Below are 54211 nucleotides of genomic sequence, written 5' to 3'. Positions count from 1 at the left end.
CGGCTGCGACTGCTGCGCGAGGCGATGCCGAACATCCCGATCCAGATGCTGCTGCGCGGGCGCAACACCGTGGGCTACACCCCGTATCCGACCGAGGTCACCGACGCGTTCGTGGCCGAGGCCGCGGCGACCGGGGTGGACATCTTCCGGATCTTCGACGCCCTCAACGACGTCTCCCAGATGACCCCGGCCATCGAGGCCGTCCGGGCGACGGGCACCGCGGTGGCCGAGGTGGCCCTGTGCTACACCGGGGACCTGCTGGACCCGGCCGAGACGCTTTACACCCTGGACTACTACCTGGAGCTGGCCGCCCAGTGCGTCGAGGCCGGCGCGCACGTGCTGGCGATCAAGGACATGGCCGGGCTGCTGCGCCCGGCCGCGGCGGGGCGGCTGGTGACCGCGCTGCGGGAGCGCTTCGAGCTGCCCGTGCACCTGCACACCCACGACACCGCCGGCGGGCAGCTGGCCACGCTGATGGCCGCGATCGAGGCCGGGGTGGACGCGGTGGACGTCGCCGACGCCTCGATGGCGGGCACGACCTCCCAGGTGCCCGCCTCGGCGCTGGTGGCCGCCCTGGAGCACACCGAGCGCGACACCGGGATCGAGCTGGCGGCGATCTCGGCGATGGAGCCCTACTGGGAGGTCATCCGCCGGATGTACGCCCCGTTCGAGTCCGGGCTCACCGCCCCGACCGGGCGGGTGTACCGGCACGAGATCCCGGGCGGGCAGCTGTCGAACCTGCGCCAGCAGGCCATCGCCCTGGGGCTGGGGGAGCGCTTCGAGGCGATCGAGGACATGTACACCGCCGCCAACGCCATGCTCGGCCACCTGGTGAAGGTCACCCCCTCCTCCAAGGTCGTGGGCGATCTCGCCCTGGCCCTGGTGGGGGCCGGGGTGGACCCGGGCGAGTTCGAGGCGAACCCGCAGCGCTTCGACATCCCGGACTCGGTGATCGGCTTCCTCGCCGGGGAGCTCGGCACGCCCCCGGGCGGGTGGCCCGAACCGTTCCGCTCGAAGGCCCTGGAGGGCCGCACCGTGAAGGTCGGGATCACGGAGCTGGCCCCGGAGGACTCCCAGGCCCTGGCCGGGGACCCGGCGACCCGGCGTGCCACGCTGAACCGGCTGCTCTTCCCCGGTCCCACCCGCGAGTACGAGGCCGGCCGGGCCAAGTACGGGGACGTGTCCGTGCTGCACACCCGGGACTTCCTCTACGGGCTGACCACCGAGCACGAGCACGTGATCTCCCTGGGCAAGGGGGTGCGGCTGCTGGTGACCCTGCAGGCGATCTCGGAGGCCGACGAGAAGGGCATGCGCACCGTGATGCTCACCCTCAACGGCCAGCCGCGGATGATCGAGGTCCGCGACACCTCGGTCGCCTCGGCGGTGCCCGAGACGGAGAAGGCCGATCCGGCCGATCCCGGCCACGTGGCCGCCCCGTTCGCCGGGGCGGTGACCGTGACGGTGGCCGCCGGCGACACCGTGGAGGCCGGGGGCCAGGTCGCCACCATCGAGGCGATGAAGATGGAGGCCTCCATCACCGCCCCCACCGCCGGCACCGTCGCCCGGGTCGCCCTCACCGGCGTCACCCAGGTCTCCGGAGGCGACCTCCTGCTGGCGCTCGACACCGCGGGCTGAGCCGGCGGCGGCCTGCCGGCACCGCGGACCCCGGGAGGGCCGCGGTGCCGGCAGGGGCCGCCCGGGGGCCGCCGCGGCCGCGCATAGGATGGGCCGCATGCGGAAATTCGACCTGATCATCATCGGCTCCGGCTCGGGCAACTCCATCCTCACCGAGGACTACGAGGGCATGGACGTCGCGCTCATCGACGGCGGGACCTTCGGCGGCACCTGCCTCAACGTGGGGTGCATCCCCACGAAGATGTACGCGTACCCGGCCAGTGTGGCCCGCCGCGCCCAGGAGGCCGATCGGCTCGGCCTCGACGCCGCGGTGCAGGACGTGCGGTGGCGGGAGATGCGGGACCGGATCTTCGGGCGGATCGACGCGATCTCCCACGGCGGGCTCGACTACCGCCGGACGCTGCCGCACGTGACCGTCTACCAGGAGCACGTGCGCTTCACCGGTCCGCGGACCCTGCGCACCGCGTCGGGGGAGGAGCTCACGGCGGCGCAGATCGTGGTGGCCTCGGGGTCGCGGCCGGTGCGCCCGGAGATCCCCGGGATCGACCTGCCCCAGGTGCACACCTCGGACACGGTCATGCGCATCGACGAGCTGCCCCGCCGCGTGGTGGTGGTCGGCGGCGGCTACATCGGCGCCGAGTTCGCGCACGTGTTCTCCAGCCTCGGGTCCCGGGTGACCCAGGTCAACCGCACCCACCGCATCCTGCGCTACCACGACCCGGAGATCGCCGAGCGGTTCGCGCGCGAGGCCTCCCGGCAGTGGAAGCTCGAGACGGGATGGACCCTGAGCGAGGTCGAGGAGTGGGACGGCGAGGAGTGCGCCGTGATGGTCACCTTCCGCGACCCCCAGGACCCGGAGCTCGTCATGCGCCTGCCGGCGGACGTGGTGCTGGTGGCCACGGGCCGGCAGCCCAACACCGACGTGCTGGACGCCCGGGCGGGCGGCCTGGACGTGCGGCAGGACGGTCTGCTGGCCGTCGACGAGTACCAGCGCGCCCTCTCCGGGGGCCGGCCCGCGGAGGGCGTCTGGGCCCTCGGGGACATCAGCTCCCCCTACCAGCTCAAGCACGTGGCCAACGCCGAGGCGCGCACGGTGCAGCACAACCTCCTGCACCCCGGCGACCTCCGGGCCACCGACCACCGGTTCGTGCCCTCCGCCGTGTTCACCAGCCCGCAGATCGCCTCCGTCGGCATGACCCAGCAGGAGGCCGAGCAGTGGGCGGTCGACCAGGGCAGCGAGATCACGGTCAAGGTGCAGGACTACGGGTCCACCGCCTACGGGTGGGCCATGGAGGACCACACGGGACTGTGCAAGCTGATCGCGGAGAAGGGCACGGGCCGCCTGCTGGGGGCGCACCTGATCGGTGAGGAGGCCTCCCTGCTCATCCAGCCGCTGGTCCAGGCCATGTCCTTCGGGCTGGACGCCCACACGATGGCCCGTGGCCAGTACTGGATCCACCCGGCCCTGAGCGAGGTCGTCGAGAACGCCCTGCTGGGCCTCGACGTCCCCGAGCACTCGCCCCTGAGCCAGGCCGCGCTCGTCGGCGGCCGGTGAGCCCACCGGCCGCCGAGCGGCACTACCCGCGGCCCGGCAGGTGCGCCTGGGAGAGCTTCTCCTTGATCCGCTCCGCCGGGGTGGCGGGGGCGGGGGCCGGCTCGGGGGCGGGACGCGAGTAGATCTCCTCGATCCGGTCCGCGAAGTCCTGGGCGATCTTCGCCCGCTTGATCTTCATGGACGGGGTCAGATGACCGGAGGCCTCCGTCCAGTCGACACCGAGGATCTCGAAGGCCCGGATGCTCTCCGCGCGGGAGACCGCCCGGTTCGCGTGGTCGACGATCTCCTGGACGTGCTCGACCACCTTCGGGTGGCGCGCGGCCTCCGCCACGGGCATGGCGGGATCCAGCCCCATCAGCTCCAGGCGGGCAGGCAGGACGTCCTGGTCGAGGGTGACGAGCGCGGCCACGAACGGCCGGTCGTCCCCGACCACCATGACCTGGGAGACGAGGGCGGAGGCGCGGATCGGGTCCTCCAGCACGTTGGGCACCACGTTCTTGCCGCCGGCCGTGACGATGATCTCCTTCTTCCGCCCGGTCAGGGTCAGCGCCCCGTCCTCGTCGAGCGAGCCGAGGTCGCCCGTGCGGAACCACCCGTCCTCGAACGCGGCCGCCGTGAGGTCCTCGCGCCCGTGGTAGCCGCGCATGACGTGGGTGCCGCGGACCAGGACCTCACCGTCCTCGCCGATCCGCACCTCGTTGCCCGGCAGCGGCAGCCCCACGGTGCCGATCTTGCCGATCTCCGGGGTGTTGACCGCGATGGGCGCGGTGGTCTCCGTGAGCCCGTAGCCCTCGACGACGTACACCCCGATCCCGTTGAAGAAGTGCCCCAGCCGGGTGCCGAGGGCGGCGCCGCCCGAGACGGCGTGCGTGACCTCCCCGCCCATCGCCTCCCGCAGCTTCGAGTACACGAGCCGGTCGAACAGGGCGTGGCGGGCGCGCAGCAGCGGCGGCACCCGCCCGGCCTGCCCGGCCTTCGAGTGTGCGACGGCCGTGGCCACGGCGCGCTCGAAGATCAGCGACTTCGCCCGGCCGCTCTTCTCGGCCTTCAGGCGGGCGCTCTGGTAGATCTTCTCGAACACCCGCGGCACGGCCAGGATGAACGTGGGCCGGAAGGCCCCGAGATCGGCCATGAGGTTCTTCACGTCGGGGGTGTGGGCCAGCACGGTCCCCGTGTAGAGGGCGATGACCTCCACGAAACGGGCGAACACGTGGGCCAGCGGCAGGAACAGCAGCGTGCGCGCGCCGGGGTGGATGATGTCGGCCACCACCAGGGAGGTGTTCTCGCACAGCCGCACGAAGTTCCCGTGCGTGAGCTCGCACCCCTTGGGAGGCCCGGTGGTCCCCGAGGTGTAGATGATCGTGGCGACGTCCTCGAGACCGCGCGAGGTGCGGCGCGCCTCCAGCTCCTCGTCCGGCACGTCCGCGCCGGCGCGTGCCAGTTCGTCGAGTCCGCCGCCCGTGCCGTCCAGGCGCCAGACGTTCTCCGCCGCGCGGAACGGCGTCTCCTGCGAGGCCGCGCGCACGGAGTCCTCCAGTGCCTGCGTCTCCACGAAGACGGCCTTCGCGTCCGAGTCGCCCATGATCCAGGCGATCTGCTGCGCGGAGGAGGAGTCGTAGACCGGGACGGGCACCGCCCCGGCGTACCAGATCGCGAAGTCCGCGAGGGTCCACTCGTAGCGGGTCCGGCTCAGGATGCCCACCCGGTCGCCGGGCTCGATCCCGGCGGCCACGAGCCCCTTCGCCACCCCCTGGACCGAGGCCAGGAACTCCCGGGCGTGCACCTCGCGGGCGGCCCCGTCCGCCGCCAGGACGGTGTACAGGTGCGGGTCCCCGGCACGGTCCGCCTGCATCAGCAGGAAGTCCGTGATGCGGCTGTGGGCGGGCGGGTCCACGAGAGCGTCGGTCGCGACGTGGCGCATGGGGTTCTCCTCGGATCGGGATGGGCAGGCCGTCCGCCCCAGTCTAGTGAATTGGCTCACGCAAACGGCGTCAGACGCGGGCGCCGTCGTCCAGGTCGTCGCGGTCGTCGGGCAGCGAGGTCAGCAGGTGGCCGATGGCCCCGATCACGGTCACCAGGCCCGCCACGATGGCCCACCACGGCAGCGAGCCGGGCAGCAGGGACAGCACCACCAGCAGGACGGGCACGCCGACCAGCACGGTCCAGGACAGCACCGCCCCGGCGCTGAGCCCCTGCGTGACGGGCCCGGGGTCGGGGGAGTAGGGCGCGTCGTCGTCCTCCGGGTCCTCCGGGTCCCGGTCCTCGTCCGCCCCTGCGGGAGGCCCGCCGAAGACGGCCTCCTCCGGGGACCAGTCCCGGGGTCCGGTGAGGTGCCGGTCGCCGGCCCGCCGCACGTCCTCGAGGTCCGAGACGATCCGGTGCCACTCGTCCTCGGGGCCGTGGCCGCCGGCGGTGCCCCCGGGGCCGGCGCTCATCGCCGCTCCCTCCGGGACGCCGGGCGCAGCGGCCGCGCGGTGACCGGGCTGCGCCCGGCCGCGAGATCCTCGACGAAGCGCACGGACCGCGCCGCGACCACGTCCGCCTCCCGGTCCAGCGTGGCCACGTGGAAGCTCTCGGCCAGGCGGACCAGCTCCACGTCCCCGCCTGCGCGGCGCAGCACGTGCAGGTGCGAGGCGTCGGAGACCACGTGGTCGTGCTGCGAGCGCAGCAGCAGGACGGGGGCGGTGACCGCCGGCAGCATCCTGCGGGTCCGGGCCATGAACCGTCCGAGCTCCGCCACGCCCGCCACCGGTGTGCGGGGGTAGGCGTGCTCGGTGACCCCGGGGAGGCTGATGTCGTCCCCGACCCCCGGCACGGAGGGCACCGCGCGGTGCAGGGCGGGGGCGAAGCGCGCCGTGCGGCTGACGAGCGACAGGGCCGGGTTCAGGGCCACGACCCCGTCCACGGGCAGGATCGCGGCGAGGTGCAGCGCCAGCGCCCCGCCCATCGAGAGCCCGCACACCACCACGACGTCGTGCCGGGCCCGCAGCTGCTGCAGCTGCGCGGCGGCGTGGTCGCGCCACTGCTCCCACCGGACGCCGGCCAGGTCCTCCCACCGGGTGCCGTGGCCGGGGAGCACGGGCCCCACGACGTCCGCCCCCGCCTCGTGCAGGGCACGGCCCCACGGGCGGACGCTGAACGGGACACCGGTGAAGCCGTGCAGCACGAGAGCGCCCACGGGGCCGTCGGCCGGGTACCGGAAGGGCTCGCCCGGGGACCCTTCGGCGACGGGCCCCCCGGTCGCGGTGGGGGTGGGCAGGTGCTGGTCCTCGACGGGTGACGTCATGCGTCCATGATGTCAGGACGGGCCCCGGAGCGGGCGCACCGGCAACGGCGCCCGTGCGGACGTGAGAGAATACCGGAGGCCGGACCCGGTCCGAGCGGCTCGGACCCTCGCGACACCCCGATCAGCACGAAGGAGTCCTCTCCCACATGGTCTACATGTTTCTGAAGCGCTACGTTGTCGGTCCTCTCGTCAACGTCGCCTTCCGGCCCGAGGTCCACGGCCTGGAGAACGTGCCCGCCGAGGGTCCGGCCATCCTGGCCAGCAACCACCTCTCGGTCTCCGACTCGGTCTTCATGCCGGTGGCGGTGCCCCGGCAGGTGTACTTCCTGGCCAAGTCCGACTACTTCACCAGCCCCGGGCTCAAGGGCAGGGCGATGGCGGCGTTCTTCCGCGCCATCAACCAGATCCCCATGGACCGCTCCGGCGGCCGGGCCAGCGCGAAGTCGCTGAGCAACGGCGGGCGGAAGCTGCTGGAGGGTGAGCTGCTCGGGATCTATCCGGAGGGCACCCGCTCCCCGGACGGACGCATGTACAAGGGCAAGATCGGGGTGGCCAGGCTGGCGCTCGAGACGGGAGCCCCGGTCGTGCCGATCGCCATGGTCGGCACCGACAAGGTCCAGCCCATCGGCACCCGGCTGCCGCTGCCCCGCCGCAGCGCGCGGGTCGCCACGATCTTCGGCGAGCCGCTCGACTTCTCCCGCTACCGGGGCCGGCAGGGCGAGCACGCCCTGCTGCGCGAGGTCACCGACGAGATCATGCACGCGATCCAGGCGCTGTCCGGCCAGGTCTACGTGGACGCGTACGCCTCGGAGCACAAGAAGCGGCTCGCGGAGCAGAAGCGCCAGGAGACCAGGCAGGCCGCCGCGGAGATGGTGGACAGCGCCAAGGACAGGGCGCGCAGCGCCGCCCGGACCGCCCGCCGGACCGCGGACTCCCTCGCCCACCGGGACCGCCCCGAGACCGCGGGCGACGACGCCCCGCCGCCCACCGCACCCTGACCCCCCGCCCGGCCCCGCCCCGGACGACACAGAGGAAGACATCATGCTCGACTTCACCGTTCCCGACAGCCTTCGCAACCTCGCCTCCCCGGTCCCCTCGGCGGCCGACTACCCCGGGCTGGACGACTGGCGCGAGCTGGCCGCCGACCAGCAGCCGACGTGGGGCGACCACCCCGACTTCGCCGCCTCGATCGCCGAGCTCAACGCGGTGCCGCCCCTCGTCTTCGCGGGGGAGGTGGACCAGCTGCGCGACCGTCTCGCCGAGGTCGCCCACGGCCGGGCCTTCTTCCTGCAGGGCGGCGACTGCGCCGAGACCTTCGAGGGCGCCACGGCCGACCGGATCAGCGCCCGGGTCAAGACCCTGCTGCAGATGGCCGTGGTGCTCACGTACGGGGCGTCCATGCCGGTCGTGAAGATGGGCCGCATGGCCGGGCAGTTCTCGAAGCCCCGCTCCTCCAACGACGAGACGCGCGACGGCGTGACCCTGCCGACGTTCCGCGGGGAGATGGTCAACGGATTCGACTTCACGGAGGAGTCCCGGGTGCACGACCCGCGGCGGATGGTGCGCGGCTACCACACCTCCGCCTCCACCCTGAACCTCATCCGGGCCTTCACCACGGGCGGCTTCGCCGACCTGCGCCTGGTGCACGCCTGGAACATGGGCTTCACCACCAACCCGGCGCACGCGCGCTACGAGTCGCTGGCCCGCGAGATCGACCGGGCCGTGAAGTTCATGGACGCGTGCGGCGCCGACTTCGACGCCCTGCGCACCACGGAGTTCTACGCCGGTCACGAGGCCCTGCTGCTGGACTACGAGCGGGCCCTGAGCCGGATCGACTCCCGCACCCACCTCCCGTACGGGACGTCCGGGCACTTCCTGTGGATCGGGGAGCGCACCCGGGAGCTCGACGGCGCCCACGTGGACCTGCTCTCCCGGCTGCGCAACCCGATCGGCGTCAAGCTGGGCCCGAAGACGACCGGCGAGGACGCGCTCGCGCTCATCGACAAGCTCGACCCGCAGCGCGAGCCGGGCCGGCTCACGTTCATCACGCGGATGGGCGCGAAGAACATCCGGGAGAAGCTGCCGCCGCTGGTCGAGGCCGTGGAGAGCTCGGGCGCCAAGGTCGTGTGGGTCACCGACCCCATGCACGGCAACACCGTGTCCCTGCCATCCGGGTACAAGACCCGCAATTTCGACGACGTCGTGGACGAAGTCCGCGGCTTCTTCGAGGTGCACGAGGCGATCGGCTCGTTCCCCGGGGGCATCCACGTGGAAATGACCGGCGACGACGTCGCGGAGTGCCTCGGCGGGGCCGACCCCGTGGACGAGTCCTCCTTCCAGGACCGCTACGAGTCGCTGTGCGACCCGCGGCTAAACCACATGCAGTCCCTCGAGATCGCGTTCCTCGTCGCGGGGTACCTCTCCCGCCGCTGAGCGCAGCACCGGGTCCACGGGGCCGGGGCCGGACCGGCCGTCCGCTACAGGACGGTCAGGACGACCTCGGCCCCGTCGGCCGTCTGGGCCACCACGTAGCCGAAGGGGGCGCCGAGCCTCTCCTCGACCCGTGCCGCGTAGCCGGCCTCCCCGAGCACCCGCACCGCCTCGTCGACGGGCCGGCCCAGGACCCCGGGGGCGGACTCGGCCCGGGTCCCGGCCGAGACCGCGAGGTCCACCGTCGTGCCCGGGAGCACCGCCGTGCCCGCCTCCGGGTGCTGGCCCACGACGGTCCCGGCCGGGGCGTCGTCGGGCACCGCGGTCCCGGTGCCGGCCGCGAGCCCCGCGTCGGCCAGGCGTGCCCGGGCGTCCTCCTCCGTCATCCCGGCGACGTCCGGGGCGGTCGTCGTCTCCGGGCCGGTCGAGACCAGGAGGACCACCTGCTCCGCCGCCCGCACGGTGGACCCGGCCGGCGGGTCGGTGCCGAGCACGGTGCCGGCGGGAACTGCCAGGTCCTCGGTCTCGTGCACGGCCACGTTGGCCAGCCCGGCGCCGGCCAGGTACTGCTCGGCGAGCTCGGGACCCGTTCCCCGCACGTCCGGCACGCTCACGGTCCCGCCCGGGCCGGAGCCCAGCAGCCAGCCCAGGAACGCCGCGGCGGCCACCGCGAGCGCGACCAGCGCCAGGGTGCCCGCCGCGTGCAGGGGACGGGTCGGGCGCAGCTCGACCTCGGGCCGCCAGGGGTCGGAGGATCCGCTCGAGGACGACGGGAACTGCGGCGGACCGGACCCCGCCGGCCCGCCCAGCCCGGCGGGATGCGGCGCGGCGCCCTGCGGCACGGCGCCCTGCGGCGATCCGGCCCGGGCGGACGCCGGGTCCAGGGCCTCGGTGGGGGCGGCCTCCCGGTCCAGGGCCTCGGTCGGTGCGCCGGCGGGGCCCGGCGTCGTGCGCCACGCGCCCGGGGCCGGCGTGTCCACGGTGCCGCGGTCCGGAGCGAGAGCTTCCGTGCGCCACGCGTCCGGGGTCAGTGCTTCCGTGGGACCCCCGTCCGGGTCCCTCCCGGCCGGGACGCGGACGGTCGGTGCGGCCGGCCGGCCGGGCACCGCACCGGGGACGGGCCGCGGGGCCGGGAGCCGCGCGAGCTCGGACGGCCGCAGCCCCGCCCGGACCGCCCGCAGCTCCTCGAGGAACCGGCTCGCGTCCGGCGGGCGCAGTTCCGGGTCCCGTGCGGTGGCGTGGGCCACGAGCCGGGCCAGTCCCGGCGGGACACCCGGGTCGAGGGCGCGCAGGTTCGGGACGGCGCCCTCCGCGTGGGCGCGGGCCACGGCCACGGGGCTGCCCTCGAAGGGGCGGCGGCCGGTCAGGAGCTCGAATAGCACGATCCCCGCCGAGTACACGTCCGCCCGGGTGTCCACCCGCTGTCCGGTCACCAGCTCCGGCGAGGCGTAGCCCACCGTGCCGAGCACCGTCCCGGTCCCCGTGTGCTGGTCCACGGCGCGGGTGAGGCCGAAGTCCGCGACCGTCACCCGGCCGGTGCCGGCGATCAGGACGTTCTCGGGCTTCACGTCGCGGTGCACCAGCCCCGCCCGGTGCGCCGCGGCGAGCCCGTCGAGGACCGGCTCCAGCAGCGCCAGCGCCTCGCCCGGGGGCAGGGCGCCGCGCCGGCGCAGCAGGTCCCGCAGCGTCGAGCCCGCGACGTGCTCCATGACCAGGTAGGGCACCCCGTCCGGGGCGTGGCCCTGGTCGAGCACGGAGACGACGTGCGGGTGGGACAGCCGTGCCGCGGCCCGGGCCTCCCGGACGAACCGCTCGGCGGCCGCGGGGTCCTGGGCGAGGTGGGCGTGCATGAGCTTGACCGCAACGACCCGCTGCAGGCGCGTGTCCACCGCCCGGTACACGGTGGCGGTGCCGCCGTGGGCGATGCGCGGGCCCAGCTCGTAGCGGCCCTCGAGGACGGTCCCGGTCAGGTGGTCGGGGAGCGCGTGCTGCACGGGGCTCAGCCTAGGGCGGGGCGCTGTGCGCCGGCTGGGTCGGAGGTCACGGTCCGAACCGTTTGCGGTGGGTCTTGATGTTCTTGACGTACCGCTTGGTGTCGTCGTACATCCCGTACTTCTTCACGCCGTGCAGACCCTGGTAGTACGCGGCGATGGCCACGTCCGTGCTGGGCGCGGCGCGGCCCAGCTGGCGGATGATGGCCACGCCCGCGGTGACGTTGTCCTGCGGGTCGAGCAGGTCGAGCTCCCGGCCCACGAGACCCGAGGCCCAGTCCCCGGCGTCCGGGATGACCTGCATCGTGCCCACGGCGTCCGCGGGGGAGACGGCCCGGTGGTCGAAGCCCGACTCCTGGTAGGCGTGGGCCAGGGCCAGGGCCGGGTCCACGCCCATCCGCACCGCGGTGTCGTGGACCATCCGGCGCATCTGCTCGCGGGACGGCGCCGGGCGGGAGGCGAGCTGCTCGTGGTGGCGGTTGGCGGAGTCCACCACCCCGTCCTCGTAGGTCCGGCCCAGGAAGCTGTCGCCCACGGCGCGCTGTCCGTCCGGCCGGGCGGCCTCGGCCGGTGCCGGAGCCGCGGCGCTCCGCACGGTCTCCCCGGCCGGCGCGGCGACCGCCAGCCGCTGCCCCGGGCGCAGCAGGGAGGTGACGGTGAGGTCGTTGTCGTCGAGCAGCGCCTGGACGGAGACCCCGCGCTCCTGCGAGATGCTCCACAGGGAGTCGCCGGGACGCACGACGTGCTCCGTGCGGGCCGGCTCCTTCGCCGGCGGGGCGGTCTCCTCCGCGGGTTCCGCCTCGGGGGCCTCGCCGCCGGACAGCCGCAGCTGCTGTCCGGGCAGGAGCAGTGCCGCCCCCGAGAGGTCGTTCCACCGCATCAGCTCGTCCACGCGGACGCCGTGGCGCTGGGCGATCGCCCACAGGGAGTCCCCGGGGGACACGGTGTGCTCCGGTGCCTTCGCCGCGGTCCGTCCGGGCAGCTGGGGTGCCGAGGCCACCTGGCCGGTGTGCGCGGGAGCCGCGTGGGCCACCGTGCCGCTGCCCAGGGCGGCCAGGGCGACGGCGGTGACCGCGGTGACCGCCGAGCCCGTGCGGGCGCGGCGGGCCCAGCCGGGGGAGCGGTCCGCCGGCGCCGCGGGGCCGGCGCCGGGGGCGTCCGGGTCGGAGCGGGTGCTGGTGCGGTGGGGTGCGTCGTTCGGGTCGGTCGTGTCGCTGTCGGGGGGATACGGCATGAAGTGGCTCTCTGACGCTGATCGGGGAAGGTGCGGAGGTCTCAGCCGGCTCCGCGGATCGAGCATACCGTGGCGGGCCCGCGTGGCACGGGCACCGGCCGACGTGGCACCCTGGGGACGTGAAGAACACATCCGGAATCAGCACCGAGGAGTTCGACCGCCTGGACGGTCTCGTCCAGGAGTGGTTGCCCCTGCCCGACATCGCCGAGCAGCTCGATCTCGTGGTCACCCGCGTCCACGGTCTCGTCGACGACGGCACCCTCCTCGCCGTCCGCAACCCCCACGACGGCATCCGCCGGGTGCCGGCCGCGTTCCTGCTGGACGGCGCCGTGGTCGACTCGCTGAAGGGCACGGTGGCGGTCCTGCGGGACTCCGGCTTCACCGACGTCGAGGCGATCGCGTGGCTGTTCACCGAGGACGAGTCCCTGCCCGGCCGTCCCGTCGACGCCCTGCGGGACGGGCGCAAGACGGAGATCCGGCGCCGGGCGCAGGCCCTGGCCTGGTGACCGGCGCCTGACCGGAGTGCCGCCCACCCCGGCCGCGGAGGCGCGGGGCGGGCGGGAGACCGGGTTCAGGAGGAGCGCCGGACCGCGGCCGTGGCCAGCCCGCGCAGCGCGGCCATGGGCACGGCCTCGGCTCCGAGCCGGTCCAGGGCCGCGAACGCCTCCCGGCTGAGCCCGTCGATGAGCGCCTCCGTGGCGCCCAGCGCCCCGCAGGCCGTGATGAGCGAGCGCAGCTGCTCGACGTCCTCCTCGGTCAGGTCCGGCCGGCCCAGGGCCGCCTCGAGCCGCTCGATCTGCTCCTCGCTGCCGCGCGAGCGGACGTAGCCGACGAGCACCGTCCGCTTCCCCTCGCGCAGGTCGTCGCCGGCCGGCTTGCCCGTGGTCGCGGGGTCCCCGAACACCCCCAGCACGTCGTCGCGCAGCTGGAACGCCTCGCCGAGGGGCAGGGCGAACGCGGAACAGCGCTCCAGGACCGGCTCGCCGGCCCCGGCCAGGGCGGCGCCGAGGACCACGGGGTGCTCCACGGAGTACTTCGCCGACTTGTACCGGATGACGTCCAGGGCGCGCTGGACCGCACCGGCACGGTCCTGGCCCCCACCGGCGACCTCCCCCTGCACGTCGAGGTACTGCCCCGCCATCACCTCCGAGCGCATCAGGTCGAAGACCGACCGCGCTCGGTGGCCGCCGTCGGCCGTGGCGGTGGCCGCGGCGAACAGCTGCTCGCTCCACGACAGGCACAGGTCACCGGAGAGGATCGCGGCGGCCACGCCGAAGGCGGCGCCGTCCAGCGCCCAGCCCCGCTCCGCGTGGGCGGCCTCGAACCGGCGGTGCACGCTCGGGGCACCCCGGCGGGTGTCGGAGCGGTCGATCACGTCGTCGTGGATGAGGGCGGCGGACTGGAAGAGCTCGAGCGCGGCGCCGGCCCGGACCACGGCGGGGTCCTCGGGGTCCCCGCCGGCCGCCCGCCAGCCCCAGTAGCACAGCCGGGCGCGTAGCCGCTTGCCGCCCGCGGAGAGCGCGGCGACCGCCTCCACCAGCGGCAGGGCGTCCGCCGAGATCCCGCCGAGGACCGACCGCTGCCGCCCCAGGAACTCCTCCAGCTCCCCGTGCAGACGGGCCACGAACCGCTCGTCCTCGGCGCGGAAGGCGTCCTCGGGCCGGAAGCGCGGCGTGGTGCCGGAGGACGCCTCGGGGTGGTGCGGGAGCAGCGGGCACGTCATGGGTGGTTCGACCTCGGTCTCGGGGCGGGGGTGGACGGCCGCTGGGGACCGCCCGCGATGTCCGGCCCAGCCTATCGAAGGCCCGGCGGGCGGGGACCGGAGCGGCGCCCCCGCCGAGGCCGGGATGTCCGCTCCGAAAGCTATGCTGTGCCGGACCCGGGAGGAGGACGCGGTGACCGAGACGCCGAAGGACCGGCTGGACCGCTGGCGCTCGTGCGCGGTGCTGCACGTGGACATGGACATGTTCTACGTCGGCGTGGAGCTGCTCACGGCGCCCCGGCTGCGGGGCCGGCCCGTCATCGTCGCGGGATCGGGGCACCGCTCCGTCGTCCTCTCCGCCTCGTACGAGGCCCGGGAGTTCGGCGTGCGGTCCGGCATGCCGCTCGCGCGCGCCCGCGCCATGTGCCCCCGGGCGGTCCTGCTGGAGCCCCACCGCGACGCCTACGAGGCCTACTCGCGCCGGGTCATGGCCATGTTCGGGGAGATCACCGACCGGGTCGAGCAGATCAGCGTGGACGAGGCCTTCCTGGACGTCGCCGGGGCGGTCCGGCGGCTCGGCCCGCCGGTGGGCATCGCCCGCGGCCTGCGCGCCCGCGTCCACCGGGAGCTGGGGCTCACCGCCTCCGTGGGGATCGGTGCCAACAAGACGGTGGCGAAGATCGCCTCGACCCGCTCCAAGCCGGACGGCCTCCTGCTCGTCCAGCCCGAGGACACCGTGGCGTTCCTGGCGGAGCTGCCGGTCTCGGCGCTGTGGGGCGTCGGGGGCCGCACGGCCGAGACGCTCACCGGGGCGGGGATCAGCAGCGTCGGCGACCTCGCGGCCACCCCGGTGCCCCAGCTGACCCGGCTGGTCGGACCGGCCGCCGGTCACCACCTCCACGAGCTCGCCAACGGCCGGGACCCCCGCCCGGTCGAGCCGGTCCGGGAGGAGAAGAGCCTCGGCGCGGAGGAGACCTTCCCCCGGGACGTCGCGGACGACCGGGTGCTGCACGAGACCCTGCTGCGGCTGAGCCACCGCACCGCCTCGAGGCTTCGCCGCCACGGGCTGCGGGCCCGGCGGGTGGGACTCAAGCTCCGCTACGCGGACTTCACGACGATCACCCGCTCCCGGACCCTGCAGCACCCCTACACCTCGGCCCGCGACCTGCTCCAGCACGGCGTGGGCCTGCTCGAGGAGCTCGGGAACCGGCCCCAGCCGGTCCGGCTCATCGGGATCCGGGCCGAGCGGCTGGAACCCGCCTCGGACGCCCTGCAGCTGAGCCTGGACGGCCGCGAGGAGGAGTGGGGGGCCGCCGAACAGGCCATGGACCGGGTGCACGCCCGCTTCGGAGCAGAGCGCCTCGGGCCCGCCCGTCTGCTGCCGTCCGCACCACGGGATCCGGGAGGCAACTCGGAGGCTGTTGACAGCCGTGTGCGCGGTGCCAAATCAGCACCCGACGGTCTATCCTGGTAGCAGGCGGCGCCGGAACAGCCGGGGAATCCGCACCCGAAGGATGAGGAGGCATACCGTGCCACTGTCCGAGCACGAGCAACAGCTCCTGGCCCAGCTGGAGAAGCAGCTCCACGCGGACGACCCGAGGTTCGTGACGAGCATGGGCTCCCGTGCCGTCCGGGGTGCTTCCACACGCAACATCGTCCTCGGGATCGTGATCGCCGTCGTCGGCCTGCTCGTCCTCCTGGGCGGAGTGGTGATCGACTCCATCCTGGTCGGTGTCCTGGGCTTCGTGGTGATGGGCGCCGGCGTCTACGTCGCCACCATGCGCTCCGGCAAGCCGCGCCCCGACGGCGCGCCCGGCAAGGGCGGCACGCCCCGCCGCTCGTCCCCGTTCCTGCAGAACCTGGAACAGCGCTGGGACCAGCGCAACTCCGGAGGCTCCTCCTCCTGACCGGCCCCGCCTGAGCGGACGGTCCCCACCGGGACCCTCCACCGCGCGGCGCACCCCGCCCCTAGGCCCCGGCGGCCCCACCCGACCACCACCGTGCCGCCACGCGGCACCCCACCAGCTCCCCGGTGCAGCACCGGGGAGCTTTTCGGTGTCCGGCGTCCTCCGCACGGCTCCCCACAGCGCCCTCCCCACAGCGCCCTCCACGGCGCTCCCCGCCGCGCCCTCCACGCTGCTCCCCGCCGCCTTCTCGAGGTGCCCCCACAGTGCTCGAACGGCGCTCCTGCGGGGCTCCCGGCAACGTCCTCCACGGCGCTCCCGCGGCACTCCCACGGCACCCTCCACACCGCTCCCCGCAGTGCCCTCCACATCGCTCCCCACGGGCCTCCACCACCCTCCCGGCGCCGTGGACGGGCCCGGACGAAGGCCTCGCCGGCCACCCGCCGCAAGCCCCGGAAGGGCGCCCCGCCCCGGCGCGCCACGCCGTCCTCCACCGGGCACCACCCGCGCGCCCCCGCGCCGACCTGCGAGGACGCGGCGCACGCCGACCGGGCGGCGCGCCACGCCGCGGCGCCCGGGCCCCGCGTTCGTTGACCGGGGAGTGAAGTGGAGTAAAGTGGGGCGAAGAGATGGATCTGGGAGAACTCTCGGGCTGGAGAGGCGGTGAGCATGTTTCTCGGAACGTACTCACCCCGTCTCGACGAGAAGGGCCGTCTGATCCTGCCGGCGAAATACCGGGAGGAACTGGCGGAAGGACTCGTCCTGACCCGTGGTCAGGAACGGTGCCTCTACGTGTTCAGTGTCCGGGAGTTCGAACGGGTCCACGAGCAGCTGAGGGCGGCACCCCTGTCCTCGAAGCAGGCCCGGGACTACATCCGGGTCTTTCTCTCGGGCGCCTCGGACGAGGTCCCGGACAAGCAGGGCCGAGTCACCATACCGCCGCCGCTGCGGGACTACGCCGGGCTCGACCGGGAGCTCGCCGTCATCGGCGCGGGCACCCGGGTCGAGATCTGGGACGCCCAGGCGTGGAACGAGTATCTGAACGAGAAGGAGGCCGTCTTCTCCGACACCGAGGAGGAAGTGGTGCCCGGGCTCTTCTGAGCGCAGGCCCGCCGAGACCACCCGCGGAGCACGCGCAGCCGCTTCCCGGATGAGATCTCCAGCCGCACAGCCGTCACCGTCCTGGCTCACCTTCCCCTGAGCCAGGCCGGATTCGAGGGACGGCCAGCGGATGGGGTTCTGATCCTGGAACGTCCGCCGCCGCACCACGGCGTCGACCCGGCGCCGGCCACCGAAGACCGATCCACCGTCGACCGCCGAAGAGAGGGCCCATGGCGCAACGCCCAGCCGAGCAGCTCCACGTCCCCGTGCTGCTCGAGCGGTGCCTCGACCTGATGGCTCCCGCCCTCGGCGAGGACGGCGCCGTGGCGGTGGACGCGACGATGGGCATGGGCGGCCACTCCGAGGCGCTGCTGCGCCGCTTCCCCGCACTGCAGCTGGTGGCCGTGGACCGGGACCCCCAGGCGCACGCGCTGGCCGGCACACGGCTGGCCCCCTTCGGGGACCGCTTCCACCCCGTGCACACCACGTACGACCGCATTCCCGAGGCGCTCGCCCAGCACGGGTTCGACCACGCGGACGCGGTGCTCTTCGACCTCGGGGTCTCGTCCCTGCAGCTCGACGAGCGCGAGCGCGGCTTCGCGTACTCGTACGACGCGCCCCTGGACATGCGGATGGACGCCACGGCCCCGGTCACGGCCCGGGACGTGGTCAACGACTACAGCGAGGCGGACCTGCGGCGGATCCTGCGGGACTGGGGGGAGGAGCGCTTCGCCGGACGCATTGCCCGCGCGATCGTGGAGCACCGGACCAGGTCCCCGCTGCGGACCACGGGCGAGCTCGTCGAGGTCGTGCGCGGCGCCGTGCCGCAGTCCGCCCAGCACCGCAAGGGGCACCCGGCGAAGCAGACCTTCCAGGCGCTGCGCATCGAGGTCAACGAGGAGCTCGACGTCCTGGCCCGGGCCGTGCCGGCCGCGCTCGACGCCGTGCCCGTCGGCGGCCGCGTGGTGGCCATGAGCTACCACTCGCTGGAGGACCGGATCGTCAAGCAGGCCTTCGCCCGGGGGGCCGCCTCCACCGCGCCGAAGGGCTTCCCCGTGGAGCTCGAGCAGCACAAGCCCACCCTGCGGGTGCTGACCCGCGGCACCGAGACCCCCACCCCCCGGGAGATCGACGAGAACCCCCGGGCCGCCTCCGCGCGCCTGCGCGCGGTCGAGCGCATCCGACAGCACACTCCCCCCACAGCACAGAACGCGCAGAGGTACACGGCATGAGCGGAACCGGACTCCAGCGACGCCCCGCACGGACGGCCGCCTCGCGCACCGGCATCGGGGCCTGGGCCGGGCGGCGCGGGCAGCGCCCCCCGGTGGAGGGCAGTTCCGCACGCCAGTTCAGCAGCCCCGCCCCGCACCCCGAGGAGCAGGCCGGCTCCACACGGGCCCCGCTCTCCGTGGTCCCGGGCCGGGCGCGGCGGCAGCGGATGTCCACCGTGGTGCTCAGCCTCGTGGCCCTCGTGGTGGCGCTGGCCTCCATCCTGGTGCTGAACATCCAGATCTCCGGCGGCCAGTACCGGCTCGTGGAGCTGCGCGCCCAGGAGCAGGCCCTCAGCCAGCAGAACGAGGCGCTCACCCAGGACCTCGAGTTCTACAACGCCCCCCAGAACCTCGCGGTCATGGCCGCGGACCTGGGCATGGTCCCCGCCCAGGACTCGGGCACGGTCGACCTCACGGACGGCACCGTCACGGGCGACCCGCTGCCCGCCGAGCCCCAGGAGAACCACGAGATCCTGGTGGACCACGCCCACCAGACCGGCTCCGAGGCCGCCGACCGGGCCGCCCAGCGCGCCGAGGACCGCGAGCAGGAGAAGGCGGAGCAGGAGCGCGAGGACGCCGAGCGCCGGGACCGCGAGGACGCGGCGGCCGCCGGAGCCGCGGAGGCGGACGCCGGTTCCCTCCCCGCCCCGCCGCAGCGCACGCCCGGCGAGTGACCCGGGCCCCGGCCCCGCACCCGCCGGCAGCACCCCGGACATCCCCCAGCCGCAACCAGGAACGAGGCAGACAGTGGCACGCGCACGCTCGACGACCAGCGGAGACGCCCCCGGCGCCCGCGGCATCGGACGCAGCCACATCGGGGTCGTCCTCGTGCTCGGGCTGCTCGTGGTGCTCGGCCTGCGGCTCGTGTGGGTGCAGGGCTTCGACGCCGCCGGCCGCGCCGAGGCCGCCGCGGGGGAGCGCTCCCGCACCGAGGTGGTGCCCGCGCTGCGGGGGGAGATCCGGGACACCCACGGCAACGTCCTGGCCCGCACCCTGCAGCGCTACGACGTCACGGTCGACCAGTCCCTGGTGCGCGAGTTCGCCCGTCCCCTGGCCGACGGCACCACCGAGACGGTGACCCCCACGCAGGCGGTGTACCAGCTCGCCGACGCGCTCGAGCTCGAGGACACCGAGGTCAAGGACGCCCTCGACGGCGACAAGCAGTTCGAGTACGTGGCCCGCGGCGTCACCCCCGAGCAGTGGAACACCGTGCGGGAGCTCGGGCTGCCCTACATCTACGGGCAGCCCTCGTCCGACCGCATCTACCCCAACGGCCCGGTGGGCGGCAGCGTGGTCGGCTTCATGGGCGGGGACGACGAGGCCCTCGGCGGGATCGAACTGACCCAGGACGCGCTGCTGCGCGGCACGGACGGGAGCCGTACCTTCGAGATCAGCGCCGACGGCGTGCGGATCCCCGTGGCCCCGCAGGAGGAGAGCCCGGTGGAGGACGGCTCCTCGGTGCAGCTGTCGATCGACAGCGACGTCCAGTTCTTCGCCCAGCAGGCCGTCATGGAGCGCGCCCAGGAGCTCGACGCCGAGTGGGGCACGGCCGTGGTGATGCGGATCGAGGACGGCGCGGTGCTCGCCCTGGCCGACTCCTCGACCGTGGACCCCAACGACATCGGGTCGGCGGACCCCGAGGACCTCGGCGTGCGCTCCGTGCAGAACGCCGTGGAGCCCGGGTCCACGCAGAAGATCCTCACCGCGGCGGCCGCCGTGGAGGAGGGCCTGGTCACCCCCCGCACGGAGATCACCGTGCCGCCGTTCCTGGAGATCGAGGGGCAGAAGATCACCGACGCCTTCGACCACGGCGAGCAGCAGCGCACGTTCGCGGGCATCATCGCCGACTCCATGAACACCGGCACGGTCCTGGTCGGGGGCAAGCTCTCCCCGGAGCAGCGCCACGAGTGGATGCAGCGCTTCGGCGTGGGGGAGACCACCGGCATCGAGCTGCCCGGGGAGTCACCGGGCATCCTCACCGGCGCGGACCAGTGGGACGTGCGCCAGCAGTACACCGTGCTCTTCGGCCAGGGCGTCGCCCAGACCCCGCTGCGCACCGCCACGATCTTCCAGGCCATCGGCAACGGCGGCGTGCAGGTGGAGCCCCGGGTCATCGAGTCCGTGATCGCCCCCGACGGCACCAGCACCCCCGTCGACCGGCCCGAGGGCGAGCGCGTCGTCTCCGAGGAGACGGCGCAGCAGGTGCTCGACATGATGGAGGTCACCGTGACCCAGGGCGGCGCCAAGGAGGCCGCCGTGGAGGGCTACCGCGTGGGCGGCAAGACCGGCACCGCGGAGGCGCCCAGCCCCGAGGGCGGCTACGACGGCTACACCACCTCCTTCGTGGGCGTCGCCCCCGTGGAGGACCCCCAGTACCTCGTGGCGGTCACCCTGCAGCGGCCGGAGGGCGACGTGCGCTCGATCGGCACCACCGGGACCTTCAGCAAGATCATGGGCCAGGTGCTGCGCCACTACGACGTCCCGCCCTCCACGACCGAGCCCGTGAAGATCCCGCTGCGCACGGACGACCCCGAGGAGGACGAGTCGGAGGGGACGGCGCCGGTGGACACCCCGCCGGGCGTGGAGGCCCCGGAGGACGGCGAGGCCGCCGCCGGGACCGAGGCCGGCACCGAGGCCGGCACGGGCACCGGGGGCGGGGCCGGGGCGGAGGCCGGGGCCGCGTCCCGGCGGTCCGACGAGGGCGACTAGACTTCCATATCGCCGTGCCCGGCCACCCCCGGGCCCATCCCCCCGCTCCCGGCGGACCACCCACCCGCCGACCAGACCACGAAGGACGTTGATGGACGCGACAGCCCAGCAGGGACACGACGCGCAGACCATGCGCCCCGCCCGGCCCCGGCCGCTGGGCCTCGCCGAGGCCGCCCGGATCGCCGGCGGGACCGCGCCGTCCCGCGCCGTGGACGTCACGGGCATCTCCCTGGACTCGCGGGAGCTGCGTCCCGGCGACCTCTACGCGGCCCTGCCCGGTGCCCGCACCCACGGGGCCCGCTTCGCCGCGGCCGCCGAGCGGGCGGGCGCCGCCGCGGTGCTCACCGACGCCGAGGGCGCGGGGATCCTCCGGGACGCCGGCGTCCGGCTGCCCGTGGTCGAGGCGCCGGACCCCCGCCGCTCCGTGGGCGCCATCGCCGCGCGCGTCTACGGCTCCCGGCCCGAGGACGGGACCGCCCCGGCGCTGTTCGCGGTGACCGGGACCAACGGCAAGACGACCACGACCTACTTCACCAACTCGGTGCTGCGCGCCCTGGGCCACCGCACGGGCCTGATCGGGACCATCGAGATCCTCGCCGGCGAGGAGTCCATCCCCTCCCGGCTCACCACCCCGGAGGCCCCCCACGTGCACGCGCTGCTCGCGCTCATGCGCGAGCGCGGCATCACGGCGGCGTCCATGGAGGTCTCCTCCCACGCCCTGCAGTTCCACCGGGTGGACGGCGTGCGCTTCGACGTCGCCGGGTTCACCAACCTGACGCAGGACCACCTGGACCTGCACGGGTCGATGGAGGAGTACTTCGCGGTCAAGGCCCAGCTCCTCACCCCGGAGCGGACCCGCCGCGCCGTGGTCGTCGTCCAGGACGAGGACGACTCCTGGGGCCTGCGGATGGCCGGGCAGGCCCGGGAGCAGCTCGGACCGGACCAGGTGGACACGATCGCGCTGCGCGGCGGGCTGCCGGAGGACCGGGACGCCGGACCCGGCCGGCACGGCGCGGACTGGACCCTGACCGCCCTGGAGCGCCGGGGGATCGGCCACCGCTTCGCGCTGCGGCACCGGGACGGGCGCGCCCTGCTCGTGTCCACGGCCCTGCCGGGGGACTTCAACGTGGCCAACGCCGCGCTCGCCGTCGTCATGGTCGTGGCCTCCGGGGTGGACGTCGCCGACGTGCAGCGCGTGCTGGACGAGGCGGACCCCCTCACCACGGACGTGCCCGGGCGGATGCAGCTCATCGGCACGGAGCCGACCGCCGTCGTCGACTTCGCGCACAACCCCGACGCCCTACGCCGCGCGCTCGCCGCCGTGGAGCCGCCCGACGAGGACGGCCGCGTCATCGTGGTCTTCGGCGCCACGGGCGAGCGGGACCGGTCCAAGCGCCCGATCATGGGCGAGGTCGCCGCCCGGCACGCCGACGTCGTGATCGTCACCGACGACGACCCGCACGACGAGGAGCCGGCCGGGATCCGCGCCGAGGTGGCCGCCGGGGCGTTCGCGGCCCGCGACGGCGGGGCGAGGGCCCAGGAGGTGCTCGTGCTCGAACCCCGCGCCGTGGCCATCCGCGCCGCGGTGGCCATGGCCGGGCGCGCCGACTCCGTGCTCGTGGCCGGCCGCGGGCACGAGACGGTCCAGGAGATCCGGGGCGTGGACCACCCGCTGGACGACAGGGAAGAGCTGCGGGCGGCGCTGGCCGACGGGCAGCAGGACCGTTGGGAGAACCGATGATCGCACTCACCGCCGCACAGCTCGCGCAGGTCACGGGCGGGCGCCCCGTGGGCGCCGCCGACGGGACGGCCGTGGTCCGCCACGTCGCCACCGACTCCCGCGAGGCGCGTCCCGGAACCCTGTTCGTCGCCAAGCCGGGCGACGTCACCGACGGCCACGAGTTCGTGGGCGCCGCCTTCGCCGCGGGGGCCGTGCTCGCCCTGGTCGAGCGCGAGGTCGCCGACGCCGCGGGCGTCACCTACCCCGGGGTCCTCGTGCCCGACGTGGTCGAGGCGATGGGCCGGCTCGCCTCCTGGGTCGTGGCCCAGCTGCGCGCCGACCACGAGGTGAAGGTCATCGCGGTCACCGGCTCCGTGGGCAAGACGACCACCAAGGACCTCCTGCGCGGCATCTTCGCCGCCGAGGGCCCCACGGTCGCACCCCGCGGCTCGTACAACGGCGAGGTCGGGGTGCCGCTGACCGTGTTCGAGGCGGAGCCGGACACCCGCTTCCTCATCATCGAGATGGGCGCCACCAGGATCGGCAACATCGACTACCTGTGCCGGATGGTCCGCCCGGACGTCGGCGTGGTGCTGTGCGTCGGCTCCGCCCACGCCGGGGAGTTCGGCGGGGTCGCCAACATCGCCCGCGCGAAGGGCGAGCTGGTCGAGTCCCTGCGGGCCGACGGCGTGGCGGTCCTCAACGACGACGACGTCCTGGTCCGCCAGATGCACCGGCGCACCGCGGCACCCGTGCTGTTCTTCGGGGAGTCCCCGGCGAACGCCCTGCCCGAGGTCCCGGCCGCCCGCGTGCACGCCTCCGGGGTCCAGCTCGGGCCCGGCGGCACCCCGGAGTTCCTGCTGCACTTCCCCGACGGCTCCGCACACCGCGTCGTCTCCCGTCTCATCGGCGAGCACCACGTCTCCAACCTGCTCGCGGCGGCCTCCGCCGCCTACGTGGCCGGGGTCGCCCCGGAGCGGATCACGGCCTCGCTCAACGCCCAGGGCCCCGCCAGCCGGTGGCGGATGGAGCGCACCGAGCGCCCCGACGGGGTGACGGTGATCAACGACGCCTACAACGCCAACCCCCAGTCGATGCGCGCCGCCCTGCAGACCCTGGCCCAGCTGGGCCGCGGCTCCGGCGGCGCCGCCCCCCGCCGCACCTGGGCCGTGCTGGGCGGCATGCTCGAGCTCGGCGAGAGCACGGTGGAGGAGCACGACGCCCTGGGCCGGATGGTCGTGCGGCTCAACATCTCCAAGCTGATCGCGGTGGGCGACCTGGCCCGGCCGGTGTACGACGCCGCCCAGCTCGAGGGCTCGTGGGGCAACGAGGCCACCTGGGCGGCCACCCCGGAGGACGCCGAGGAGATCCTGCGCCAGGAGCTGGCGCCCGGGGACATCGTGCTCTTCAAGTCCTCGAACGCCGCCGGCCTGCGGATCCTGGGGGACCGGGTGGCCGACGCCGCGGGCACCCGCGCCGGCGGCCCCGCCCCCGGCAACGACGCCCCGGCGCACGGCGACCACTGGCTCTCGGCCGGGCCCTTCGTCAACGCCTCCCTCGACCCGAGCGGCAGGCCCACCACCCCGGGACCCTCGGCGGAGGGGAACGAGCCGGCATGATCCAGATCCTCATGGCGGCCTGCTTCGCCCTGGTGCTGTCCCTCTTCGGCACCCCGGCCTTCATCAAGTTCCTCGCCCGGCGCGGATACGGCCAGTTCATCCGGGACGACGGGCCCACCAGCCACCACACCAAGCGCGGGACGCCCACCATGGGCGGGGTGGCGATCCTCGGCTCCGTGGTGGCCGCCTACGGGCTGACCCACCTGATCTCCGGGATCGTGTGGCCGGCCTACGGCGGCGTCACCCTCTCCGGGCTCTCCGCGCTGCTGCTGATGCTCGGCATGGGCTTCGTGGGGTTCATCGACGACTACAAGAAGATCGCCAAGAAGCAGAACCTCGGGCTCAGCCCCGTGGGCAAGATCGTGCTCCAGGGCCTCATCGGCACCGCCTTCGCCCTGCTCGTGCTGCTGGTCCCCGGCCCGCAGGGCACGACCCCCGCGTCCTCGGCGATCTCCGTGACCCGGGACACCGCCCTCGACCTCGCCTTCGCGGGCACCGCGCTCGGCGCCGTGCTCTTCGTCATCTGGGTGAACCTGATCGCGACCGCCACCACCAACGCCGTGAACCTCACCGACGGCCTCGACGGGCTCGCCACCGGGGCGTCCATCCTCGTGTTCAGCGGCTACCTGCTGATCGCGATGTGGCAGAACACCCACCTCTGCGGCTCCGTGGCCGAGGGCGTCTGCTACGAGGTGCGCGACGCCGCCGACCTCGCCCTCACCGCCGCCGCCCTCGTCGGCGCCCTCGTGGGCTTCCTGTGGTGGAACACCTCCCCGGCGAAGATCTTCATGGGCGACACCGGCTCCCTCGGCCTCGGCGGCGCGCTCGCCGCGTTCGCGGTGCTCACCCGCACGGAGCTGCTGCTGGTGCTCATCGCCGGGCTGTTCGTGGTGATCACGGTCTCCGTGATCCTGCAGGTCGGCTACTTCAAGCTCTCCGGCGGCCGGCGCATCTTCAAGATGGCGCCGCTGCAGCACCACTTCGAGCTCAAGGGCTGGAACGAGGTGACCATCGTGGTCCGCTTCTGGATCATCGCCGGGCTGTTCGTCGCGGCCGCGCTCGGCGTCTTCTACGGCGACTGGCTGCTCTCCCACGGAGGAATGATCCAATGATCCACGCCAGCAACGACAACCCCGTCCTCGACCGCCCGCGCCTGGCCGGTCTCACCTCCTGGGACGCCGACTGGTCCGGGCTGCGCGTGGTCGTGGCCGGGATCGGGCTGTCGGGCTTCGCCGCCGCGGACACCCTCGTCGAGCTCGGCGCCCGGGTCGTCGTCGTCGACGGGGCGGACACCCCCGAGACCCGGGCCAAGGCCGACACCCTCCGGATCGTGGGCGCCGCCGACGTCCTGCTGGGGCACACCGGCGAGCAGGCGGTCCCCGACGTGGAGGGCGCACGCCCCGAGCTGGTGGTCACCTCCCCGGGACTGCGGCCCGAGCACCCCCTGCTGGCCGCCGCGGCCGCCGAGGGCATCCAGATCTGGGGCGACGTGGAGCTCGCCTGGCGGGTCCGCGAGCGCGCCGGGCGCAGGACCGCCGAGTGGGTGTGCATCACCGGCACCAACGGCAAGACCACCACGGTGGGGATGACCGCGGCGATGCTGCGGGCCGGGGGGCTCACCACGGCCGCCGTGGGCAACGTGGGCACCCCGATCCTCGACGCGCTGCGCGAGCCGGTCGAGCACGATGTCCTGGCCGTGGAGCTGTCCAGCTTCCAGCTGCACTGGACCTCCTCGATGTCGCCGCTGGCGTCCGTGGTGCTCAACGTGGCCGAGGACCACGTGGACTGGCACGGCGGCTACGACAACTACGTGGCGGACAAGTCCCGGATCTACGAGAACACCCGGGTGGCCTGCGTGTACAACGCCCAGCAGGCCGAGACGGTGCGCATGGTCGAGGAGGCCGACGTGGTGGAGGGCTGCCGTGCGGTGGGCTTCACCCTCGAGACCCCCGACGTCAGCATGCTGGGCGTCGTGGAGGACCTGCTCGTCGACCGCGCCTTCCTCGAGGACCGCCGCGGCGCCGCCCTCGAGCTCGCCTCGATCGGCGACACCGGCCCGCTGCCCACGCCCCACGGGGTGGCCAACGCCCTGGCCGCCGCCGCGCTCGCCCGGGCGGCCGGGGTCCCGCCGGAGGCCGTGCGGGAGGGACTGCGCTCCTGGGAGCCGGGCGACCACCGGATCCAGGCCGTCGCGCGGACGCACGGGGTGCTGTGGATCAACGACTCCAAGGCCACCAACCCGCACGCGGCCGACGCCGCACTGGCCGCGTTCGACCCCGTGGTCTGGATCGCCGGCGGACTGTCCAAGGGCGTCTCCTACGACCGTCTCGTCGCCCGGCACGCCGCCCGGCTGCGCACCGTGGTGCTCATCGGCACGGACAACGACGCGCTGCTGGCCGCGCTGGCCGCCCACGCCCCGCAGGTGCCGGTGCTGCGGACCGCCGAGCGCTCCGGCGCCGGGGCGGGCGACGCCGTGATGGGGGAGGCGGTCCGGCTCGCCCACGAGGTCGCGCAGGAGGGCGACACGGTGCTCATGGCCCCGGCCTCCGCCTCGATGGACCAGTTCGGCTCCTACGCCCACCGCGGGGACGCGTTCGTGCGGGAGGTCGCCGACCTCGTGGAGCGGCTCACGTGAGCGCGGTGCAGGACCGGGCGGGGACCGCCCGGTCGGGCGCCGGACCCGCGGGCGGGATGCGCCGCTTCTGGCAGGCCGTCGTGGACGGTCCGCTCATCCACTCCTACTACGCCCTGGCCGGCTCCGTGCTGCTGCTCACCGGCATCGGCATCATGATGGTCCTCTCCGCCTCGGCCGTGGAGTCCATCTCCGCCCAGGAGTCCGCGTACTCCTACTTCGTCAAGCAGGCCACCTTCGGCGGGCTGGGCGTGCTGCTGATGTTCGCCCTGTCCTTCGTGCCCACCGCCTGGTACCGCCGGGGCGCCACCGGGCTGCTGATCCTGGCCGTGCTGCTGCTGGGCCTCGTCTTCACCCCGCTCGGGCAGGAGATCAACGGCAACCGGAACTGGATCGTGGTGGGCGGGCAGTCCTTCCAGCCCTCCGAGGCCGCCAAGCTCGCCGTGGCGATCTGGCTGGCGATGGTCCTGGCCCGGCAGGGCGAGGCCGTGCGGGACTGGCGCCAGGCCCTGTGGCCCTCCGGCCTGGGCATCGGGGTGCCGGCCCTCATGATCGTGCTCGGCGACGACGTGGGCACGGCCCTCGTCTTCGTCCTGATCTACGCGGCCGCCCTGTTCTTCGCCGGGGCGCCGCTGCGCCTGTTCGCGATCGCGGCCGCCGGTGCCGCGGTGGCCGGCACCCTGGCCATCGCCACCGCCCCGCACCGCGTGGACCGGATCACCGGCTGGCTCTTCGGCGAGTGCGGGGCCACCGACGCCTGCTACCAGGCCGAGCAGGGCCTCAACGCCCTCGCCTCGGGCGGCTGGTGGGGCGTGGGGCTGGGGCAGTCCCGGCTCAAGTACAATTACGTCCCCGAGGCCCACAACGACTACATCTTCTCGATCATCGGCGAGGAGCTGGGCCTGCTGGGGACGGTGCTGATCCTCGGCCTGTTCGCGGTCATGGCCCTGGCGATGGCCCGGGTCATCCTGCGGGCCCGCAGCAGCTTCGTGCGGATCGCCACGGCCTGCATCGTCACCTGGCTCGTGGGCCAGGCGTTCATCAACATCGGCATGGTCACCGGCGTGCTGCCCGTGATCGGCATCCCCCTGCCGTTCATCAGCTACGGTGGGTCGTCGCTGCTGATGAGCCTCGCGGCCGTCGGCGTCGTGATGTCCTTCACCCGGCTGCCGCGCCGGATCCAGGTCCCCGCCCGCACCCCCCGCCCCCGCACCCCGAACGAGGATCGCGCATGACACCGTCCGAACCCCCTCCCGGCGGCCCCGCGCCGTCGGTCCTGCTGGCCGGCGGCGGCACCGCCGGCCACGTCAGCCCGCTGCTGGCCGTGGCCGCGGCCCTGCGGGAGCAGGCCCCGGAGGCCCGGCTCACGGCCGTGGGCACCGCCTCCGGGATGGAGACGCGGCTCGTCCCGCAGGCCGGGCTCGAGCTGGAGCTCGTGGACCGGGTGCCGCTGCCCCGGCGCCCCTCCGTGGACCTCGTCCGGCTGCCCGGGCGGCTGCTCGGCGCGGTGCGGCAGGCCGGGGAGATCCTGGACCGGGTCCGGCCCGACGTCGTGCTCGGCGTCGGCGGCTACGTCTGCACCCCCGTCTACCTCGCCGCCGCCCGGCGCGGACTGCCCGTGGTGGTCCACGAGGCCAACGCCCGCCCGGGCCTGGCCAACCGGGTGGGCGCCCGCTGGGCCAGGACCGTGGCCACCGCGTTCCCCGGCACCCCGCTGCGCGGCGCCGTGACCGTCGGGATGCCCATGCGCCGGGAGATCTCCGGCCTGGACCGGGAGGCCCACCGCGCCGAGGCCCGCCGGTCCTTCGGCCTGGACCCGGACCGGACCACCGTGGTGGTCACCGGCGGCTCCTCGGGCGCGCTCGCCATGAACCGCACCGTGGCCGGGATCGCCGAGGAGGTCGCCGCGCACGGCCACCAGCTGCTCCACGTCACCGGCCGCGGCAAGCGGCTCACCCGCGCCGACGGCACCCCGCTGAGCGCCCCCGGCTACGTGCAGGTCGAGTACGTGGACGGCATGGAGCGCGTCTACGCCGCGGCGGACCTGCTCGTGGCCCGCGCGGGCGCCGCGACCGTCTCGGAGGTCGCCGCCGTGGGCCTGCCCGCCGTGTTCGTCCCGCTGCCGGTGGGCAACGGCGAGCAGGCGCTCAACGCCGCCTCCCTCGTGGCCGCCGGCGCCGCGCAGCTCGTCGCCGACGACGAGTTCACCCCCGACTGGTACCGCCGGCACATCCACCCCCTGGCGGCGGACCCCGACCGGCTCGCGGCGATGGCCGCCGCGAGCCGCGGCCACGGGGTGCGCGACGCCGACGCCGTCATGGCACGGCTGATCCTCGAGGAGGTCCCCCGTGAACGCTGAGCCCGGCACCGACCCCGCCCTGCTGGGCCGGGTCCACTTCATCGGCATCGGCGGCGCGGGCATGTCCGCCGTCGCGAAGCTCATGCTGGCCCGCGGGGTGCCGGTCAGCGGCTCCGACCGCCAGGACTCCCCGGTCCTGCACCAGCTCCGCGACCTGGGCGCCACCGTGCACGTGGGCCAGCACCCCGGCCACGTCGAGGGGGCGCGGACCGTGGTGGTGTCCACCGCGATCCCGGACCACGACCCCGAGCTCTCCGCCGCCCGGGCCGCGGGGCTGCGCGTGCTGCACCGCTCCGCGGCGCTCGCGGCCGCGATGCACGGCCGCTCGGTCGTGGCCGTGGCGGGCACCCACGGCAAGACCACCACCAGCGCCATGGCCGCGCTCGCGCTGCACACCGCCGGCCTGGAGCCCTCCTGGGCGATCGGCGCGCACGTGGCCGACCTCGGCTCCAACGCCGCCCTGGGCCCGGGCCCGTGGTTCGTGGCGGAGGCCGACGAATCGGACGGCTCCTTCCTCGCCTACGGCCCCCGGATCGCCGTGGTCACCAACATCGAGCCCGACCACCTCGACTTCTACCCCTCCCGGGAGGCCTTCTTCCGGGCCTTCGACGAGTTCGCCGCGACGCTGCCCGCGGACGGGCTGCTCGTCGCCTGCCAGGACGACCCCGGCTCGCGCGCCCTCGCGCAGCGTCACCGTGCCGCCGGCGGGCGGGTCGTCAGCTACGGCACGGACCCGGCCTCCGACGTCCAGGTGGTCCCCGGGGACGCCGACGGGCTGCGCACCCGCAGCACGCTGCTGCTGGGCGAGGGCGCGGACCGCCGCGAGGAGCGGCTCGAGCTCGCGGTCCCGGGCCGGCACAACGTCCTGAACGCGACCGCCGCCTTCTGCGTGGCCGTCGAGGCCGGCGTCCCGCCCGCGGACGCGGTGCGCGGGCTCGCCGGCTTCCACGGCTCCGCCCGGCGCTTCGACCTGCGGGGCGAGGTCGGCGGGATCCGGGTGTTCGACGACTACGCCCACCACCCGACCGAGGTGGTCGCCGCGCTCACCGCGGCCCGCGAGGTCGCGGCCGGGCACCGGGTCATCGCCATCTTCCAGCCGCACCTGTTCTCCCGCACCCGCGAGTTCGCGGCCGAGTTCGCCGACGCCCTCGCCCTCGCCGACGAGGCCCTGGTCCTCGACATCTTCGCCGCGCGGGAGCAGCCCGTCCCCGGCCTCACCAGCGAGGTGGTCACCGACCGCGCCCCCGCCCACGTCCGCTACGTCCCGGACGGTGCCGACGCGGTGCACCGGGCCGCGCGGTCGGCCCGCCCCGGGGACCTCGTGCTCACGATGGGCGCCGGGGACGTCACCGCCCTCGGCCCCCGGCTCGTGGACCGCCTCGGAGCCCGCTGATGAGCCGGCACGGCCGCCCGCACCAGCCCCGGCTGGGCGACTCCTCCGGCACCGGCGGGGATCTGCCCCCCGAGCGCCCGGAGCAGGGGAGCGAACCGGAGCAGGCCCCCGGGCCGCCCGCCGCCGGGCCGGCCGAGCGCGGCGGCGCCCACCCGCCGGAGACGGCCACCCCGTCCGGCGGGACCACCCCGTCCGGCGGGACCACGCCGTCCGGCGCGGCCGGTCCGCAGGGACCGCGGGTGCGCGTCAACGACGGCACCAAGGTCACACCCCTGGCCGACGAGGACGGCTTCGAGGAGGTGCCGGCCGCCGGCGGCCGGTTCAGCGCCTGGCGGCGGCACCGGCAGGACCGGGCCGCGTCCCGCACGCTGACCGCCTCCCGGGTCGCGCCCGAGGACGAGCCCGCACGGGCCGGGTCCACGGCGGTCGGGTCCACGGGCGCCCCGGCACCCGGTGCCCGCGGCGCCGGGACGACCGGCACGGCGGCGTCCGGTCCCGCGCCGTTCGGACCCGGCGCGTCCGGACCCAGCGCGTCCGGACCCGCCGCGCCGGGTCCGACCGCGTCCGGTGCCACGGGCGCCGGTTCCACGGCGGTGGGGGCCACCGTCGTCGCCTTCCCCGCCTCGCCCTCCGCCCGGCGCCGGCGACGCCGGATCGGCGCGGTCCTCGGTGCGCTGGCCGCCCTGGCCGTGCTGGCCGGCGTCCTGTTCCTCTCCCCGGTGCTGGCCGTCCGGGAGATCACGGTGCGCGGCGCCGAGCTCACCGACCCGGCCCGGGTCGAGTCCGCGCTCGAGGCCTACCAGGGCGTGCCGCTGACCCGGATCTCCAAGGACGAGGTCCGGGAGCGGGTGGGCCGGATCCCGCAGGTCCGCTCCATCGAGGTGCTCCTCGAGCCCCCGCACCACCTCGTGGTGGCGCTGCACGAGCGCGTGCCCGTGGCGGCGATCGAGGACGGCGGCGAGTTCGTGGTCGTCGACTCGGAGGGCGTGGAGCTGATGACCGCCGGCTCCGCGCAGGAGGCCGGGGTCCCCGTGGTCACGGGCGGGCGCGAGGTGCTCGGGACGGAGCGGTTCGACGCCATCGCGGACGTGCTGGCCGCGCTGCCCGAGTCCGTGCTCGCCCAGCTGCGCACGGCCTCCGCGGAGTCGCTGTCCTCCGTGGAGCTGGCCTTCACCGACGGCCGCACGGTGGTCTGGGGCACCGCGGAGGACAGCGAGCTCAAGTCGCAGGTGCTGCGCGAGCTCGTCGAGGCCCGGGGGGCCGGCAGCGGGATCGAGACCTACGACGTGTCGAGCCCCACGCGCCCCGTCGTGCGCTGAGCGCCACCGCCCCGGTCTCACCTTCGACCGGAGGTCGAGAGCTGTGCCGAAACCCGGCACGACGTGCGGTTTTGGCGAAAAGTGTCGAAAGCGGTATGGCTTGTCGTGCAGGTGCTCCCCGCGGTTGTTAGGCTTGACCTCGACATCGAACCTCCCGGGACGGCAGCTGACGGCCTGATGTTCAACTCTCGATCGAGGGTTGAGGAACAGCTCGCGATCCCGGACCCGAACCATCTCAAGTTAGGTACCCATGGACTCCTCCACCCCCCAGAACTACTTGGCCGTCATCAAGGTCGTCGGAATCGGCGGCGGCGGCGTCAACGCCGTCAACCGGATGATTGAGGAGGGGCTGCGCGGCGTCGAGTTCATCGCGATCAACACCGACGCGCAGGCCCTGCTGATGAGCGACGCCGACGTCAAGCTCGACGTCGGGCGCGAGCTCACCCGCGGGCTGGGGGCCGGCGCCAACCCCGACGTGGGGCGCCAGGCGGCGGAGGACCACCACGAGGAGATCGAGGAGGTCCTCAAGGGGGCCGACATGGTCTTCGTGACGGCCGGCGAGGGCGGCGGCACGGGCACCGGCGGAGCCCCCGTGGTCGCCCGCATCGCGCGGTCGCTGGGTGCCCTGACCATCGGCGTCGTCACGCGCCCGTTCACCTTCGAGGGCCGCCGCCGGTCCAACCAGGCCGAGAACGGGATCGAGACGCTGCGCGACGAGGTCGACACCCTCATCGTGATCCCCAACGACCGGCTGCTGTCCATCTCCGACCGCAACGTGTCCATGCTCGACGCCTTCAAGTCCGCGGACCAGGTGCTGCTCTCGGGCGTGCAGGGCATCACCGATCTGATCACCACCCCGGGCCTGATCAACCTCGACTTCGCCGACGTGAAGTCCGTGATGCAGGGCGCCGGCTCGGCGCTGATGGGGATCGGCGCCGCGCAGGGCGAGGACCGTGCCGTGAAGGCCGCCGAGCTCGCCATCGCGTCCCCGCTGCTGGAGGCCTCCATCGACGGCGCCCACGGCGTGCTGCTGTCCATCCAGGGCGGGTCCGACCTCGGGCTGTTCGAGATCAACGAGGCCGCCCGCCTGGTCCAGGAGGTCGCCCACCCCGAGGCCAACATCATCTTCGGCGCGGTCATCGACGACGCCCTGGGCGACCAGGCCCGCGTCACGGTCATCGCCGCGGGCTTCGACTCGGTGAGCCCGGAGACCAACGCCAACAACACCAACGCGGCCGCCCAGCAGGCCGCGACCACGCGCGCGGCCTTCGGCTCCGGCGCCGGTCAGCCCGCCGGCGTGGGCCGCGCCCCGCAGCGCGGCGGCGCCCCGGCCTTCGGCCAGCCCGCGAGCTCGCAGCGCTGGTCGCAGCCGGTGCAGAACGACGACGTGCCCGACGACGCCGGCTTCGACGTCGACCTGCCGGCCGAGGCCGAGGCCGGCGCCGGGGCGGGCTCCGCGCGCAAGGACTCCCTGGATTTCCCCGACTTCCTGAAGTGAGTCCCGCTCCCCGGGGGCGGACGCGGAGGACCCGCGTCCGCCCCCGGGCGCGTTAATCCCCGCCGCCGCCGGTCCCGGCGGCGGCACGACGAGGCAGGTGGAGGAGGATCCGGTGTTCTGGTGGCAGGACGAGGTCGGGCAGGGCGTCCGGGTGGCGTTCACGGACCGCGGCGCGGGCAATCTCGCGCTGCACACGGGCGACGACGCGACGGCGGTGCGGAACCGCCGCGCCGCCCTCGAGCGGTCCATGGGCGTTCCCGGGGGCTCGCTCGTGTTCCTCGAGCAGGTGCACGGCACGGACGTCGCCGACGCGGACCGGCAGGACCGCCCGGCCGTGCCGACCGCGGACGCCGCGGTCAGCACCAGGGGCGTGCCGCTGGCCGTGATGGTCGCCGACTGCGTGCCGGTGGTCCTGGTGGGTGCGGGCCCGCAGGGACCCGTCACCGGTGTGGCGCACGCCGGCCGCCGCGGGCTGCTCGACGGCGTGCTCGAGCGCACGGTCGAGCAGCTGCTGGCCCGTGGTGCCCGCAGGCTCACGGCCTGGATCGGCCCCTCGATCTGCGGGAGCTGCTACGAGGTGCCCGCCGCCCTGCACGAGCAGTCCGTGGCGCGGATCCCCGCGGTCGCCGCCACGACGTCCTGGGGCACCCCGGCCCTGGACCTGCGCGCGGGCGCCCGGGACCGGTTGTCCTCCCTCGGGGTCGGCGTCGTGGAGCCGGCCGCCCCGGAGCCGTCCTGCACCCGGGAGAACGAGCAGCTGTCCTCGCACCGCCGGGACCCCGGATCCGGCCGGATCGTCGGCCTCGTCTGGGGCACCGGCGCCCGCAGGGAGGTCGCGGCGTGAGCGCGTCCCCGGCCGAGCCCGCCGGCGACGACCCGCGCACCCGGGAGCTCGCCCGGTCCCTCGAGCGCGTGCGCTCCAGGATCACCGCCGCGGCGCAGGGCGGCGGCGTGGCGGAGGAGCCGGTGCTGGTCGCCGTGACCAAGTTCTTCCCCGCCGCGGACGTGGCCCGGCTGCACCGGCTGGGTGTCCGGGACGTGGGGGAGAACCGGGACCAGGAGGCCGCACCGAAGGCCCGCGAGGTGTCCGGGCTCGTGGACGGGCCCCTCACTTGGCACTTCGTGGGCCAGCTCCAGTCCAACAAGGCGAAGTCCGTGGTGCGCTACGCGTCCTGGGTGCACTCCGTGGACCGGGCCTCCCTGGTGACCGCTCTCGGCCGGGCCGTGCAGCGGCACCGCGAGGCCGTGGCGGCCGGTGACGCCGCACCCGGTCCGTGCGCCGACCGGGACCTGACGTGCCTCGTCCAGGTCTCCCTGGACGCCGAGGAGCGCCGGGGCGGGGCCCGCCCCGAGGACGTCGTGGGGCTCGCCGAGCAGATCGCGGGCACCGAGGGCCTGCGGGCCGGAGGGGTCATGGCCGTCGCCCCGCTGGGGGCGCCGCCCGGACCGGCCTTCGACCGGCTCCGGGAGATCTCCGAGCAGCTGCGCCGGTCCCTGCCGGGGGCCACCGCGGTGTCCGCCGGCATGAGCCAGGACCTCGAGGAGGCCGTCGCCAGGGGAGCCACGCACGTGCGCGTCGGCTCCGATATCTTCGGCCCCCGGGCGCCCGTAGGATAGCTTGGAGGACGGCCCCGCGGGGCCGGGGCCGACCCGCGTGCCGCGCAGCAGCACGGGCGCGGACGGCCCCAGGATCCCGGAACTCCCCCCACCGCCGATATCCGCACAGACAGTCAAGGAGAGCACCATGGCCGGAGCGTTGCGCCGCACCATGATCTATCTCGGCCTCGCCGAGACGGACGAGGACTACGACGACCCGACGCCGTCCCGCCAGGAGCACCAGTCCGCCGTCGCGGTCCGCGAGGACGCGCGCGAGACCCGCGCCCACGAGTCCACCGCGGTGGCCGTGCCGCGCCGGTCGGCCGAGTACCGGGCGCCGGTCACCCCCATCAAACGCGCCCCCTCCAGCTCTCGAGAGGACAGCTCGACCTTGCGCACCATCACCACGGTCCACCCCCGCTCCTACAACGACGCGAAGTCCATCGGCGAGGCCTTCCGCGAGGGCACGCCCGTCATCATGAACGTCAGCGACATGGGCGACGCCGAGGCCAAGCGGCTCGTGGACTTCTCCGCCGGCCTGGTCTTCGCCCTGCACGGCTCCATCGAGCGGGTGACCGGCAAGGTCTTCCTGCTCACCCCGTCCTACGTGGAGGTCGTCGGCCACCCCGCCGGCGGCGAGGACGAGCCCGACGACCAGCAGGACGACTGAGGCGGACCGATGGACCTGTTGCTCTCCGTGCTGTACCTGGCACTGCACCTCGTGTACGTCGCGCTGCTGGCGCGCCTCGTCCTCGACTGGGTGCAGATGTTCGCCCGCAACTGGCGGCCCCGCGGGGCCGCGCTCGTCGGGGCGTCGGCCGTGTACACCGTCACCGACCCGCCGATGCGCTGGCTGCGGCGGATCGTGCCGCCGCTGCGCTTCGGCGGGGTGTCGCTGGACCTCGGGTTCCTCATCCTCATCTTCGCCGTCAGCATCGTCCAGGGCATCATCGGCTCGATGCTGATCTGAACCGGTCCGGCCGGACCCGATCGGATCAGATCGGATCCGGCCTGCGCCGATCCGGCCGGACGACGCCGCGGCCGGCAGCCGGTCCGCCGCGGACCGGCCTGTACGCTGTAACCGCACGACCGCCCCGGTGCCGGCCACCGCGCCGCCCGGTCCCGGTCGGACGGATCCCCCGCCGCGGGCCGCGCCCGCGCCCCGCCCACGAAGGAATGCACTCATGCCCCTGACGCCCGAAGACGTGATCAACAAGCGGTTCCAGCCCACCAAGTTCCGGGAGGGCTACGACCAGGACGAGGTCGACGACTTCCTCGACGAGATCGTCGTGGAGCTGCGCCGCCTGAACCAGGAGAACACCGACCTCAAGCAGCAGCTCGAGGCCGCCGGGCAGCCCGTCGCCCCCCGCGACTCCACGCCCTCGCCGGTCTCCGAGCCCGGTCTGCCCGCCGCGCAGGACACCGAGGCCGCGGGCACCGCCGGGACGGGCGCCGCCGCAGCCGGCTCCCCGGAAGCGGCCGGCGCGACCGAGCCGGCCGCGACCGAGCCGGCCGAGCTGCCGGAGACCGGCGCGGCCGCCCCCGCGGAGACGGCGCCCGCCACCGGCGCAGCGCAGTCCGCGGCCGGTGTCCTGGCGATGGCCCAGAAGTTGCACGACGAGTACGTCGCCGAGGGCACCGCCGAGCGCGACCGGATCATCGGAGCGGCCCGCGACCGGGCCGAGGAGCTCGTCACCGACGCCCAGCGCACGCGCGAGGAGACTCTCACCGCCCTGCAGGAGGAGCAGGCCGAGCTGCAGGCCCGGGTCTCGGGGCTGCGCACCTTCGAGCAGGACTACCGCACCAACCTCAAGGCCTACATCGAGGACCAGCTGCAGGACCTGGACACCACGCCCTCGCTCGAGCCCGCCCCCGCCGCGGACAGCACCGCCGGAGCTGCCGGCGCGGTGACGGCCGACCAGGCCTGAGCACCGGCCACGGCGCACCACTCGCGGAGGGACCGGCCACGTGCCGGTCCCTCCGTCGTCGCCCCGCGGGGGCGTCCGGGCGGACGTGGCACCATGGAACGGGGCCGAGGTCCCCGCCGCCCCGCGCCGCGGGCCGGCCTCCGCATCCCGTGCCGTCACCCGAGGAGAGCATGAGCGAGCACCCCGAGATCCCCGCCGGCGCGTCCGGGCGCGGGGCGCCGCGGGGCGTCCTGCTGCTCGCGGCGGCCGCCGCGCTGGTCGTCTACACCGCGGACCAGCTCACCAAGTGGTGGGTCGTCTCCACCATGACACTGGGCGAGCGCACCCCGGTGGTCGAGGGCCTGCTGTGGTGGCAGTTCATCCGCAACCCCGGAGCGGCGTTCTCCCTGGGCGAGGACATCACCTGGGTCTTCACCGTGGTCATGGCGGTCGTCTCCGTCCTGATCGTGCTCACCCTGCGCCGCGTCCGCTCGGCCGCGTGGGCGCTGGCCCTGGGCCTGGTCCTCGGCGGCGCCCTCGGCAACCTGACCGACCGGCTCCTCCGGGAGCCGGGCTTCGGGGTGGGCCACGTGGTGGACTTCATCGCCGTGCCGCGGTTCGCGATCTTCAACATCGCCGACTGCGGGGTGGTCACGGGGGTGTGCCTCGTGGTGCTCCTGACGCTGCTCGGGCGGGAGCTCGACGGCACCCGCACGGGGACGCGCGCCCCGGGGGCGCAGCGGCTCGAGGCCTCGCCGGAGGAGGAGGGAACCCGTGGCTGATCCCGTGCCCGACGCGCCCGAGCACGTTCCGGAGCGCTTCACCGTGCCCCCCGAGCTCGAGGGCCACCGCGCGGACGCCGCTGTGGCCGCCCTGACCGGGCTCTCGCGCTCCGTGGCCGCCGGTCTCTGCGCGGAGGGCCGCGTGCTGCACCGCGACCGGCCGGTCGCCAAGTCCTTCCGCGTGGAGGCCTCGCAGACGCTGACCGTGCACGTGCCCGTCCCCGAGGACCCGACGCGGATCGTGCCGCAGCTCGTCGAGGACTTCCGGGTGGTCCACCTCGACGACGACATCGTGGTGATCGACAAGCCGCCGGGCGTGGCCGCGCACCCGTCCCCGGGCTGGAAGGGGCCCACCGTGGTCGGCGCCCTGGCGGGCGCGGGCGTCACCGTGAGCACCTCCGGGGCCCCGGAGCGCGCCGGCGTGGTGCACCGGCTGGACGTCGGTACGTCCGGGCTGATGGTCGTGGCCCGCACCGAGCGGGCGTACACCGCGCTCAAGCGCGCGTTCAAGGAGCGGACGGTCACGAAGGTGTACCACACCGTGGTCCAGGGCCTGCCGGACCCCCTGCGCGGGACGATCGACGCCCCGATCGGCCGCCACCCCGGCTACGAGTGGCGCTTCGCCGTGGTCGAGGGCGGCCGCACGTCGGTCACCCACTACGAGGTGCTGGAGGCGTTCGGCCGGGCGGCCCTCGTCGAGGTGCACCTGGAGACCGGGCGCACCCACCAGATCCGGGTGCACTTCTCCGCGCTGCGCCACCCCTGCTGCGGCGACCTCACCTACGGGGCGGACCCCGCGCTCTCGGCCGGCCTCGGGCTGACCCGGCAGTGGCTGCACGCCAAGCGGCTGGGCTTCGAGCACCCCGGCTCGGGGGAGCCCGTCGAGTTCGAGAGCCCGTACCCGCCGGACCTCTCGTTCGCCCTCGAGACCCTGCGCGACGGCGGACCCGCCTGATCGGCCGCGCCCGGTCCGGACCCTCGCCGGGGCCGGGCCGGGCGCGGCGGGACGGCCGGCGCGGACCACTACACTGGTCGGGTGACGACGGCGACCGGCAAGAACAGCTTCACCCACCTGCACGTGCACACCGAGTACTCCATGCTCGACGGTGCGGCACGGCTCGACGACCTCTTCGAGGCCTGCCACGAGCTGGGGATGTCCTCCCTCGCGACCACCGACCACGGGTTCGTGTTCGGGGCGTTCGACTTCTGGAACAAGGCCCGCAACGCGGGGATCAAGCCCATCATCGGCGTGGAGGCGTACCTGACGCCGGGCACCGCCCGCTCGGACCGCACCCGGGTGAAGTTCGCCGACGGCGGCCGGGACGACGTCTCGGGCGGCGGCGCCTACACGCACATGACGCTGCTCGCGGAGACGACGGAGGGCATGCAGAACCTGTTCCGCGCCTCGTCCCTCGCCTCCCTCGAGGGCCAGCTGTACAAGCCGCGCATGGACCGGGAGCTGCTGAACACCTACGGCAAGGGCTTGATCGCGACCACGGGGTGCCCCTCCGGCGAGGTCCAGACCCGCCTGCGCCTGGGCCAGTACCAGGAGGCCCGGCAGGCCGCGGCCGAGTTCCGGGACATCTTCGGCGCGGAGAACTTCTACTGCGAGCTCATGGACCACGGCCTGGGGATCGAGAAGCAGGTCACCGCCGACCTGCTGAAACTCGCCAAGGACCTGCAGCTGCCGCTGGTGGCCACCAACGACCTGCACTACACCCACGCCGAGGACGCCAAGTCGCACGCCGCCCTGCTGTGCGTGCAGTCCGGTTCCACCCTGGCGGACCCGAAGCGGTTCAAGTTCGACGCCGACGAGTTCTACCTGAAATCGCCCGCGGAGATGCGGGAGCTGTTCCGCGACTTCCCGGAGGCCTGCGACAACACCCTGGAGATCGCGGAGCGCTGCAACGTCGACTTCGACACCTCCGCGAACTACATGCCCCGCTTCCCGACCCCCGAGGGCCACGACGAGGAGTCCTGGTTCGTGGAGGAGGTCCAGCGCGGCCTGCACCACCGCTTCCCGGGCGGGATCCCCGAGGACGTCCAGCGTCAGGCGGACTACGAGAAGGGCATCATCCTGCAGATGGGCTTCCCGGGGTACTTCCTGGTGGTGGCCGACTTCATCAACTGGGCGAAGAACAACGGGATCCGCGTGGGACCGGGCCGCGGCTCCGGGGCCGGCTCCATGGTCGCGTATGCCATGCGCATCACCGAGCTGAACCCGCTGGAGCACGGGCTGATCTTCGAGCGCTTCCTCAACCCGGACCGCGTGTCCATGCCCGACTTCGACGTCGACTTCGACGACCGCCGCCGCTCCGAGGTGATCCACTACGTCACCGAGAAGTACGGCGACGAGCGCGTGGCCATGATCGTCACCTACGGCACCATCAAGGCCAAGCAGGCGCTCAAGGACTCCTCGCGCGTGCTCGGCTACCCGTTCTCGATGGGGGAGAAGCTCACCAAGGCCATGCCGCCGGACGTGATGGGCAAGGGCATCTCCCTCAAGGACGTCTACGACGACTCCGCCAAGCGCCACGGCGAGGCCGACGAGCTGCGCGAGGTCCTCGCGCAGGACCCCGAGGCGAAGAAGATCTTCGAGACCGCCGAGGGGCTCGAGGGGCTCAAGCGCCAGTGGGGGGTGCACGCGGCCGGCGTGATCATGTCCTCGCACCCGCTGATCGACATCATCCCGATCATGCGCCGTGAGCAGGACGGGCAGGTCATCACGCAGTTCGACTACCCCACGTGCGAGGGTCTCGGGCTGATCAAGATGGACTTCCTGGGCCTGCGCAACCTGACGATCATCTCCGACGCCCTCGAGAACATCACCCTGAACCAGGACGGCTTCGTCCTCGACCTCGAGAACCTCGGTCTCGAGGACGCCGAGTCCTACGAGCTGCTGGCCCGCGGCGACACCCTCGGGGTGTTCCAGCTGGACGGAGGGCCCATGCGCCAGCTGCTCAAGCTCATGCGCCCGGACAACTTCGAGGACATCTCCGCGGTCATCGCGCTGTACCGCCCCGGGCCCATGGGCGCGAACTCGCACACGAACTACGCGCTGCGCAAGACCGGACAGCAGGAGATCACCCCGATCCACCCCGAGCTCGAGGAGCCCCTCGCGGAGATCCTCAACACGACCTACGGCCTGATCGTCTACCAGGAGCAGGTCATGGCGATCGCCCAGAAGGTCGCGGGCTTCTCCCTCGGCCAGGCCGACATCCTCCGCCGCGCCATGGGCAAGAAGAAGAAGTCGGAGCTGGACAAGCAGTACGAGGGCTTCCACGGCGGCATGGCGGAGCGCGGCTACTCCGAGGCGGCGATCAAGGCGCTCTGGGACATCCTGCTCCCGTTCTCGGACTACGCGTTCAACAAGGCCCACTCCGCGGCCTACGGTCTCGTCTCCTACTGGACGGCGTACCTCAAGGCCCACTACCCGGCCGAGTACATGGCCGCGCTGCTCACCTCGGTGGGGGACGACAAGGACAAGCTCGCCCTGTACCTCACCGAGTGCCGCCGGATGGGCATCACCGTGCTGCCCCCGGACGTCAACGAGTCCGCCCTGAACTTCACCCCGGTGGGCACCGACATCCGCTTCGGCATGGGCGCGGTGCGCAACGTGGGCGCCAACGTGGTCAGCGCGATGGTGGAGGCCCGCGAGGAGCACGGCGCCTTCACCTCCTTCAACGACTTCCTCGCCAAGGTCCCCGCCGTGGTCTGCAACAAGCGCACCATCGAGTCCCTGGTCAAGGCGGGGGCCTTCGACCGGCTGGGCCACACCCGGCGGGGGCTCGTGATGTGCCACGAGGAGGCCGTGGACGCCACCGTGGCCGTGAAGCGCCAGGAGGCGGCCGGGCAGTTCGACCTGTTCGGGGGCATGGGCATGGACGACGAGGACCCGACCACGTCCCTGACCGTCGCGGTGCCGGAGGTGCCCGAGTGGGACCGCAAGGACCTGCTCGCCTTCGAGCGGGAGATGCTCGGCCTCTACGTCTCGGACCACCCGCTGCGCGGGCTGGACGAGGCCCTGGGCCAGTACGCGGACACCTCGATCCAGCCGCTGCTGGGCGAGGACGGCCGGCCGGACGGCGCGGTCGTGACCGTGGCCGGCATGATCACCTCCCTGTCCCGGCGGATCGCCAAGACCTCCGGCAACGCCTACGCGCGGGTCGAGCTGGAGGACCGGACGGGCTCCATCGAGGTCATGTTCTTCGGCAAGGCCTACGCCCCCATCGCGGGCGTGCTCGCGGAGGACCTCATCTGCGTGATCAAGGGCCGGCTGCAGCGCCGGGACGACGGGTCGGTGACGATCTCCGCCCAGGAGCTCACCGTGCCGGAGCTCTCGGCCGACGGGCACAGCGGGCCGGTGCTCATCGCCCTGCCCGAGTTCCGCGCCACGGAGGAGACGGTCAAGGAGATCGGGGCCGTGCTGCGCAACCACCGCGGGGACTCCGAGGTCCGCATCCACCTGGAGACGCGCCAGAAGGTGCAGGTCCTGCGCCTGGGCCCCGACCTGCGGGTGAATCCCTCACCGGCCCTGTTCGGGGACCTCAAGGTCCTGCTCGGCCCGACCTGCCTGGAGGTGTAGCCCGCCCGGGCGGGCGCCGGGCGGGGGCGGGCGCCCGCCCGGACGCCACGCCGGAACACCGGGTGGAATACCATGGAGAGCGTGACTACTGCTGAGCCGACCACGACTCCTGTCCTGCGGACGATCGACCTGCGCGGGCAGCACCTGTCCTGGTCCGAGCTGCGGGCGGCCGTGCCCCGGCAGAGCTCCACGTCGCTGGCCTCGGCGCAGCAGGCCGTGGAGGAGATCCTGGCCGCGGTCCGCACCGAGGGCGCCGACGCCCTGCGCCGCTACGCGCGGCGCTTCGACGGCGTGGAGCAGGGCTCCCTGCGCGTGGACCCCGCGGAGATCCGCCGGGCCGTCGACGAGCTGGATCCGGCCGTGCGCCGGGGCCTGGAGACGGCCATCGAGCGGACCCGGGCCTTCGCCCGCGCCCAGCGCCCGGCCGACGCCCGCGTGGAGGTCGCCCCGGGCGCGGTGCTCGTGCACCGCTGGACGCCGCTGCGCCGGGCGGGTCTGTACGTGCCCGGCGGGCTCGCCGTCTACCCCTCGTCCGTGGTCATGAACGTCGTCCCCGCCCAGGCGGCCGGGGTCGGCTCGGTGGTGCTGTGCAGCCCGCCGCAGAAGGAGTTCGGCGGCCTGCCGCACCCCACGATCCTCGCCGCCGCCGGGCTGCTGGGCGTGGACGAGGTCTGGGCCGTCGGCGGCGCCCAGTCGCTGGCGGCCATGGCCTACGGGGTCACGGACGGCGAGGACGTCCTCGAGCCGGTCGACACCGTGACCGGCCCGGGCAACGTCTACGTCGCCACCGCCAAGCGCCTGCTGCGCTCCGTGGTCGGCGTGGACGCGGAGGCCGGGACCACCGAGATCGCCGTGCTGGCCGACGACACCGCGGTGCCGGCCTACGTGGCCGCCGACCTGATCTCCCAGGCCGAGCACGACCCCGCCGCCGGCGCGGTCCTGATCACCCACTCGCCGGGGCTCGCCGAGCGGGTCGCCGCGGAGCTGGCCGTGCAGGTGCCGGAGGCGAAGCACCACGAGCGGATCACCACGGCCCTGTCCGGGCCGCAGTCCGGGGTGGTCCTCACCGACGACCTCGACGCCTCGATCGCCGTGGCGGACGCCTACGCCGCCGAGCACCTCGAGATCCACACGGCCGACCCGCAGGAGGTCGCGGCCCGCGTGCGCAACGCGGGGGCGATCTTCCTGGGCCCCTACAGCCCCGTCCCGCTCGGCGACTACGCGGCCGGGTCCAACCACGTGCTGCCCACGGGCGGGACGGCCGTGCACGCCCAGGGCCTGTCCACCACCGCGTTCATGAAGGCCGTGCAGATCGTGGAGTACAGCCAGGACGCGCTCGCCCGGATCGGGGAGGACATCGTGGCCGTCGCGCGATCCGAGGACCTGCCCGCGCACGGCCGGGCCATCACGATCCGCACCGGGAGCTGATCCGACCGTGCACTGCCCGTTCTGCCGTCACACCGACTCCCGCGTGGTCGACAGCCGCACCACGGACGACGGGACGGCGATCCGCCGCCGCCGCCAATGCTCCGAGTGCGGCCGCCGGTTCACCACGCTCGAGACCACGACGATCTCCGTCATCAAGCGCTCGGGGGTCACCGAGCCCTTCGACCGGCAGAAGATCGTCAACGGGGTGCGCAAGGCCTGCCAGGGCCGGCCGGTGAGCGAGGACGACCTCGCGATGCTCGCCCAGGAGGTCGAGGAGACGATCCGGGCGCTGGGCGCCGCCGAGATCGAGGCCCACGAGGTGGGGCTCGCGATCCTCGCCCCGCTGCGCCGCCTGGACGTGGTGGCCTACCTCCGCTTCGCGAGCGTCTACCAGGCCTTCGACGGGCTGGGCGACTTCGAGGAGGCGATCGACCTGCTGCGCCGGCAGCAGGCAGAGCAGACGGGGCAGCAGACGATCCCCGCCACCGTGGAGCCGATCGGTGCCGCCAAGCGGCGCCCGGGGCGGCGGGCGCGGGGCAAGGGGATCGAGGGCGTGTCCCAGCCGCGGCTGCTCTGAGGCCTGGCCGGGGCCGCCGTGGGCGTCGTGGCGGCGGTTCCCGGCGTGTCTCTTGCCGCAGGCCGGAGCGGGGCCGTATGGTGGGGACCACAACAAGCTCCCGCCGGGGGCCGCGGAGGGGAAGCCGCGGCCCCCGGCGGGTTTTTTTCGCCCCGGCGACGACGACGCCCGGTCACCTCCCGCAGGAGGGGACCGGGCGTCGTCGTCGCCGGAGCCGGCTCAGCTCTCGGGCTCGTGCGGGACCCCGGCCCACAGGGCGGCGCCCACGATGCCGGCGTTGTTGCGCAGCTGGGCGACCTTCACGGGGGTGCGCAGCTCGATGAAGGGCAGGAACTTCTCCGCCTTCTTCGACACCCCGCCGCCCACGACGAAGAGGTTGGGCGAGAACAGGAACTCCACGTGGCTGAAGTAGCGCTGCAGCCGGGTGGTCGCCCACTTCTTCCAGGGCATGTCCTCGCGCTCGCGCGCGGCGGCGGAGGCCTTCGTCTCGGCGTCGTGGCCGTCGATCTCCAAGTGGCCCAGCTCTGCGTTGGGCACGAGCTTGCCGTTGAGGATCAGCGCGGAGCCGATGCCGGTGCCCAGCGTGATGACGATGACCAGGCCCTTGACCCCCCGCCCGGCGCCGTAGACGGCCTCGGCCAGTCCCGCGGCGTCGGCGTCGTTGAGGGCCTCGACGGGGCGGCCGAGCCGCTCGGTCATGAGCGCGTCGACGTCCGTGCCGATCCAGGACTTGTCGATGTTCGCCGCGGACAGGGCGACGCCCTCCTTGATGATCGCCGGGAAGACGATGCCCACCGGCGAGTCCGGGGCCGGCGCCTCGGGGCGGGACTGCAGCTCCGCGACGATCTGCTCCACCACCTCGGCGACCTTCTCCGGGGTGGCGGGGCGGGGCGTGGGGATCCGGAAGCGCTCGCCGACGAGCTCGCCCGTGTCGAGGTCCACGATCCCGCCCTTGGTGCCGGTGCCGCCGAAGTCGATGCCGATGACGCGGCGGCTCGGGACGGCGGAAGCGTCACGGTCTGGTGTGGTCATGGAGCGGTCCTCTCGGGGGGCCGTGGTCGGATGATCAGTGGGCAGTCTACGGCAGGGTCTACGGAAGGGTGAGGACGTCCACCCCGTCCTCGGTGACGGCCATCGTGTGCTCGAACTGCGCCGTGCGCCGCCGGTCCCGGGTGGTCACCGTCCAGTCGTCGTCCCACTGCTCCCACTGGATCGTGCCCAGGGTCAGCATGGGCTCGATCGTGAAGACCATGCCGGGGACCATGGGGATGGCGTAGGAGGGCGCGGCGTCGTAGTGGGGCACGATCAGCCCGGAGTGGAACTCGCGGCCCACCCCGTGGCCCGTGAAGTCCCGCACCACGCCGTAGCCGAAGCGCCGGGCGTACTTCTCGATGACGCGGCCGATGACGTTGATCTCCCGGCCCGGGCGGACGGCCTTGACGGCGCGGTTCAGGGCCTCCTCGGTGCGCTCGACCAGCAGGCGGGACTGCTCGTCGACCTCGCCGACGAGGAACATCCGGTTCGTGTCGCCGTGGAAGCCGTGCTTGTAGGCGGTGACGTCCAGGTTGATGATGTCGCCGTCCTCGAGCACCGTGGAGTCGGGGATGCCGTGGCAGATCACCTCGTTGAGGGACGTGCAGATGGACTTGGGGAAGCCCCGGTAGCCCAGGCAGGAGGGGTAGGCCCCGTGGTCGCACAGGTACTCGTGGGCGATCCGGTCGAGCTCGTCCGTGGTGCTGCCGGGCACGGCCGCCCGGCCGGCCTCCTGCAGCGCGCGGGCCGCGATCCGGCCCGCGTCGCGGATGAGCTCGATCTCCTCGGGGCTGTAGACGTTGCCGCCGCGGCCCTCGTCCGGCTCCGCCCGGCCGACGTACTCCGGGCGGGGGATGGACGCGGGCACGGGCCGGGCGGGACTCACGGACCCGGGCTCGAGGGTCCCGAGGGGAGCGGTGCCGCCGGGGGCCGGCGCGGTGAGGTTGTGCGTGGGCACGGGGGTCTGGACCTCCTGGATCGGGTGTGCCGGCCCCGTCCGGGCCGGTCCGGGCCTAGGATCTACCCTAGCGCCCCGGGCGCGGAACCGGCCCGGTCGCCCGGGCCCGGGGCTGCCACCGAGAGGAGAGGTCATGAGCGAGTACTGGTTCAACGTCTACACCCATGAGGTGGAGGAAGGTCCGCAGTCGGACTACCGCAAGCTGCTCGGCCCCTACGCCACCCGCCAGGAGGCGCAGAACGCGCTGAAGCTGGCCGCGGAGCGCACCCGGCAGTGGGACGAGGAGGACCGGGCCTTCGAGGAGGGCTGAGCGGCGCCCGCGGACCCGGCACGCCGCCGGGGAGCGCCGATCCGCGGGAGGCTCAGAACCCGTGCTCCGGGGCCGGGAAGGTCCCCGAGCGGACGTCGTCGACGTAGCGGCCCACGGCCTCGGAGACCACCCCGTGGAGGTCCGCGTACTGCCGGACGAAGCGGGGCATCCGGCCCCGGCGCAGACCCAGCATGTCCTGCCACACGAGCACCTGGCCCGTGGTCGCCGGCCCGGCCCCGATCCCCACGGTGGGGACCTCCAGGGCCGCGTCCACGGCCGCGGCGGCCTCGGCCGGAACCATCTCCATGAGCACGCAGAACGCCCCGGCGGCCTCGAGGGCGCGGGCGTCCTCGAGGAGGACGCGCGCGGCGTCGCCGCGGCCCTGCACCCGGTACCCGCCCAGGGCGTGCTCGCTCTGCGGGGTGAAGCCGATGTGCGCCACGACGGGCACGCCCGCCTGGACCATCGCCTCGACGTGCGGGGCGAACCACGCCCCGCCCTCGAGCTTCACCGCGTGGGCGCCGCCCTCCTTGAGGAAGCGCACCGCGGTGGCCACGGCCTGCTCGGGCGAGGCCTCGTAGGAGCCGAAGGGCAGGTCGACCAGCACGAAGGCGCGCTCCACGGCCCCGGACACGGCCCGGCACAGCGGCAGGAGCTCGTCGACCGTGACGGACAGGGTGCTGGAGCGGCCCAGGACGGTGTTGCCCGCGGAGTCGCCCACCAGCAGCGCATCGACCCCGGCCCCGTCGAAGACCGCGGCCGTCAGCGCGTCGTAGCAGGTGAGCATCGTGAACTTCTCGCCGCGGCGCTTGGCCTCGCGCAGGTGGTGCGTGCGCACCCGGCGCACGTCCAGCGCGCCCGGCGCCGGGCGGGGTGTCTGCTGGGTCATGGCCCCACCCTATCCGGCGGGCCCGCCCGCCGGATCCGTCCGCCCGGCCCCGCCCGCCGGGCGCGGCGGGACCGCGCGTTAGAGTGGGCAGGACAGCAGTCGTGCCCGGCCGGCCCAGCACGCCCGGGCGGGGCGGAGCCCCGGGCAGGAAGACGAGGAAGGCAACCATGGACCGTCAGCAGGAGTTCGTCCTCAGGACCATCGAGGAGCGCGACGTCCGCTTCGTGCGCATGTGGTTCACGGACGTCGTGGGCAGCCTCAAATCGGTGGCGCTGGCCCCCGCGGAGGTCGAGGCGGCCTTCGAGGAGGGCCTGGGCTTCGACGGCTCCTCCATCGAGGGCCTGTCCCGGGTCTCCGAGGCCGACATGCTCCTGCAGCCGGACCCCTCCACGTTCCAGATCCTGCCGTGGCGCAGCGAGACGGAGCCGACCGCCCGGATGTTCTGCAACATCCTCACCCCGGACGGCGAGCCCTCCTCCTCGGACCCGCGCGGGGTGCTCAAGCGGGTCCTGGAGAAGGCCTCGGACATGGGCTTCACGTGCTACACCGCCCCGGAGATCGAGTTCTACCTGCTGGAGTCCGCGGACCTCGACGCCGAGGGCCGGCCCACGCCCGTGGACCAGGAGGGCTACTTCGACCACGTGCCGGGCGGGGTGGTGCAGGACTTCCGGCGCAAGGCCGTGAGCATGCTGGAGGCCGTCGGGATCTCGGTCGAGTTCTCCCACCACGAGGCGGGCCCGGGGCAGAACGAGATCGACCTGCGCTACGCCGACGCGCTGCAGACGGCCGACAACATCATGACGTTCCGCACCGTGATCAAGGAGGTCGCGCTCTCCCAGGGGCTCTACGCGACCTTCATGCCCAAGCCGTTCACCGAGCACCCCGGCTCCGGCATGCACACCCACTTCTCGCTGTTCGAGGGGGACACCAACGCGTTCTTCGACGCCGGGTCCGAGTTCCGCCTCTCCCGCACGGCCGGGCACTTCATCGCGGGCATCCTGCGGCACGCCCCCGAGTTCACCTCGGTGACCAACCAGTTCGTGAACTCCTACAAGCGGCTCTGGGGCGGGGGAGAGGCGCCCTCCTACCAGTCCTGGGGGCACAACAACCGCTCCGCGCTCGTGCGGGTGCCGCTGTCCAAGCCGGACAAGGTCCAGGCCGCGCGGATCGAGTACCGCGGCATCGACTCCGCCACGAACCCCTACCTGTCCTACGCCGCGCTGCTGGCCGCGGGCCTGCGGGGCATCGAGAACGAGTACGAGCTGCCCCCGGTGGAGCTGGACGACGTCGCGGCGATGAGCTCCGCGGAGCGCCGCGCCCTGGGCCACAACCCGCTGCCCTCGAGCCTGTACGACGCCATCCGGGAGACCGAGGAGTCGGAGTTCATGGCCGAGCTGCTGGGCGAGCAGGTCTACGACTACTTCCTGCGCAACAAGCGCCGCGACTGGAACGACTACCGCCGGGTCGTCACGCACTTCGAGCTCAAGAACAACCTCGGCATCCTCTGACCCCGGACGGACCGTCCCATGACACACCCTCCCCAGTCGACGGCCGCCTCGGACCCCGTCGCCTCCGGTCGCCTCATCAAGGTCGGCTTCGCCGACACGGGCAACGCCCAGCGCTGGCTCGGCTTCCCCGAGCTCGCCGAGGTCGACCTGGACCGGCTGCTGGAGGGGCTGGCGCTGGCGGCCTCGCCGGACGTCGCCCTGCAGCTCACCGTCCGGCTCCTCGAGGGCTCCCCGGAGCTCGCCGAGCGGATCAACGCGGGCCCCGAGGCCTCCGAGACCATGTTCCGGCTCCTCGGTGCCTCCGAGGCGCTCGGGGAGTTCCTCATCCGGCGCCCCGAGCACCTCGACCTGCTCGCGGAGCCCGCGGCGGCCGAGCCCGAGGAGATCCCCGCGGAGCAGTTCCGGGACGCGCTGCTGCGGGTCGTCGGGGCTGACCCGGCCGCGCGCACCCCGCTCGCGGACGGGACCGGGGACACCGCCTGCAGCGCCCTGCGCGTGGCCTACCGGCGGGAGCTGGCCCGCATCGCGATCCGCGACGTCGGCGCGCTCTACCCCGCCGACCACATGCCTGCGGTGGGCCGCCAGCTGGCCGACCTCGCCGCCGCGGCGCTCGAGGCAGCGCTCGCCGTCGCCCGTGCGGAGGCCGCGGGCACCTGGTCCCCGGAGACCGTCGACCGGGTGCGGCTGGCCGTGATCGGGATGGGCAAGTGCGGGGCCCGGGAGCTCAACTACATCTCCGACGTGGACGTCGTCCACGTCATGGCCGTCGAGGATCCGGACGGCTCCGAGCCCCTGGACGGGGCCGAGGCCACCGTGATCGCCACGGCCCTCGCCACGGGCACCGCCCGGGCGCTCATGTCCCGCGGCTCGGAGCCCCCGCTCTGGGAGGTGGACGCCAACCTCCGCCCCGAGGGCAAGGACGGCCCGCTCGTGCGGACCCTGGACTCGCACGTGCGCTACTACGAGCGCTGGGCCGAGTCCTGGGAGTTCCAGGCCCTGCTCAAGGCCCGGCCCGTCGCCGGGGACCCGCAGCTCGGGGCGGCCTACCGGGAGGCCATCGAGCCGTTCGTGTGGCGCAGCTCCGCGCGCGAAGGCTTCGTGGAGTCCGTGCAGGCCATGCGCCGGCGGGTCACCGACAACATCCCGGCCGCCGAGGGCGAACGCCAGATCAAGCTGGGGCCGGGCGGCCTGCGCGACGTCGAGTTCACCGTGCAGCTCCTGCAGCTCGTGCACGGGCGCACCGACGAGCGGGTCCGGACCCAGGCCACCACCGAGTCCCTCACCGCGCTCTCCGAGGGCGGCTACATCGGCCGCCAGGACAGCGAGCAGTTCTCCGCCCACTACCGCTGGCTGCGCCTGCTCGAGCACCGCATCCAGTTGTTCCGCCTGCGCCGCACCCACCTCATGCCGCGCGGCGACCGGGAGCTCACGGTCATCGCCCGGTCGCTGCGCGGCGCCGCGGACACCGCGCGCCCCTCCGGGGACTCCCTGCTCGAGGAGTGGCGCAAGGTCAAGCGCAGCGTGCGCGGGATGCACGAGCGGATCTTCTACCGGCCCCTGCTCGCCGCGCTCGCCCACCTGCCCGAGACCGACACCCAGCTGTCGGCGGAGTCGGTGCGGGACCGGCTCGCCGCCCTCGGCTACCGGGACCCCAAGGCCGCCGTGCGGCACATCGAGGCGCTCACCCGCGGCGTCAGCCGGCGGGCCGAGATCCTGCGCACCCTGCTGCCCGTGCTCCTGGCCTGGCTGGCCGACGGCGTCGACGCCGACGCCGGGCTGCTGGGCTTCCGGCGGCTCTCCGAGTCCCTCGGAACCACCCCGTGGTTCCTGCGGCTGCTGCGGGACTCCAACGCCGCCGCGGAACGGCTGTGCCAGATCCTCTCCAGCTCCCGGTACGTCACCGACCTGCTGGAGAACTCCCCGGAGGCGACCGCGTGGCTGGGCCAGGACGACGAGCTGTGCCCGGTGTCCTTCGAGACGCTGTGGAGCGAGATCCGGGCCCAGATGGCCCGCCACCCCGACCCGGGGGAGGCGGTGCGGATGATCCGGCTGATCCGCCGCCGCGAGGAGCTGCGGGTGGCGCTCGCGGACACCTCCGGGCTGCTGGACGTGGAGCAGGTCGTCGAGGCGCTGTCCGACATCGACCGGGCCTGCATCCTGGGCGCCCTGCACGTCGCCGAACGGGAGGTCTACGACCGCGAGGGACGGCTCGCCGACGTCCTGGTCGTCGCGATGGGCCGGCAGGGCGGCCGGGAGATCGGCTACGGCTCCGACGCCGACGTCATGTACGTCTACGCCCCCGTGGGGGACGCGGACCCCGCGGCGGCCCGGGACCAGGCCGAGACCCTGCTGCAGCGGATGGTGCAGCTGCTCAAGGCGCCGTGCACGCCGCCCATCGTGGCCGAGCGCGTGCTGGAGATCGACAACGACCTGCGTCCCGAGGGCAAGCAGGGGCCGATGGTGCGCTCCGTCGACTCCTACGCCGAGTACTACGCCCGGTGGGCGCAGACCTGGGAGTTCCAGGCGCTCACCCGGGCGCTGCCCGTGGCCGGCAGCGACGAGCTCGCCGACGCCTTCCGGCGGGTCATCGACCCCCGCCGGTACCCGGCGGAGTTCACGCAGCGCCAGCTGCTGGAGATCCGCCGGATGAAGGCCCGCGTGGAGAACGAGCGGATGCCCCGCGGCGCGGACCCCTCCCGGCACGTTAAGCTGGGGCGGGGCGGTCTCTCGGACGTCGAGTGGCTCGTCCAGACGCTGCAGCTCCAGCACGGGCACCGGGTCCAGGGGCTGCGGACCACGAGCACCCTGAGAGCCCTGCACGCCGCGGAGGAGGAGGGACTCGTCACCGCCGAGGACGCCACGGCCCTGTCCGCCGCGTGGCGGCTCGCCACGGCCGTGCGCAACGGCAACGTCCTGCGCACCGGGCGCCGCTCCGACGCCCTGCCCTCGAAACGCGCCGATCTCGAGGCCGTGGCCCGCTGGTGCGGCTACGACCACGGCGGCGCCGGCCGGCTCGAGGAGGACTACCTGCGCACCACCCGCAAGGCCCGCGCCGTCTTCGAGCGGCTCTTCTACGGGCACTGAGGACGCATGACGCAGGACATGGTGTCGTCCAGGATGTCCGGGTTATCCGCTGAGCAAGTTCGATTGCGGAGTCCGTATCGAGACCTACCCTTCAGTTGGACGAATCTAGGCGTCACAAGGTGTTTTCCGCTAGGGGACGGATGTTGTCCCCTCTATCGTGAACCCAGCCGCATCGACCTTTGACCCAGACCGGTGCTTCACGGAAAAGGAAGCAGATAACTCGGTCCCACGGCGACAGTATCCGGTCCCATGCGGTGGGGTACACCATTTGGTGTACCTGTCGGTGGTCGGGGGAGTACTCCGACCTGTACCGGAGGTCAGGAACTATGCGGAAACTATTGGGTATCGTGGCTTTGGGCGGGATGCTGGTCAGTGGGACAGCCGCCGCTGCCTCTGCCGCCCCCCCGGACTCCGGAGATGTCGCGCCATGCCCGAGCGGCTTCGAACTCATGACCCTCAAGGAAATCCAAGAGATTGCAGCGGAGGGATTCAAGCGTAAGGACTTTGATGCTTACGACGAGAACGGGGACAACAAGCTCTGCGTCCGAATAGAGGGAAACAACCCCAAGTACGAGCCCGTCACCTTCCTTTTCGCGGACAACCAGAAGGGTATCGGGAACACAAAGGATTAGTGGCGTTCTGACAGCACGTGCATCGTCCAGCAGGTAGGTATGTGTAAATCAGACGGCCGTATTACATAACATCGGACACGTGATCCTTTTAATTGGACTGGCGACGTGAGGGAAGGCCCCGGACCCCTCAGGGGTCCGGGGCCTTCCCGGTGCAGCGGTCGATCCGTGCGGATCAGACGCCGTAGTACAGCGAGAACTCCAGCGGGTGCGGGACCACGGACAGCGGCTTGAGCTCGAACTCGCGCTTGTACTCGATCCAGGACTGGATGGTGTCCTCGGTGAAGACGTCCCCGGCGAGCAGGAACTCGTGGTCCGCCTCGAGGGCCAGCAGCGCCTCCTCGAGCGAGGCCGGGGCCTTCTTGATGTCCTTGGCCTCCTCGGCGGGCAGCTCGTAGAGGTCCTTGTCGATCGGGTCGGCCGGCTCGATGCGGTTGCGGATGCCGTCGAGGCCCGCCATCAGCTGGGCGGCGAACGCCAGGTACGGGTTGCAGGAGGGGTCCGGGGCGCGGAACTCGAGGCGCTTGGCCTTCGGGTTGGTGCCCGTGATCGGGATGCGGATGCCGGCGGAGCGGTTGCCCTGCGAGTACACCATGTTGACCGGGGCCTCGAAGCCCTTCACCAGGCGGCGGTAGGAGTTGACCGTCGGGTTCGTGAACGCCAGCACGGCGGAGGAGTGCTCGAGCAGGCCGCCGATGTACCAGCGGGCGAGGTCGGACAGGCCCGCGTAGCCCTTCTCGTCGTAGAACAGCGGCTCGCTGCCCTTCCACAGGGACTGGTGGCAGTGCATGCCGGAGCCGTTGTCGTTGAAGACGGGCTTGGGCATGAACGTGGCCGACTTGCCGAAGGCGTCCGCGGTGTTCTTGATGACGTACTTGAACTTCTGCAGGTCGTCTGCGGCCTTGGTCAGCGTGTTGAACCGGTAGTTGATCTCCGCCTGACCGGGGGCGCCGACCTCGTGGTGGGAGCGCTCGACCTCGAGGCCCACCTCGTCCAGGGCCACGCACATGGCGTCGCGCAGGTCGGCCTGCTTGTCGACCGGGGAGACGGGGAAGTACCCGCCCTTGGTGGCGGTCTTGTTGCCCAGGTTCCCGCCCTCCTCCTTGCGGCCGGTGTTCCAGGCGGCCTCGTCGGAGTCGATGGCGTAGAAGGAGCCCTGCGGCTGGATGTCGTAGCGGACGTCCTCGAAGATGAAGAACTCGGCCTCGGAGGCGAAGTTGGCGACGTCCGCGATGCCGGTCGACGCCATGTAGGCCTCGGCGCGCTCGGCGACGCCGCGGGGGTCGCGGTGGTAGGGCTCACCGGTGCGCGGGTTGACGATCGAGCAGGTGACCACGAGGGTCTTCTCGACGCGGAAGGGGTCCACGAACGCCGAGGTCGGGTCCGGGATGAGCTGCATGTCGGACTCGGCGATGCCCTGGAAGCCGCGGATGGAGGAGCCGTCGAACAGCTGCCCGTGCTCGAAGAAGTCGTCGTCCACCGACTTGGCCGGGAGGTTGAAGTGCTGCTGCACGCCGGGCATGTCCGTGAACCGGACGTCGACGAAGACGATCTCCTCGTCCTTGATG

At 73.7% G+C, this 54211-nt stretch carries 44 protein-coding genes (1 of these 44 cut by a window edge); 34 read left to right on the top strand and 10 right to left on the bottom strand.

Annotation, left to right across the window (positions count from 1 at the left end):
- Both QYM41_RS06490 and QYM41_RS06485 read left to right on the top strand, forming a co-directional pair.
- Positions 1-1635: biotin/lipoyl-containing protein (locus tag QYM41_RS06490; RefSeq protein ID WP_368798921.1), on the top strand; the 1635-nt coding region annotated here is incomplete at its 5' end.
- Positions 1636-1732: 97 nt separating this feature from the next.
- Entirely contained in the window at positions 1733-3190 is a 1458-nt protein-coding gene (locus QYM41_RS06485; protein ID WP_368798920.1) for a mycothione reductase, read from the top strand.
- A gap of 22 nt (positions 3191-3212) precedes the next feature.
- Here QYM41_RS06485 and QYM41_RS06480 read toward each other — a convergent pair whose 3' ends face one another.
- From QYM41_RS06480 to QYM41_RS06470, 3 genes are all read right to left on the bottom strand, one after another.
- A complete protein-coding gene (locus tag QYM41_RS06480; protein ID WP_368798919.1) occupies positions 3213-5111 on the bottom strand; it encodes an AMP-dependent synthetase/ligase in 1899 nt (632 codons plus the stop codon).
- A gap of 70 nt (positions 5112-5181) precedes the next feature.
- Positions 5182-5625: a hypothetical protein gene (locus tag QYM41_RS06475; protein WP_368798918.1), complete on the bottom strand. Its 444-nt coding sequence runs from the start codon at positions 5623-5625 to the stop codon at positions 5182-5184.
- A complete protein-coding gene (locus QYM41_RS06470) occupies positions 5622-6476 on the bottom strand; it encodes an alpha/beta hydrolase (protein ID WP_368798917.1) in 855 nt (284 codons plus the stop codon). Before QYM41_RS06470 ends, QYM41_RS06475 begins: the two co-directional genes overlap by 4 nt.
- A gap of 146 nt (positions 6477-6622) precedes the next feature.
- On the opposite strand from QYM41_RS06470, the gene QYM41_RS06465 reads away from it, so the two are divergent.
- Positions 6623-7474 (top strand): lysophospholipid acyltransferase family protein, encoded by an 852-nt coding sequence (locus tag QYM41_RS06465; protein ID WP_368798916.1) that lies wholly within the window; start codon positions 6623-6625, stop codon positions 7472-7474.
- Between the two features lie 43 nt (positions 7475-7517).
- Entirely contained in the window at positions 7518-8909 is a 1392-nt protein-coding gene (locus QYM41_RS06460; RefSeq protein ID WP_368798915.1) for a class II 3-deoxy-7-phosphoheptulonate synthase, read from the top strand.
- A 44-nt stretch (positions 8910-8953) separates the two neighbouring features.
- Here QYM41_RS06460 and QYM41_RS06455 read toward each other — a convergent pair whose 3' ends face one another.
- Together QYM41_RS06455 and QYM41_RS06450 are read right to left on the bottom strand one after the other, a co-directional pair.
- Positions 8954-10900 carry a protein kinase domain-containing protein gene (locus QYM41_RS06455; RefSeq protein WP_368798914.1) on the bottom strand — a complete coding sequence of 649 codons (1947 nt, stop codon included), beginning with the start codon at positions 10898-10900 and terminating at the stop codon, positions 8954-8956.
- Between the two features lie 46 nt (positions 10901-10946).
- On the bottom strand, positions 10947-12131 hold the full coding sequence (locus QYM41_RS06450) for a LysM peptidoglycan-binding domain-containing protein (protein WP_368798913.1): 1185 nt from the start codon (positions 12129-12131) through the stop codon (positions 10947-10949).
- Positions 12132-12250: 119 nt separating this feature from the next.
- On the opposite strand from QYM41_RS06450, the gene QYM41_RS06445 reads away from it, so the two are divergent.
- Complete coding sequence (locus QYM41_RS06445; protein ID WP_368798912.1) at positions 12251-12637, top strand: Rv2175c family DNA-binding protein; 387 nt, start codon at positions 12251-12253, stop codon at positions 12635-12637.
- Positions 12638-12702: 65 nt separating this feature from the next.
- Here QYM41_RS06445 and QYM41_RS06440 read toward each other — a convergent pair whose 3' ends face one another.
- Positions 12703-13854 (bottom strand): polyprenyl synthetase family protein, encoded by a 1152-nt coding sequence (locus tag QYM41_RS06440; RefSeq protein ID WP_368798911.1) that lies wholly within the window; start codon positions 13852-13854, stop codon positions 12703-12705.
- A 172-nt stretch (positions 13855-14026) separates the two neighbouring features.
- Between QYM41_RS06440 and dinB the strand changes: the two genes are divergently transcribed.
- From dinB to nrdR, 25 genes are all read left to right on the top strand, one after another.
- The gene (gene dinB / locus QYM41_RS06435; RefSeq protein WP_368798910.1) at positions 14027-15307 is read left to right on the top strand and encodes a DNA polymerase IV; all 1281 of its coding nucleotides are present in this window, start codon (positions 14027-14029) and stop codon (positions 15305-15307) included.
- A gap of 55 nt (positions 15308-15362) precedes the next feature.
- Positions 15363-15740: an SCO2097 family morphological protein gene (locus QYM41_RS06430; protein ID WP_368798909.1), complete on the top strand. Its 378-nt coding sequence runs from the start codon at positions 15363-15365 to the stop codon at positions 15738-15740.
- 666 nt (positions 15741-16406) lie between these two features.
- Positions 16407-16838 (top strand): division/cell wall cluster transcriptional repressor MraZ, encoded by a 432-nt coding sequence (gene mraZ / locus QYM41_RS06425; protein WP_368798935.1) that lies wholly within the window; start codon positions 16407-16409, stop codon positions 16836-16838.
- 230 nt (positions 16839-17068) lie between these two features.
- The gene (gene rsmH / locus QYM41_RS06420) at positions 17069-18070 is read left to right on the top strand and encodes a 16S rRNA (cytosine(1402)-N(4))-methyltransferase RsmH (RefSeq protein ID WP_368798908.1); all 1002 of its coding nucleotides are present in this window, start codon (positions 17069-17071) and stop codon (positions 18068-18070) included.
- Complete coding sequence (ftsL, locus tag QYM41_RS06415; protein WP_368798907.1) at positions 18067-18783, top strand: cell division protein FtsL; 717 nt, start codon at positions 18067-18069, stop codon at positions 18781-18783. Before rsmH ends, ftsL begins: the two co-directional genes overlap by 4 nt.
- A 73-nt stretch (positions 18784-18856) precedes the next feature.
- Complete coding sequence (locus tag QYM41_RS06410; protein ID WP_368798906.1) at positions 18857-20818, top strand: peptidoglycan D,D-transpeptidase FtsI family protein; 1962 nt, start codon at positions 18857-18859, stop codon at positions 20816-20818.
- Between the two features lie 91 nt (positions 20819-20909).
- Complete coding sequence (locus QYM41_RS06405) at positions 20910-22559, top strand: UDP-N-acetylmuramoyl-L-alanyl-D-glutamate--2,6-diaminopimelate ligase (protein ID WP_368798905.1); 1650 nt, start codon at positions 20910-20912, stop codon at positions 22557-22559.
- Positions 22556-24157: a UDP-N-acetylmuramoyl-tripeptide--D-alanyl-D-alanine ligase gene (locus tag QYM41_RS06400; RefSeq protein ID WP_368798904.1), complete on the top strand. Its 1602-nt coding sequence runs from the start codon at positions 22556-22558 to the stop codon at positions 24155-24157. Before QYM41_RS06405 ends, QYM41_RS06400 begins: the two co-directional genes overlap by 4 nt.
- Positions 24154-25269 carry a phospho-N-acetylmuramoyl-pentapeptide-transferase gene (gene mraY, locus QYM41_RS06395; RefSeq protein WP_368798903.1) on the top strand — a complete coding sequence of 372 codons (1116 nt, stop codon included), beginning with the start codon at positions 24154-24156 and terminating at the stop codon, positions 25267-25269. Before QYM41_RS06400 ends, mraY begins: the two co-directional genes overlap by 4 nt.
- Positions 25266-26792: a UDP-N-acetylmuramoyl-L-alanine--D-glutamate ligase gene (murD, locus tag QYM41_RS06390; RefSeq protein ID WP_368798902.1), complete on the top strand. Its 1527-nt coding sequence runs from the start codon at positions 25266-25268 to the stop codon at positions 26790-26792. Before mraY ends, murD begins: the two co-directional genes overlap by 4 nt.
- Complete coding sequence (gene ftsW, locus QYM41_RS06385; RefSeq protein WP_368798901.1) at positions 26789-28024, top strand: putative lipid II flippase FtsW; 1236 nt, start codon at positions 26789-26791, stop codon at positions 28022-28024. Before murD ends, ftsW begins: the two co-directional genes overlap by 4 nt.
- Positions 28021-29148 (top strand): undecaprenyldiphospho-muramoylpentapeptide beta-N-acetylglucosaminyltransferase, encoded by a 1128-nt coding sequence (gene murG, locus QYM41_RS06380; protein WP_368798900.1) that lies wholly within the window; start codon positions 28021-28023, stop codon positions 29146-29148. The genes ftsW and murG overlap by 4 nt, the downstream gene beginning before the upstream one ends.
- The gene (murC, locus tag QYM41_RS06375; protein ID WP_368798899.1) at positions 29138-30541 is read left to right on the top strand and encodes a UDP-N-acetylmuramate--L-alanine ligase; all 1404 of its coding nucleotides are present in this window, start codon (positions 29138-29140) and stop codon (positions 30539-30541) included. The genes murG and murC overlap by 11 nt, the downstream gene beginning before the upstream one ends.
- Positions 30541-31860: a cell division protein FtsQ/DivIB gene (locus tag QYM41_RS06370; RefSeq protein ID WP_368798898.1), complete on the top strand. Its 1320-nt coding sequence runs from the start codon at positions 30541-30543 to the stop codon at positions 31858-31860. Before murC ends, QYM41_RS06370 begins: the two co-directional genes overlap by 1 nt.
- A 250-nt stretch (positions 31861-32110) precedes the next feature.
- Complete coding sequence (gene ftsZ, locus QYM41_RS06365) at positions 32111-33358, top strand: cell division protein FtsZ (protein WP_368798897.1); 1248 nt, start codon at positions 32111-32113, stop codon at positions 33356-33358.
- Positions 33359-33470: 112 nt separating this feature from the next.
- Positions 33471-34202, top strand: coding sequence for a purine nucleoside phosphorylase YfiH/LACC1 family protein (locus QYM41_RS06360; RefSeq protein WP_368798896.1), 732 nt, complete (start codon positions 33471-33473; stop codon positions 34200-34202).
- The gene (locus QYM41_RS06355) at positions 34199-34975 is read left to right on the top strand and encodes a YggS family pyridoxal phosphate-dependent enzyme (protein ID WP_368798895.1); all 777 of its coding nucleotides are present in this window, start codon (positions 34199-34201) and stop codon (positions 34973-34975) included. The genes QYM41_RS06360 and QYM41_RS06355 overlap by 4 nt, the downstream gene beginning before the upstream one ends.
- A 127-nt stretch (positions 34976-35102) precedes the next feature.
- Positions 35103-35624, top strand: a complete 522-nt coding sequence (locus QYM41_RS06350) for a cell division protein SepF (protein ID WP_368798894.1) — start codon at positions 35103-35105, stop codon at positions 35622-35624.
- Between the two features lie 9 nt (positions 35625-35633).
- Complete coding sequence (locus QYM41_RS06345) at positions 35634-35924, top strand: YggT family protein (protein WP_058873709.1); 291 nt, start codon at positions 35634-35636, stop codon at positions 35922-35924.
- 214 nt (positions 35925-36138) lie between these two features.
- Complete coding sequence (locus QYM41_RS06340) at positions 36139-36882, top strand: DivIVA domain-containing protein (RefSeq protein ID WP_368798893.1); 744 nt, start codon at positions 36139-36141, stop codon at positions 36880-36882.
- Positions 36883-37052: 170 nt separating this feature from the next.
- On the top strand, positions 37053-37643 hold the full coding sequence (gene lspA / locus QYM41_RS06335) for a signal peptidase II (protein ID WP_368798892.1): 591 nt from the start codon (positions 37053-37055) through the stop codon (positions 37641-37643).
- Positions 37636-38598, top strand: a complete 963-nt coding sequence (locus tag QYM41_RS06330; RefSeq protein WP_438612553.1) for an RluA family pseudouridine synthase — start codon at positions 37636-37638, stop codon at positions 38596-38598. The genes lspA and QYM41_RS06330 overlap by 8 nt, the downstream gene beginning before the upstream one ends.
- A gap of 81 nt (positions 38599-38679) precedes the next feature.
- Positions 38680-42228, top strand: coding sequence for a DNA polymerase III subunit alpha (gene dnaE / locus QYM41_RS06325; protein ID WP_368798891.1), 3549 nt, complete (start codon positions 38680-38682; stop codon positions 42226-42228).
- Positions 42229-42300: 72 nt separating this feature from the next.
- Entirely contained in the window at positions 42301-43656 is a 1356-nt protein-coding gene (hisD, locus tag QYM41_RS06320) for a histidinol dehydrogenase (RefSeq protein WP_368798890.1), read from the top strand.
- A 7-nt stretch (positions 43657-43663) separates the two neighbouring features.
- Positions 43664-44233, top strand: coding sequence for a transcriptional regulator NrdR (gene nrdR, locus QYM41_RS06315; RefSeq protein WP_368798889.1), 570 nt, complete (start codon positions 43664-43666; stop codon positions 44231-44233).
- 219 nt (positions 44234-44452) lie between these two features.
- Here the strand turns inward: nrdR and ppgK are convergent, their stop codons facing one another.
- Together ppgK and map are read right to left on the bottom strand one after the other, a co-directional pair.
- Entirely contained in the window at positions 44453-45265 is an 813-nt protein-coding gene (gene ppgK, locus QYM41_RS06310) for a polyphosphate--glucose phosphotransferase (protein ID WP_368798888.1), read from the bottom strand.
- 58 nt (positions 45266-45323) lie between these two features.
- Entirely contained in the window at positions 45324-46223 is a 900-nt protein-coding gene (map, locus tag QYM41_RS06305) for a type I methionyl aminopeptidase (protein ID WP_368798887.1), read from the bottom strand.
- Between the two features lie 133 nt (positions 46224-46356).
- Here map and QYM41_RS06300 point away from each other — a divergent pair, with 133 nt between their 5' ends.
- Positions 46357-46533 carry an SPOR domain-containing protein gene (locus QYM41_RS06300; RefSeq protein WP_368798886.1) on the top strand — a complete coding sequence of 59 codons (177 nt, stop codon included), beginning with the start codon at positions 46357-46359 and terminating at the stop codon, positions 46531-46533.
- A 52-nt stretch (positions 46534-46585) separates the two neighbouring features.
- Here QYM41_RS06300 and panB read toward each other — a convergent pair whose 3' ends face one another.
- Positions 46586-47422 (bottom strand): 3-methyl-2-oxobutanoate hydroxymethyltransferase, encoded by an 837-nt coding sequence (gene panB, locus QYM41_RS06295; protein WP_368798885.1) that lies wholly within the window; start codon positions 47420-47422, stop codon positions 46586-46588.
- A 167-nt stretch (positions 47423-47589) separates the two neighbouring features.
- On the opposite strand from panB, the gene glnA (QYM41_RS06290) reads away from it, so the two are divergent.
- The 3 genes from glnA (QYM41_RS06290) to QYM41_RS06280 all read left to right on the top strand — a co-directional run bounded on the left by glnA (QYM41_RS06290) (position 47590) and on the right by QYM41_RS06280 (position 52646).
- The gene (gene glnA / locus QYM41_RS06290) at positions 47590-48930 is read left to right on the top strand and encodes a type I glutamate--ammonia ligase (RefSeq protein WP_368798884.1); all 1341 of its coding nucleotides are present in this window, start codon (positions 47590-47592) and stop codon (positions 48928-48930) included.
- 18 nt (positions 48931-48948) lie between these two features.
- Complete coding sequence (locus QYM41_RS06285) at positions 48949-52014, top strand: bifunctional [glutamine synthetase] adenylyltransferase/[glutamine synthetase]-adenylyl-L-tyrosine phosphorylase (protein WP_368798883.1); 3066 nt, start codon at positions 48949-48951, stop codon at positions 52012-52014.
- 347 nt (positions 52015-52361) lie between these two features.
- Complete coding sequence (locus QYM41_RS06280) at positions 52362-52646, top strand: hypothetical protein (RefSeq protein ID WP_368798882.1); 285 nt, start codon at positions 52362-52364, stop codon at positions 52644-52646.
- Positions 52647-52818: 172 nt separating this feature from the next.
- On the opposite strand, the gene glnA (QYM41_RS06275) is transcribed toward QYM41_RS06280, so the two are convergent.
- Positions 52819-54211, bottom strand: the 3' portion of a protein-coding gene (gene glnA, locus QYM41_RS06275; RefSeq protein WP_368798881.1) for a type I glutamate--ammonia ligase. The gene runs 32 nt beyond the window's last position; only the last 1393 of its 1425 coding nucleotides appear in the window; its start codon lies off the right edge, out of view — the gene reads right to left on this strand; its stop codon occupies positions 52819-52821.

This window comes from Kocuria oxytropis (genome assembly GCF_040981195.1).
In the GTDB taxonomy this organism is placed as follows: Bacteria; Actinomycetota; Actinomycetes; order Actinomycetales; family Micrococcaceae; genus Kocuria; species Kocuria oxytropis.
Note: the sequence above shows the minus strand (reverse complement) of the source record. Positions and strands in the feature narration are given on the sequence as shown.

Excerpts from the sequence above, each read along its gene's own strand:
- ftsZ (WP_368798897.1), top strand. The coding sequence starts at position 32,111 with ATGGACTCCTCCACCCCCCAGAACTACTTGGCCGTCATCAAGGTCGTC.
- QYM41_RS06450 (WP_368798913.1), bottom strand. The coding sequence starts at position 12,131 with ATGCCGTATCCCCCCGACAGCGACACGACCGACCCGAACGACGCACCC.
- mraZ (WP_368798935.1), top strand. The coding sequence starts at position 16,407 with ATGTTTCTCGGAACGTACTCACCCCGTCTCGACGAGAAGGGCCGTCTG.
- QYM41_RS06400 (WP_368798904.1), top strand. The coding sequence starts at position 22,556 with ATGATCGCACTCACCGCCGCACAGCTCGCGCAGGTCACGGGCGGGCGC.
- QYM41_RS06370 (WP_368798898.1), top strand. The coding sequence starts at position 30,541 with ATGAGCCGGCACGGCCGCCCGCACCAGCCCCGGCTGGGCGACTCCTCC.
- QYM41_RS06350 (WP_368798894.1), top strand. The coding sequence starts at position 35,103 with ATGGCCGGAGCGTTGCGCCGCACCATGATCTATCTCGGCCTCGCCGAG.
- rsmH (WP_368798908.1), top strand. The coding sequence starts at position 17,069 with ATGGCGCAACGCCCAGCCGAGCAGCTCCACGTCCCCGTGCTGCTCGAG.
- murG (WP_368798900.1), top strand. The coding sequence starts at position 28,021 with ATGACACCGTCCGAACCCCCTCCCGGCGGCCCCGCGCCGTCGGTCCTG.
- QYM41_RS06440 (WP_368798911.1), bottom strand. The coding sequence starts at position 13,854 with ATGACGTGCCCGCTGCTCCCGCACCACCCCGAGGCGTCCTCCGGCACC.
- mraY (WP_368798903.1), top strand. The coding sequence starts at position 24,154 with ATGATCCAGATCCTCATGGCGGCCTGCTTCGCCCTGGTGCTGTCCCTC.
- QYM41_RS06470 (WP_368798917.1), bottom strand. The coding sequence starts at position 6,476 with ATGACGTCACCCGTCGAGGACCAGCACCTGCCCACCCCCACCGCGACC.
- QYM41_RS06475 (WP_368798918.1), bottom strand. The coding sequence starts at position 5,625 with ATGAGCGCCGGCCCCGGGGGCACCGCCGGCGGCCACGGCCCCGAGGAC.
- QYM41_RS06300 (WP_368798886.1), top strand. The coding sequence starts at position 46,357 with ATGAGCGAGTACTGGTTCAACGTCTACACCCATGAGGTGGAGGAAGGT.
- QYM41_RS06345 (WP_058873709.1), top strand. The coding sequence starts at position 35,634 with ATGGACCTGTTGCTCTCCGTGCTGTACCTGGCACTGCACCTCGTGTAC.
- QYM41_RS06285 (WP_368798883.1), top strand. The coding sequence starts at position 48,949 with ATGACACACCCTCCCCAGTCGACGGCCGCCTCGGACCCCGTCGCCTCC.
- glnA (WP_368798884.1), top strand. The coding sequence starts at position 47,590 with ATGGACCGTCAGCAGGAGTTCGTCCTCAGGACCATCGAGGAGCGCGAC.
- QYM41_RS06480 (WP_368798919.1), bottom strand. The coding sequence starts at position 5,111 with ATGCGCCACGTCGCGACCGACGCTCTCGTGGACCCGCCCGCCCACAGC.
- QYM41_RS06340 (WP_368798893.1), top strand. The coding sequence starts at position 36,139 with ATGCCCCTGACGCCCGAAGACGTGATCAACAAGCGGTTCCAGCCCACC.
- QYM41_RS06460 (WP_368798915.1), top strand. The coding sequence starts at position 7,518 with ATGCTCGACTTCACCGTTCCCGACAGCCTTCGCAACCTCGCCTCCCCG.
- panB (WP_368798885.1), bottom strand. The coding sequence starts at position 47,422 with ATGACCCAGCAGACACCCCGCCCGGCGCCGGGCGCGCTGGACGTGCGC.
- ppgK (WP_368798888.1), bottom strand. The coding sequence starts at position 45,265 with ATGACCACACCAGACCGTGACGCTTCCGCCGTCCCGAGCCGCCGCGTC.
- lspA (WP_368798892.1), top strand. The coding sequence starts at position 37,053 with ATGAGCGAGCACCCCGAGATCCCCGCCGGCGCGTCCGGGCGCGGGGCG.
- hisD (WP_368798890.1), top strand. The coding sequence starts at position 42,301 with ATGGAGAGCGTGACTACTGCTGAGCCGACCACGACTCCTGTCCTGCGG.
- ftsL (WP_368798907.1), top strand. The coding sequence starts at position 18,067 with ATGAGCGGAACCGGACTCCAGCGACGCCCCGCACGGACGGCCGCCTCG.
- murD (WP_368798902.1), top strand. The coding sequence starts at position 25,266 with ATGATCCACGCCAGCAACGACAACCCCGTCCTCGACCGCCCGCGCCTG.
- QYM41_RS06405 (WP_368798905.1), top strand. The coding sequence starts at position 20,910 with ATGGACGCGACAGCCCAGCAGGGACACGACGCGCAGACCATGCGCCCC.
- QYM41_RS06485 (WP_368798920.1), top strand. The coding sequence starts at position 1,733 with ATGCGGAAATTCGACCTGATCATCATCGGCTCCGGCTCGGGCAACTCC.
- QYM41_RS06465 (WP_368798916.1), top strand. The coding sequence starts at position 6,623 with ATGGTCTACATGTTTCTGAAGCGCTACGTTGTCGGTCCTCTCGTCAAC.